Below are 54795 nucleotides of genomic sequence, written 5' to 3' on the forward strand. Positions count from 1 at the left end.
CAGCACACCCGGGTCCGGCGCGTAGAACGGGTTGGCCGGCCCGGTGCGCGCGGCGTCGAACACGACGTCGATCTTCGGCGTGCCCAGTACCGCGGCGCGGATCGCGCGGCCGGCGGCGAGGCGCTGGTTGGCGAAGGCCGCGTCGAGGTCGTCCACGGCGGGGTCGACCCAGATCGCGGCGATGATCAGCAGGTTGCCGGTTTCGCTCGCGGGCAGGTCCCCGGCCCCGACGGCGTCGGCCACCCCGAGCGCCAGCCCGGCCTGCGCGGCACCCCAGGTGGCCCGCTGGTGCAGGTCGGTCCCGGCCGCGGCCTTGGGCACGAAGAGGGTCGGCGGCTGGACCGGCACGGACGGGCGCAGCACGGTCACGAAGGGCACGTGGCCCGCGCTCGGCGTGGCCAGCGAGGTCGCCCACGCGGTTTCCACCGGGCCACCCCGGCGGCCCAGCACGATGTTCGTGTGGGCGGCGTTGGCACCCTGGCCGACGAAGGCCTCGCCGATCAGCGCGGTGGACGCGAAAGTCATGGGGGCTCCAGGTCGACGGTTCGTGCGGTGGAACCGACGGTAAGAGCGCGCCGGAACGCCAGGCAAGGCGCGGCCGGACATCGCAACGCGGGTTGCGCTCGCGCCAACTCGTCGTCTTCACTTCGGGACATGGCTCTTCCGGACGACGGTGCCCGGCCCCAGGGGCACGGCCTCCGCCGCGACCTGGTCCTGCTGGAGGCGCTCGCCTCACCCGAGGCGCAGCGCGCCGGCGAACTGGGCGTCGTCCGGCTCGCCCAGCTCACCGGGCGGGAGAAGAGCCAGGTCTCCCGCGCGCTCAAGGCCTTGGCGGACGAGGGCATCGTCGAACGCGACCCCGACACCCTCGGCTACCGGCTGGGCTGGCGGCTGTTCTCCCTGGCCGCCCGGACGGTGGAAAACCGGCTGGTGCGGGTCGCCGAGCCGGTGATGCGGGAGCTGTCGGCCGAGCTCGAAGAGACCAACCACCTCTGCGTGCTGCGCGACCAGGAGGTGCTCACCCTGCTGTCGGTGTCCGGCCACTCGTTCCGGGTGAACGGGTGGGAAGGCCGCGGGGTCCCCGCCTACTGCACCTCGGCCGGGAGGGTGCTGCTGCTCGACGCCACGCCGGACGACCTGTACGTCCGGTTCCCGGCGCTGACCCCGGACCGGCCACTGTCCGAAGTGCACTCGTTGCCCGAGCTGTGGGCGAAGATCCAGGAATGCCGGCGTGACGGTTATGCGCGAGTGCGCGAAGAGTTCGAGGAGGGCCTGGTCGGCGTCTCCGCGCCGATCCGGGACTTCCGCGGCCGGGTGGTGGCCGCCCTGAACGTGTCCGCCCCGGCGGAACGGCTCAGCGAGCGTCTCGACGCGGCGGGCCGGATCACGGCGAAAGCGGCGGCCGCGGTGTCGGCGCACCTGGGCTGGGAAGCCCGGCCCGAACCACCGCCGTCCGCGCGCCTGACGTGAGTTTCCCGGACGCGACCGGCCCGGTCCTGTCCACAATGGACTCGGGCCCGGGCGCCGGCCGAGGCGATCATGAGCACGACCGCGCTCAGCCGGACGCCGGCTCGTCGGGTTACTTGCGGATCATCGGGTTGCCGTAGCCGATGACCAGCCCGCGGGTGAAGGCGGTGACGCCGAACGTCTTGTTCAGCAGCGCCGCCGCCGGGGCGGTGAGGGCCAGCGTGACGCCGGCGGGGGTCGCCGCGCCGAGGGTGAACAGGTCGGCGCGGGCCCCGAAGTCGATCCGCCCGCTCAGGACGCCGCGGCGCAGATCGATGGTGTAGCTGGTCAGGTACAGGCATTTCCCGCCGGCGCGCAGGAGCAGACCGCCGATGTGCTCGATGGTCCCGTCGTGGGGGTTGCCGACGATCGTGAAGCCGAACACGGTCTTGCCGCCGGCCTGGCGCACCTTGGCCAGCACCGGCGACACCTTCACGCCCAGCGAGGTCAGCGCCCTCGCCGCGGCCGGGTCGAGCGTCAGGTCGGTGCGGCCCTTGCCGAAGTGGTACCCGTGGTGGTGCCGGACGGTGTACGACGACGCGTGGACCGGCTGGGCCGCTTGGGCGGGCGCCGCGGTGACGCCGGCCAGGGCCGCGGCCGCGGCGATGGACACCCCGAGCATGCGAAGGCGCATGATCACTCCGTTCTCGTTGCTTCCTGGACACGAGGGGTACGGCGGGAAGCAGCCGATCGGATGCAGCCGGCGCCACGGTATCCGCCGGCCGGGGCGGTCAGGGGCGGAAGGTGCCCTGCAGCATGCTGACGCCGTGCTCCTGCTGGCCGAGTTCCTGCGCGGAGATGTCGACGACCGGGAACCGGCTCCAGGTGAGGTTCGCGGGCACGGCGACGTCGGCTTCGCTGCCGGCGGTCACGCCGAGCGGGATCATCGTCGTGCTGCCGTCGAAGAGCCAGATCTCGTACAACCCCGCCGGTGCCGGCATCCCGGTCAGCTGGACTTTCAGCCGAAGCGCGCCCGTGCCCGGGTCGACGATCCGGACCCGCCCGGTCGCGCCGGCCGGCGCGGACGCCTGGCGGTTCAGCTGCGCTTCCGCGACGACCCGTTCGCCGTCGCCGGTGTTCAGGACGATCACCGTGCCCGCCACCCCGATCGCGGCCGCCGCGGCCGCAACGACCGCGTAGCGGACGCCGCGCCGCGACCGGCGCCGGGCGGGCGGCGGCTGCACCCGGCCGCTGTCTTCGTCGGACGGTGCCCGGCCGGGCTGCCCGGTCTCGGCCGCGATGCGGTCCCAGACGACCTCGGACACCGGCGGCAGGGTCGTTTCCGTACTGCTCTCACGCCCCAGCGCCGCGACCGCGCGCAGCGAGTCGACCTCGTCGCGGCAGTCGGCGCAGCTGTCGAGGTGGGCGGCTTCCGCCGGGCCGGGGGGTTGCTCGTCAAGGGCGAGCAGCACGAGCCGATCGGGGTCCGGGTGCGGCATCGGTCACCTCCTCCGGGGTGCGGTCCAGCTGGGAGCGCAAGCTCTGCATTCCGCGGCGGAGATGGCTCTTGACGGTGCCCAGCGGCAGTCCGGTGCGCTCGGCGATCTGGGTGTGGGTGAGGTCAGCGTAGAAGGCCAGCCGCAGGACTTCCCGCTGCGGGTCGGGCAGCCGGGTCAGCTCGTCGGCGATGACCAGCCGGTCCAGCACGCGTTCGGGCGATTCGGCGACCGCTTCCTCGACCGGGGCGACGGCGGCGGCAGCGGCGCTGTCGCGTTGCTGGCGGCCGCGCGCCCGCAGCAGGTCGACGATCCGACGCCGGGCGATGCCCAGCAGCCAGGCCGGCAGACCCGCCTTCGCCGGGTCGTAGGTGTGCCGGCCGCTCCACGCGGAGACGAAAGTGGCCTGCACGACGTCGTCGACGTCGGCGGGGTCGCGCAGGCTGACCCGGGCCAGCCGCTGCACGGCGGGGCCGTGGCGGTCGAACACCGCACGCAGCGTCTCCGGCTCGCCCGCGGCGAAGCGCCACGCGAGGTCGTCGGCGGTGCCGTTCGTGGCGGCATGGTCGGACACGAGCGCCACCCTAGCCGCCGGTCGTGCGGCGACACCGTCGGATATCGATGCAGATTCGATTCAACGAGCCTGTACTCCAACACCGTTTCGCGCGACGCCGGATCTCCTCGAATCCAGTGCTTCACCTGCAGATTTACCCTATCGAGCGCCTCTGACCGTCCCGCCGAACGCGTGAGACCGACCGCCTCGACGCCCACTTGCGCGGCATCGGAGCCGCTACGCACGTAAGTTCGCATCGTCTCTGCATCGATGATGGGAAGGCGTCACATGGCAGCCAGCAACTCGCGAGCGGCGTGTCGTGGTCCTCGCCCGGCCAGGAGCCGGCGCTGGGCTTCGCGCGCGTCATGAGCGCTCACCTCCGCCGCCGCGCGGGCCACCGCGGCGGGAGTGACGCGGTGGGGGTCGAGCACCCGGCCGGCCGGAATCCGTTCGAGGTCGCGCGCCACGGCGAACTGGTCGCTGGAGAACGGCAGCGCGACCGCGGGCACCCCGGCGGCCAGGCACTCGGTGAACGAGTTGTTGCCGCCGTGGTGCACCACCACGGCCGTCCGGGACAGCAGCGCTCGCTGGGGGACCTGTTCGGCGACGTCGACCCGCGGCTCCCCGGCGAACGCCCCGCGGAGACCACCCGCCCGCTCGCCCGCGGCCACCAGCACCGAGACACCGGGCACTTCGAGCAGTCCCCGGACCACCGTGGTCAAGACGTCCTCCCTGGCCGACAGGAAGGTCCCGAACGACACGAGGACGAGCCGGCGCCGGCCGCCGCCGGTCAGCGCGTCGGCCCGCGCGGCCCAGCCGCCGGTCAGCACCGCCGTCCCGACGTCGCTGCAGTGCCCGGCGAAGATCCGGGCCGGACCGGCGGGCAGGTCCGGCAGCCAGGGCAGCTCCGGGTAGTTGAACAGCACCGCCTCGGGGGACGTCAGCCCGAACGCCCGCGCGGGCGCTTGCCGGTCCGGGGCGTGCTCGGCGAGGAACCCGGCGAACAGTTCGGTGAACACCCGGTCGTTCGCCTCGGCTTCGCCGCGCAGGACGGCCAGCTCCCCGTCCGCCGGCCGGATCGCGTCCGGCCAGTACGGCGGCAGCCCGAAGAAGCGGTCCGCACCCTCGAAAACGTAGCTGGGGTGACCGGGGCAGAAGGCGGCCCAGCGGCGGCCGAGCGCGTACACCGCCAGCGTGACGGCGTAAGCGAGCTGGTCGATCAGGTACCAGTCCGGCCGCAGCCGCTCGTCCAGCGACCGGACCGAGGCGAACACGGCTTCGGGATCGGGCAGCATGTCGGCCCGCCGGTGCCGGGCCTGGGCCAGCAGGGCGGGCACCGCCCCGGCGCGGGTGGCGTCGAGGAACTCGGCCAGGCGCCGCACGCCGTCGGCCTCCTGGCGGGTGCGTTCGGCGATGCCGGTGTTCGCGTTGTCGCCGAACGCCAGCGGCGCGAACGGCAGCCCTTGCTCGGCGGCCAGACCCGCGAACTCCGGCGCACAGGCGAAAGTCACGACCGCGCCTTCGGCCGCGAGCGCCGCCCCCACTGTCGCGAGTGGACGCGCGTGTGAAGCGAACGGCGGGCTCACCACCACGATCCGCGATGCCGTCATCCCGACTCCTCCCTCGTCCCCGCCGACCCTACGGCCCGACCACCGGAGCAGCGCAGTGATCACCCAGGACACCCGGACCACCGCGATCGCCGACCCGCTGACGGTCCTCCGCACGCTCACCCCCGGCGCCGACCCGGTCCGGGTCGGCGCCGTCCGCCGCGCCCTGCACCCGGACTTCGCCGGGCCCGCGCTGGTCGAATACGCCGGAGACCCGCCGGCCGCCGCCGATCCCGACGGTGCGGTGGCCGCGCTGCGCGGCCTCACCCGCCGAGCCTGCCCGCCCACTCCCGGCGAGGTCCTCGCCGCGGTCCCGGAAACCGGCGACGCCGCACTCGACGACCTGGCCGGATCCGTCGCCTTGGACCTCTTCGCCGACGCCGTCGCCGCGCACGGCCCCGCGGCCGCGGCCGCGGCGATCGGGTCCGCGTTCGCCGGAACGTCACCCCGGCGCGGTGCGCTCCTGCTGGACCTCGCGGAACGACACGGCTTCCCCTGCTTGCCGGTGAGCGCGGTGACCGACGCCGGTCACCGCGATCGCGGGTACCGGCACGCGATGTGGCGCTACCTGTCCCAGCTCGGCGAAGCACCGGCCGCGACCGAAATCCTCGCCGCCGCCCACGTCCGGGCCGCGGATCCCTACGAGCGCGCCCTGTCCGCGGTGTGCCTGGCCCGGCAGTCCGGCCAGGGCCTCGACAGTCCCTTGTGGACGGTACCGGCGACCGGCCCGAGCGGGCTGACCCTGGCGCAGTCGATGCTGCTGGGCTCCTTCGACCAGCCCGGCGCCGGAGCCAGCGGCGGGCTCACGGTCCTGTTGCGCCACCTGGGCACCGCCTTGCCCCGCCACGCGGGCATCGCGCGGGTCGTCACGCTGACCTTGGCGGGCCAGGACCTGCTGCGGAGCCGGAGCACCCTCGGGGAGGCCGGTGCCGACCGGCACGTCGTGCTGCGGGTGCCAGTCGACTCCCCCGGCGCACCGGCGCAAGCCGAGCTCTCCCGGCACCGGCCCGCCATCGGGTTCCTGGCGCGGCACCTGCTGTGGCTCGCGGGCTGCACCCCGGACGTCGTCCACGTGCGCTACTCCGACGACGGATCCGCCGCGGTCGCGGACGCGGCCCGGGCGATGGGCGCGCGCACCGTGTTCACCCTCACCGCCGACCCGCACCGCTCGCTGGCCGAGCGGCACCGGCCCGGTGCCGCCGCGGATCGCCCGGCGGCCCGGTTCGACCTGCACCGGGTGTACACCGCCGACCGGCTGGTGGCCGCCGCCGACACGCTGCTCGGGCTGCCCGGCCGGCCGGACGGCGAACTGGCCGCCTACTTCCCGCGGCTGCGCGGTGCCCCGGAACCGGAGTCCCCGGCCGAAGGGATCCCGTTGCTCTCGCCCGTGGCCGCGGCCGACGCCCGGCAGGAGCAGCTGATCGGCTCCCTGTTCGGCTCGGGTTCCGGGTTGCCGCGGCTGGCTCCCGAAACCCGCGGCCTGCCGGTCCTGCTGTCCGTGGGCCGGCTGCACCCGGTCAAGCAACAGGACCTGCTCGTCGAAGCCTGGCTGGCCCGCGGCCTGTACCACCACACCGCGCTCGTGCTCGTCGGCGGCGACCCCGCGCACCCGACCGACGACGAATCGCGGATCCTGAACCGGGTTCTGGACCTGGCGAGCCGGTACCCGGACGCGGCGGGGCGCTTGGCGGTGCTGGCCGCGGTGAGCAACGAGGACGTCCGCTCGCTGGAGCACGGCCTGGTCCACCGGCTGCCCGCGCCGACACCGCACCTCTACGTCTGCCCCAGCCGCAAGGAGGAGTTCGGCATCGCCGTGCTCGAAGCGATGGACGCCGGGCTCCTCGTCCTCGGTCCCCGCCGCGGCGGGCTCGGCCACTACATCGACCACGGCCGCAACGGCCTGCTCGCCGACACCTCGACCCCGGCCGCGTTCGGCGACGCGCTCACCGCGTTCGTGCGCGGCGCCGCCGACGACCCGGTCCGGGCCCGGGCGGTGGCCGCCGCCGGCCGGCAAACGGTCGCCCGGCGCTTCGGCATCCACGAGGTCGCCGGCCGCTTCGCCGCCGTCTACCAGCGCACCGCCGCCGCGCCGGCGAACCCACTCCCGGACAGGGGAACACGATGACGGCCCGCCCGCCGCGCCGCACGGTGCTCGGCGCGACCGGTCTCCCCAGCCGCCTCGCCGCCGTCTACCAGCGCACCGCCCGCACGCCGGCGAACCCACTCCCGGACAGGGGACCACGATGACAGCCCGCCCGCCGCGCTGCACGGTACTCGGCGCGACCGGTTTCGTCGGCCGGGCGCTCGTCGCGGACCTCGGCGCCGCCGGACACCCCGTCCGCGTCCTGTCCCGCTCCGCGGCGCACCACTTCCTCGAAGGCGTCGACGTGACGGTCGGGAACGCCGAGGACCCGCGTGCGCTCGCGGCCGCGGTCACCGGCGCGGACGTGGTGTTCCACCTCGTGCACTCGCTGGCGCGAGCCGACTTCGCCGAGCAGGACCGCGTCATCGCGGAACGCCTCGCCGCCGCGGCCGCGGCGGCGGCGGGGGTCCGGCAGATCGTCTACCTCGGCGGCCCGCGGCCGGTGACGCCGACGTCGCCGCACCTGGCCTCGCGGTCCGAGGTGGCCGACGTCCTGCTCGGCGGCGAAGTCCCGGCGATCGCGCTCCAGGCGTCGATGATCCTCGGCCGGGGATCGGCCGGAGTCGAACTGCTGTCCCGGACGGCCCGGCTGCCGATCCGGCCGCGGCCGCGGTGGACCGCCCGGCGGAGCCGTCCGGTCGCCCTCGCCGACGTCAGGCACTACCTGCGAGCGGCCGTCGAGCTCGCCCCGCTGCAGGGCCGGTTCGACGTCAGCGGGCCGGAGACGATCAGCTACCACGACCTGGTGCGCCGGTGCGCCCGCGTCCTGCGCCGGCCCGCCGCTCTCGCGCTGCCTTCGCCGTTGTGGTCGCACGAGGTCGCCGCCCGGATCGCCGGGGCGGCGTCGCCCGTTCCCACCGCCGTCGCGGCCGGTTTGTTCGCGTCGCTCGAGCACGACCTGCTGCCGGTGGACGTCCCGGTGGAATCCGTCCTGCCGCCCCCGGCCGCCGGGGCGACCAGTCTCGACAACGCCTTGCGGACGGCCCTCGGTGTCCCGATCCCGGCGGCTCCGCGAGGACGGGCGTACCGGCAGGAGAACGCCGAAGGCTCGGCGGCCGCCCCCGAGCGGCTGTGGCGGGAGATCACCGGGCTGGGCGGCGGCCGGTTCCCACCCGCACCCGCCTGGGCTTTGCGCGGCCTGCTCGACCAGGCGCTCGGCGGCGCGGGGCTGTACCGCGGGCGCCCGGACCGACCCGGAACCGGGGACGTCATCGACTTCTGGACGGTCCGGCACCGGGACGACGCCCGGCGTGAGCTCGTGCTGACCGCCGACATGCGCCTGCCCGGCGACGCCGAGCTGACCTTGCGCGCGGAACCGGCCGGCACCGGGAGCCTGCTGCGGCAGCGCGTGCGCTTCACCCCCACCGGCCGCTTGGGCGACGCCTACTGGCACCTCCAGAAGCCGGCGCACGACCTGGTGTTCGGGTGGCTCGCCCGCTCGATCGCCCGCGCGGCCGAAGACTGACCCGACCGGACCGTCCTGAAAGGACAGTCGGCACGCGGGCGGTGGCCGGCCCGCTCCCTCTTGCCGCGCCGGCCACCGGTCCCGCGGGTGCGGCCTAGTCCTTCTTCAGCGCACCCTTGACCTTGCCGACGGCGTCGCCGACGGCGTCCTTGATGTTCTCGACCGCGTCCTTCACACCGGCTTTCGCCTGATCTGCTTGGCCTTCGGCGCGCAGCTCGTCGTTCCCGGTGGCCTTGCCCGCCGTTTCCTTGGCCTTGCCCCCGAGGTCTTCGGCCTTGTTCCCGATCTTGTCGCCCAGCGACATGAGCCGCTCCTTCCGCGTCGGGCACCGTCCCCTGTGGACGGACCTGATCATCAAGACACCCCGGCACGCGGTTCGTCACTTCCCCGGTCGCGTGACCCTGTTCACACGAACGGGGTCGTGACGATTCCGGCGCACCCCGGGTCTTCCCGGCACAGCGGTTCACCTGACCAAGGAGGAACACCATGGCCGAGACGACCACGAAGACCCCCGCTCCCCCGGCGGCGAAGGAGGCGACCGGTGCGCTGGTGACCAGCCAGGGCACGACGACGATCGCGGACACGGTGGTGCAGAAGATCGCCGGCCTGGCCACCCGCGAAGTGCCCGGCGTCCACTCCCTCGGCGGCGGCGCCGCCCGCGCCTTCTCCGCGATCCGCGAACGCATCCCCGGCGCGACCGCCTCGGCGGGCCAGGGCGTCTCGGTCGAGGTGGGCGAGAAGCAGGCCGCGGTCGACCTCCAGGTCGTCGTCGAATACGGCGTGTCCATCGCCGATCTCGCACGATCGGTGCGGCGCAACGTGATCACCGCGGTCGAGCGCACGACCGGCCTGGAGGTCGTCGAGGTCAACATCGCCGTCGGTGACCTCTACCTGCCCGGCGACGACGGCGACGACAAGGCCGCCGACACCGGCCGGGTGCAGTGACCCCGGACGCGGTCGCGATCGCCGTCGCGGTGGCGGGCCTGCCGGAAGTGGCGGGCCCGCACGGCGGCCGGGTCGGGGAGATCGCGACGTTGCTGCCCGGGCGGCGCGTGGCCGGGGTCCGCGTCGCCGACGGCGAAGTGACCATCGGCGTCGTGCTCCGCCACCCGGCCACCGCCACCGACGCGGCGGCCGCGGTCCGCGCCGCGGTCGGCCCGCTCGACCGGCCCGTGCACGTGTTCATCGGCGATCTCGCCGCGTCCACCACCACTTGACGGAGGTTTCCATGAATGCCACCCGGACCGGTCTGCTGACCGGACTCGTCCTCGGCCTCGCCCTCGCGTTCGGCGGCTTCGGCGCGTTCCTGGCCGTCCTCGTGCTCGGCGCGATCGGGTTCCTGATCGGCCGCCACCTCGACGGCGAGATCGACCTCGCCCGGCTGTTCGGCCGGGACCGGGGCTGAGCCATGACCACCACAGCACCCGCCGAAGAGCGGGGCCGGCTGGTCATCGCCGGCCAGGCGGTCGAACGGATCGCCGCGCACGTCGCAGGGGAAATCACCGAGGTCGGCGGCGCCGCCGGGCGCGTCCTGGGGGTCGCCCTCGGCGGCGAAGACGCCGCTCGCCCGGTGCAGGTGGCCGCCGAGGTCGACGGCGACCGGGTGCGGCTGGCCGCCCGGCTCTCGATCACCTACCCGGCCTCGGTGCGCCGCACCACCGAACTGGCCCGGGCCCGCCTGCGCGAGCGGGTGGGTGAGCTGACCGGGCTCGACGTCGAGCGGGTGGACATCACCGTCGCCGCGCTGCACGCGCCGGCCCGGTCGTCGAGGAGGGTCTCGTGAAACGTCGTCCCCCCCGGAGCGTCCCGGCCACGCTGACCGCGCTGGTGCTGGCCGCGGCCGGCGCGCTCGCCGCGACCGTGGCCATCCAGATGGTCTTCGGCGAACGCCCGTGGCTGGACTACGGCGCCATCGCCCGGCGGCTGCACGACTTCCGCTGGGCGGACCTGCCCGTCGTGATCGCCGGCGCGGCCGTCTCGGTCCTCGGCCTGGTTCTGCTGACGGCGGCGGTGCTGCCCGGCAGGCCCACGGTGATCCCGCTCCGCGGTGAGCCGGACACCGGCGTCTCCCGGCGCGGCTTCGGCACCGCTCTGCGGGCGGCCGCGGCGCGAGTCGACGGGGTGGAGAAAGCGCGGCTGAAGCTGCGGCGGCGCAGCGTGCGGGTGCGAGTGCGGACCCGGCGCACCGCACCCGACGGGATCGCCGACTCGGTCCGCGCCGCGGTCGCCGCGCGGCTGGACCGGATCGACCCCGCCCGCCGCCCCGAGGTCAAAGTCCGCCTTCGCGCATCGAGGAGCACGTCGTGAACCGTCCCGCCGGACTCAACCGCACCCTGCTCGCGATCTTCGGGCTGCTGCTGCTCGCCGCCGGCGCGATCCCGGCGGCGATCCGCTTCCGCCTGCTGCCGGCCCTGGGCGCCGACCGGCCGGTCGTCCCGGGCACCGCACTGCCGCCCACGTGGGTGCTCTACGTGACCGCGACCGCCGGGATCGTCGTCGCGCTGACCGCGTTGCGGTGGCTGGCCGCGCAGCTGGTCCGCAAACCGGGCAGCCGCACCTGGCGCTTCGAAACCGAACCGGGCGCCGGGAGCACCGAGCTGGCCACCACCGCGGCGGTCGCACCCTTCACCGAGGAACTGCGCGGCTACGCCGGCGTCCGCACGGCGACCGCGTCCCTCACCGGCCCCCGCGACCACCCGGTCCTGCTGGCCACGGTGTCGCTCGAGCACGACGGCGATCCCACCGGAATCCGCGACCGCATCCGGGGCGAAGGCGTGCCGAGGCTGTGCCGGGCCCTCGACCTGGAGGCGCTGCCGACCCGGGTCGAGCTGCGCTTCACCACCACGACCGGCGCCCGCGTCACCTGACCGGTCAGCCTCCTGGCGGCGCCAGCGCGAGAACGAAACAGGTGTCAGCCTGATTTATAGTTCCCCCGTGGCGAGGCATTCGGCGGTGCACCTGGCGAACCTGGACCTCAACCTGCTGGTGGTCCTGCGGGAGCTGCTCGGCGAGCGGAACGTCACCCGCGCGGCGGCCCGGCTCGGGGTCTCGCAGCCCGCGGCGAGTGCCGCGCTCGCCCGGTTGCGGCGGCACTTCGGCGACGAGCTGCTCGTGCGGTCCGGGAACGGCTACGTGCTGTCCGCGCTGGCCACGCAGCTGGCCGACCAGGTCGAGGCGGTGTGCGCCGGCGCGGAACGGCTCTTCGGCACCGGTCACGACTTCGACCCCGGCGCTTCCTCCCGCGAGTTCACGCTGGTCATGGCGGACTACACGATCGAGGTCCTGGGTTCACGGCTGTCCGCGCTGCTCGCGGCGCGGGCGCCGGACGTCCGGCTGCACGTCCGGCTGGTCCGGGAGGCGTTCGCCAGCGACATCGCCGACACGATCCGGCTGATCGACGGGATGGTCGCTCCCCCGGTCAGCCGGTTCGAGCTGCCCGACGTGCGGTCGGTCGCGTTGTTCACCGACCGCTGGGTCTGCGTCGTCGACGCGGCGAACGCGTCGGTGCGGGGTGCCGAGCTCAGCCTCGAGCAGCTCGCCGCGCTGCCGTGGGTCGCGCCGTTCCAGCCGGACCGCGGGTTCCCGCCCGCCGCGCCGATGGGCCGGCAGCTCGCACTCTTCGGCATCCAGCCGCGCATCCGGGTCCGCGTCGAGAGCTACCAGGCCGTGCCCCACTTCGTCGCGGGCACCGACCGCGTCGCGCTGCTGCAGGAACGCCTCGCGACGCGCGTCGCCGACCGGCTCGGCCTGCGGATCCTCCCCTGTCCCGGTGATCCGGAACCGATCGTCGAACGGTTCTGGTGGCACGCCGGCCACGACGGCGACCCGGCCCACCACTGGCTGCGGACCGTGCTGACCGACCTCGCGCGACAGCTATAACTCACGCTGATACTCCCGCAGCGCGATTCTCTATTTCCGGGGGCCCGGCAGCCCGACCTAGCGTGTGAGCCATGCCGCACCCCCTCACCGAGCTGAAGGTCCGCACCGTCCGCAAGCCCGCCGGGGCGAGCGCCCACCAGGTCACCGCCGACGTCTGCGTCGTCGGCGCCGGCATCGCCGGGCTGTCCACGGCCGTCGAGTCCGCCCGGCTCGGCCGCGACGTCGTGCTCGTCGACGCGCTGCCGGTGCTCGGCGGCCAGATGGTCAACTCCCTGATCGGGTTGTTCTGCGGGGTCTTCGGCAACGCCCCGGACTACCACCAGCTGACGCACGGGATCTTCGACGACATCTTCCGCGACCTGGGCGCCACGGGTGACCTGTTCCAGCAGCGGCGGCACACGCTCACCGTCGGCTACGACGAAGTGGTGCTCGGCCGGTGGGTCGAAGACACCGTGCGGGAGCACGGCATCCGGGTGATCACCGGCGCGGCGATCACCGGCGTCGTGCGCGGCGGCGAGCGCATCGAGTCGGTCACCTTCGCCACCCGCTACGGCCCGGTGGACGTCGACGCCACCGGGTTCGTCGACGCGAGCGGGGACGCTTCCCTCATCTGGGAAGCGGGCCTGCCGTGCCGCCTGCCGGAGCGCGAGATCTACGGCTCGCAGCAGCTCGTCGTCGAGCACGTCGCCGAGGAGGCCGCGCCCGAGCCGGACGAGCTGGCCGAGCGCGTCGGCGCGAAAGCCGCCCAGTACGGCCTGCGCCGGCACGACGGCCTCGCCTTCCACTTCCCCGGCCGGGGCACCGCGGTGCTCAACATGACGCACATCGAGGCTCCGCTCGAGCCGATCGCCGCGGCCGCGGCCCAGCTCGAAGGGAAGGCCCAGGCCGACCGGGTGGTGGCGTTCCTGCGCGCGGAGTTCCCCGAGGCGTTCGGCGGCGCCCGCGTCCGGGCCTACGGGCTGCCCGGCCGACGGCAGACCCGCTGGGCGCAGAGCCTGCACCAGCTGACCATCGACGAGGTGCGGGCCGGCACCCGCTTCCCCGACGCCGTCGCGCGGACCGCGTGGCCGGTGGAGCTGCACGACAGCCCCGAAGGCTACGTCTGGGAGACGTTCGGGCCCGGGCACGTGCACTACGTCCCGTTGCGCTCGATGACTCCCCCGGACGTCCACAACGTCCTGGTCGCCGGCCGGTGTATCGACGGCGACGCGGCCGCGTTGTCGAGCGTGCGCGTGATGGGCCCGTGCGGGGCGATGGGCATGGCCGCCGCGCACGCACTGGACCTGGCCGGGAAGGACAGCGTGCACGACGTCGACCACGGCGAGCTGGCCGCCCGCCTGGTCCGCAACCTCGAGTCCTGAACGGAGGAAAAGCGATGGTCCGCAGCGACTTCCCGCCCGGCACGGTCCGCTGGGCCACCCGGCGCGCCCAGTGGCGGGCCCTCGGGCTCACCGACGAAGACCTCCGCAAGCCGAAGATCGCCGTCGTCAACTCCTCGTCGGACCTGGCGATCTGCTTCAGCCACCTCGACGCGATCGCCGCCCGGGTCAAGCAGGGGATCGCCGCCGCCGGCGGGCTGGCGTTCGAGGTGCGCACGACCGCGCCCAGCGACTTCATCCACTCGGCCGGGCACGGCGGCGGGTACATCCTCTCGGCGCGCGACCTCATCGTGAACGACATCGAGGTCGGCGTCGAAGGCGCGCAGCTGGACGGCATGGTGTGCCTGGCCAGCTGCGACAAGACCGCGCCGGCCCAGCTGATGGCCGCCGGGCGGCTGGACCTCCCGACGCTGCTCGTCGCCTGCGGCTACCAGCCCAGCGGCTGCTTCCGCGGCGGCCACTGCGACATCGAGGACGTCTTCCTCCACGCCTGCGGCACGTCCACTGTGGACGAACTCGCCGAGATGAGCGACGGTGCCGTCGGCGGCCCCGGTGTGTGCCCGGGCATGGGCACGGCCAACTCGATGCACGTCGTCGCCGAAGCACTCGGCATGGCCTTGCCGGGCACCACCCCCGTCGCGGCGAACTCGCCGTCGATGTGGGCCGCCGCCGACGCCGCCGCGGCGCGGATCGTGGAGATGGTGGCGGAGGACCTGCGCCCGCGCCGGATCATGACGGCCGCCGCGTTCCGCAACGCCGTCCGCGTCGCCCTGGCGGTGGGCGCCTCGATCAACACCGTGAAGCACCTCCAGGCGGTGGCCGAAGAGTCCGATGTGGACATCGACGTCCTCGGCCTCTACGCCGAGCTCGGCCGGGACACCCCGGTGGTGTCGGCGGTCCGGCCGAACGGGCCGCACCTCATCGAGCAGTTCGAGGCCGCGGGCGGCGCGCTGGCGGTGCTGAAACAGCTCGGCGACCTGATCGACCCGGCGCCGATGACGGTCAGCGGCTCCCCCGTGGGTGACAACCTTTCTCCGGCCGTCGTCACGGACCCCGAGGTCATCCGCCCGGCCGGGCGGCCGTTCGCGACCGAGCCGTTGATCGTGGTCCTGCGCGGATCGCTGACGCCCGACGGCGGCATCGTCAAGCTCGCGGTCGGCGACGAGCGCCCGGCCGCGTTCACCGGCCCGGCCCGCTGCTTCGGAAGCCAGGAGGCCGCGGTCGCCGCCCTGGCGGACGGGAGCATCACCGCGGGCGACGTCGTGGTCGTGCGCGGGCTCGGGCCGCGCGGACGGCCCGGCATGGGGATGGCGTCGCAGATCGTCTTCGCCCTCGACCGCGCCGGGCTCACCGGCCGGGTCGCGGTGGTCACCGACGGCCAGCTGTCCGGGCTCGTCAACCGCGGCATCGTCGTCGGCGAGGTCCGCCCCGAAGCCGCCGACGGCGGTCCCCTGTCCCTCGTCCGCGACGGCGACACCGTCCACATCGACCTGCCCGGGCGGGTGTGCGACCTGCGCGTCGACCCCGGCGAGCTCGCCGCGCGGGACCCGGAACTCGTTGCGGACCACCACGAAACCGGCTGGCTGTCGGTCTACCGGCGCACCGTGCGCCCCCTCGGCCGAGGAGCCGTGCTCCGTCCCTAGCGCTCCCCCACGATCAGGAGGCCGCAATGGCGCTGCCCGAAGTCCCCCCGTCCACCGTCATCACCGAAGCAGACGAACGGCGCTCCGCCCGCGGTGGCGCGTTCTCGATGTTCGTCGACAGCTTCGACGTGTACCTCCCGGCGCTCGTGCTGCCGGCCGCCATGGCGTACTTCATGCCCGCGAACCTCTCGCCGACGATCCGCGCGACGTTCACCACGCTGCTGTTCACGGTCGGGCTGCTCGCGCGGCCGATCGGCAGCGTCATCTTCGGCAACCTGTCCGACCGGATCGGGCGCAAGCCCGTCACCATGATCAGCGGCTGGGGCTTCACGATCGTCACCCTGCTCATCGGGCTGCTGCCGGGCTACGCGGCGTGGAACTACGGCGCGATCGCCGTGTTCGCCGTGCTGCGGCTGATCGGCGGGATCTTCCTCGCCGGCGGCTACGCCGCCCCGATGCCGCTCGCGCTGGAACAGGCGAAGCCCGCGCGGCGCGGCCGGGTCGGCGGGCTCATCGGCGTCGGCGCGCCCGGCTCGTTCCTGGTGATCAACCTGCTCCTGCTCGGCCTGCTCGACGTGCTGCCCCGTGGCGGTTTCCTGGCCTGGGGCTGGCGGATCCCGTTCTTCCTCGGGTTCGTGCTCGGCCTGGTCTACCTGTGGCACTACCGCGGCGTGAAGGAGGACGACTCGGTGTTGCGGCGGCGCCGCACGGGGCGGCAGCCGGTGGCGGAGCTGTTCACCACGCACCGCGCGCTGTTCTTCAGCGTCTTCCTGTTCACCTGCGGGTACTGGTTCGCCACCCAGATGTCGGTGTCGTTCCTGCCGACGCTGCTGGTGCAGGTGCTGGACCAGAGCCCGCGGCTGTCCTCCACGGTCGAGATCATCAGCTCGGTCCTCACGATCGTGCTGATCATGGTGCTCGCCGCGGTCGGCCAGCGGATCGGCAGGCGGACGCTGCTGATGCGCTGGGCCCTCGTGCTCACGTTCGTCGTGGGCGGCGCGTTCGCGGTGCTCGCGGTGGCCGGCCGGGCCGGGGCGCCCGCGTGGCTGATCGGGCTGATCGCCGTGGTGGCGAAGGTCCTGCCGTCCGCGCCGCTCGGCGTCATCCTCGTGTACCTCAACGAGCGCTTCCCGGCGTCCGTGCGGGCGAGCGGGTACGGCATCGGCTACATGTTCGGGCTGATCCTGCCCGGCCTCTACACGTTCTGGCTGCTCGCGCTCAGCTCGATCATGCCCTACGAGTTCACCCCGATCGCGCTGATCGTCTTCGGCGGCCTGCTGATGTTCGAGGCCGTGCGCCGGGGCCCGGAGACCAACAACGTCGCCGATCCGGTCCCGGCGGTCTCTGCGCAGGAGGTCGCCCGGTGATCCTCACCGACGAGGAGAAGGCGATGCGCGACGGCGCCGACGGGCCGGCGGTGGCGGCGGCCATGGACCTGCTCATCCGCTACGGCGAGGCGCTGGGCGCGCAACACCTGTGCGACACCCGCAACGTCGCCGGGACGAGCACCCAGCCGTCCCCGGTGAAGGCGAAGCTGGTGGCCGAAGGCGGCTGGAACAAGGCGTTCGCGGTGCTCAACCTCGACTGCGACGACGTCGTCGAAATCCCGGACATGCGGGTGCCGACCTGCCAGCTGCAACAGGGCTTCGGCCCGGACTCAGTCGGCGTCGTGCCCTACCCGAAGGAGTTCGTCGAGCTGCAGAGCGACGCCGAAGCGTTCTACGGGCGGCGCGGGGTGAACATCCTCGCCACCTGCACGCCGTACCAGGTCGGCAACCTCCCGGTCCACGGCGAGCACTGCGCGTGGATGGAGTCCTCCGCGGTCGTGTACGCCAACTCCGTGCTCGGCGCCCGGACCAACTGCGAAGGCGGGACGTCGACCGGCGCGGCGTCGCTGACCGGGAAGATCCCGTGCTGGGGCAACCACCTGCCGGAGAACCGGTTCGGCACGCACCTCGTCGAAGTGGACGCGGGCGTTGACGACTTCATGGACTGGGGCATGCTCGGCTACTTCGCGGGCGGGCTGGTCCAGGACGAGCGCCCGGTGGTCACCGGCGCGTACCCGCGTCCCGATCTCGTCGACCTCAAGCACTTCGGCGCGGCCGCGGCGTCGTCCGGCGGGGTCGAGCTGTACCACCTGCCGGGGATCACGCCCGAGGCGCCGACGCTCGAAGCGGCCTTCCGCGGCCGGCCGCCGTCCGCCGTCCACTATGGACTCCGGGAACGGCGTGCGGTCTACGAGACGCTGAACGACCAGGGCCGCTCGACCGATGTCGACTTCGTGCTGCTGGGCTGCCCGCACGCGTCGATCGACCAGATCCGGGCCGCCGCCCGGGCCCTGGACGGCAAGCGGCTGAACTCGGGAACGCAGCTGTGGATCATGACACCCCGGGCCCTCAAGGCGGTCGCGGACCGCAGCGGCTACACGGCCGTGATCGAGGCAGCGGGCGGGCGGCTGCTCGCGGACTCGTGCCCGGCGATGTCCCGCGTCGCACCGCCGGGCACCCGCGTCTTCGCCACCGACTCGGCGAAGCAGGCGCACTACCTGCCCGCGATCCTCGGGATCGAGGCGTGGTTCGGTTCGCTGGAGGACTGCGTGGACGCCGCGGTCACCGGTCGCTGGCGAGGTGACCTGCGATGACGGTCCTGCGCGGCCGGACGGTCGTCCCCGGCGTCGTCGAGGGCGAGGCGCTGGTGTCGCACGAGACGATCTCGGGCTGGGGCGGCATCGACCCGGCCACCGGAACGATCATCGAGCGCCGCCACGAACTGCACGGGGTGTGCTTCACCGGGAAGATCCTCGTCTTCCCCGGCGCGAAGGGATCGTCGGGCTGGTCGGGGTTCTTCCAGTCGACCCGCCTGCTCGGCACGGCGCCGCTGGGCATGATCTTCACGGTGGTGACGACGAAGGCGGCACTGGGCGCGGTGGTGACCCGGGTGCCCACGCTCAGCGACCTCGATCGCGACCCGGTCGAGGTAATCCGTACTGGCGACCTTCTCCGCCTCGACGCCGACCAGGGGTTCGTCGAGATCGTCCGGAGAAGCGACGACACGCCGGCGGGCGAGTGATGCGTGAGTCCGGGTGGTGAGCTGCGGTTCACCCACGGCGGGCGCCTGTGGTCACGGCTCCGGGTTCGGCTCCGACAATCGCCACCACACCCGGCGCCGGACCGGCGGTCGCGGTAAGCGAGCGCGTACCTCCTCAGGAACCGGCATGCTGGCCGCAGCGGCCTCGACGTACTCCTTGGCTCCTTGCGCTCCGAGATCAGGCGCGGACGCCCGCACCAGCCGGAGCGCGTCGAAGCGCTGACCGGAGTCGATCAGCTCGGCGACCCGAGACCGCAGGGGGTCGATGCGGTCAAGCCCGCGGACCTGCTCGAGGTAGTCCTCGATCCACTCACCTGTCTCGAGATCGACGGTCGCGTGGACCATGTGCAAGCCGGTGCGCACGTAGCGCTCGCTTTGGCTGCTGATCACCCAGCCCAGCCGGCGGGGATCGACGTGCGTGATCACCATCGCCGGCCCGGCCCGTGCCGACCACCCGGACAGATGCCGCTCCCGATTCCGGTCGCCCCACGGCCACGCTGCTACCGGCATCAACGCCTGGACCTGCCGAGGCTCACGGCAACACTTAGTGTTGTCCGGGACTCCCCCGTCCCCGCCTCGATGGAGCACCGCATGGAAGACAACCTGCTGTACGAGCGGGACGCCGCACGAAGAGTGGACGACGTCACCGACGCGCTGGACCGCCTGGCCGGCACCTTCGCGGAAGAAGAGGAACTGCTGGAGGTGCTGCAGCGGGTGTGCCGGCAGGTCATGCACGCGGTACCGGACGCGGAGATCGCCAGCATCACGCTGCTGCGCGACGGCGCCCCCTACACAGCGACCGCGACCGGTGACCGCGCGCACCACGTCGACCAGGCCCAGTACGACGCCGGGCGCGGGCCCTGCCTGGAGGCCGCCCGGACCGGCGAACTCCAACGCGTCACGGTGACCGAGGTGGCACACCGCTGGCCCGAGTTCGCCGCCGCCGCGAGCGAGTCCTCGGTCGTCGCCTACCTGTCCGCTCCGCTGTTCGTCGACCACCAGTACCACGGTTCGCTCAACCTCTACGACACCGGCGGCAACAGCTTCGGCGCGCTCGACGCGGCGCTGCTGGACCTCTACACCGCCGCCGCCGAATCCGCGTTGCGCGGCACCCGCCGGCACCAAGCCGCCCGCGAGACCATGGGACAGCTGCGCACCGCGCTGACCTCTCGCGCGGTGATCGACCAGGCCAAGGGCATCCTCATGGCCCTGCACAGCATCCAATCCGACGAAGCGTTCGACCTGCTCGTCAAGGCGTCGCAGGAGCAGAACGTGAAGCTGCGCGACGTCGCCGAAAAATTCGTCGCCGAGGTCACGGCTTCCTCGGGCCGGCAGTGACCCTGCGCGGTGGGGCGCGACGAGGACGCCGGCTCGCTGCTGAACCGACGCCGTCGCCGAGCCCCGCCAAGCAACGAAGGGACTCAGGCTGACAGGTACCCTGCTCTCCGCCCCGCTGAACGCCGCCACTCAGCGTTTTCACAGCGGGTTTGCGCGAAGGTTCCGTGCCGTCCGTCGTAAGGGAGATTTTGTGCACGACCCGCTGACCCGGCGCCGCCTGTTCGGGGTGACGCTGGGCGCTGCCGCGCTGGCGGCATGCTCGGCACCTGGGCAAACTCCGGCTCCGGCCGGTTCCACCCCACCGCAGGCGGTGCCGCCGCCGTCGAGCACACCCCCCTCCTCCCTCTCGCCGCATCCGCAGGGGCCGGCCACCGAGCTCGTCCGCTCCTCATCGGGACGGCCGCAGGTCGCGCTGACGTTCCACGGCGCGGGTGACCCGCAGGTCACCCGCCAGGTGCTGGACGTCGTGCACCAGCACGGCGCCCGGATCACCGTGCTGGCGGTGGGCACCTGGCTCGCCGAGCACCCGGACGCCGCCCGGATGGTCCGCGACGGCGGCCACGAGCTGGGCAACCACACCTGGAGCCACCCGGCGCTCTCGGGTTACGCGGCGGAGCCCATGTACGCGGAAATCCAGCGGTGCCGGGACAAGCTCGCCGAACTGACCGGCTCGCCGGGGAACTTCTTCCGCCAGTCCCAGGGCCAGCACGCCACCCCCGAGGAACTCGTCGAAGCCGGCAAGGCGGGCTACGCCCGGGTGCTGTCCTACGACATCGACTCCCTGGACTGGAAGGACCCCGGGCCGGCCGCGATCCGCGCTGCGGTCGCGAAGGCCCGCGCGGGCAGCGTGGTCAGCATGCACCTCGGGCACCCGGGCACGGTGGCCGCGCTCCCCGGCATCCTGACCGCGCTGGCGGACCGCGGCCTCACCCCGGTCACCGCGTCGGAACTGCTGGCGTAGCGGATGCGCGTCCGGCTGACCGCCGTGGTCCTCGGTCTCGTCCTCGCCGCCGGCTGCTCGTCGGGCACCGGCTCGGACATGTCCGGCATGCCGGGCATGTCCGGCGGCCCCGGCACGTCCGTGCCGCACCTGCCCACCCCGCCGCCCCCGGCACCGAACCCGCTGCCCGGCATGCCCGCCATCCCCGACCCGCACAACGTGGACGCCGCGGCGGGTGCCGGGATGCTCTCTCCCGCGGTCGCCGCCGACAAGCCCCTGGTTTACGTGCCGCACAGCGGCTCGGGCGACGTCTGGGTCATCGACCCGGCGACCTTCCACGTCGTCGCGAAGTACCCGGCGGGCAAGGAACTGCAGCACGTCGTGCCCTCGTGGGACCTGCGCACGCTCTACGCCACCGACGACCGCGGCGACCACGTGCTGCCGTTCGACCCGAAGACCGGGCTGCCGGGTAAGGCGTTCCCGGTCGTGGACCCGTACAACATGTACTTCAGCCCGGACGGGCGGTACGCGATCTCGGTGGCCGAACGGCTGCGCAAGCTGGTCTGGTACGACCCGCACACGTGGCAGGTCCACGACGAAACCCCGGTGCCGGAGTGCGCGGGCGTCGACCACGCGGACTTCTCCCCCGACGGCCGCACGGCGGTCTTCACGTGCGAGTTCGCCGGCCGCGTCGCGGTCGTCGACGTGGCTTCCCACCACCTGCTGCGGATGATCGACATGCCGCACCGCAACACGCGCATGGGCCCGCAGGACATCAAGCTCGCGCCGGACGGCTCGGTCTACTACATCGCGGACTCCGACGCGAACGGCCTCTGGGTCCTCGACGGCGCGGCGACGAAGGTGCTCCGCTTCATCCCGACCGGCGGCGGCGCGCATGGGCTCTACTTGTCACGGGACGCGAAGCAGCTGTACGTGACCAACCGCCACGAGGGCAGCGTCAGCGTGCTCGACGCCTACACGGGCGCGCCGGTGACGACCTGGCGCATCCCGGGCGGCGGGAGCCCGGACATGGGCAACGTGACCGCCGACGGCACCCAGCTCTGGCTGTCCGGCCGCTACAACCGGGTGGTGTACGTGCTGTCCACAAAGGACGGGACGCTGCTGGCGAAGATCCCCGTCGGGAACGAGCCGCACGGCCTGTGCGTCTGGCCGCAGCCGGGCCGGTATTCCCTGGGCCACACCGGCATCACCCGGTGAGCCACGGACGATCCTGACTCTCACATGGGCAGCGGGCGGTCGTCGACGACGCTCTTCATGACCAGGGTCGTGGTCAGGCGCTGGACGCCGGGCAGGGTGGCGAGGCGGCTGTCGTAGAGCCGCTGGAACGCGGGCAGGTCCCGGGCGACGACGCGCAGCAGGTAGTCCGGGTCGCCGAACAGGCGTTGCGCCTGGACCACGTGCTCGATCGCGTCGACGGCCAGCTCGAACGCGGTGATGGTGTCGCGGTCGGACTCGCGCATCGTGACGAAGACCAGGCAGTCGAACCCGAGGCCGAGCGCTTTCGCGTCGAGGTGGGCCCGGTAGCCGGCGATCGTGCCGGACCGCTCCAGGGCGCGAAGGCGCCGATGGCAGGGCGCGACGCTGAGCCGCACCCGCTCGGCCAGCTCGGTGACCGTCAGCCTCCCTTCGCGCTGCAGCTCGGCAAGGATCTTGCGATCGGTCTCGTCCACGGGGCAGATCTTTCCTCGGTAGCTCGCTTCCTCGGCGCAAGGATAGTGCTCAGCAAGCGTCAAAGCACCGATTTTCTTGCCGGATCAACGCGTAGAGCGGCTACTTTGAAAGCACTTTGCCCGCCTCTCGAAATAGCCTTGTGCTGTCCAGGGGAAGCACCTGGGGAGTCGGGAGGCAGGTCATGGCAGTCGGTGCCGTCGTCGCGTTCTGGGGAGTGGCGATCCTTCTCGTGCTCACGCCGGGCGCGGACTGGGCGTACGTCATCGGCGCGGGCCTGCGATCGCGGTCGGTGGTGCCGGCGATCACCGGCTTGCTGGCGGGCTACCTCGTGCTGACGGCGGTCGTGGCCGCCGGCGTCGGTGCGCTGGTCTCGAGCTCTCCGGTGGTGCTGACGGTGCTGACCACCGTGGGCGGCCTCTACCTGATCCGGCTGGGCATCAACGCGCTGCTGCGGCCGGCCGGGGTCGGCGAGGCCGACGGCGGCGCCGGCACCTGGGTGCGCCAGGCCGCCGTCGGCGCCGGCACCAGCGGACTGAACCCCAAGGCGCTCCTGCTGTTCCTGGCCCTGCTGCCGCAGTTCACCACGCCGTCCTCGGCTTGGCCGCTGGCGGCCCAGATCATGGTGCTGGGCCTGGTGTTCGTCACCAGCTGCGCCATCGTCTACACCGCCGTCGCGTTCGGCTCTCGCCTGATCCTCTCGGCGCGCCCGTCCTGGGCCCGGATCGTGTCCCGCTGCTCCGGCGCCGCGATGCTCACGATCGGCACGGTCCTGCTGCTCCACCAGATCGCCGCCTGAGCGCTCTCACCGTTCGGCTGGTGCGGCGAAGTGGGCCAGCACAGGCGCTGTCCCGGCCGGGTTCAGCAGCAGCTCGCCGGCGGCGCCGGTGTCGAGGATGGCGCCGGCCATGCGGTCCAGCATGCCGCGCTCGAACACTGTGATCGCCTCGTCGATGGTGGCGTGGGCCGGGGAGAACAGGGCGTGGACGAGTTCGACGGCGTCGAGCAGAGCCATGTTCACGCCCTCTCCGCTGAAGGGCGGCATCACGTGGGCCGCGTCGCCGAGCAAGGTGATCCCGGAGTGCTGGTGCCACCGCTGGTGCGCGGGCATGCCATAGAGCGGCCAGTAGGCGAAGCCGCTGTCGATCTCGTCGAGCACGCTCAGCAGGTGCGGGCTCCAGCCGGCGAAGGTTTCGCGCAGTCGCTCCCGGACGGAGGCGGGGTCGCCGAACCGTTCGCCCTGGACGCGGGCGGGGTCTTCGGCGGTGCGCACGGCGAAGTAGACGCGCACCGAACGATCGGCGGCGCGCTGGGCAAGGATCGCCTTGTCGTCGCCGAGAGCTTGAAGAGCACCCTCACCGGTGTGCCGGGCCACGAACGAGCCGAGGCCGGGGTCGCGCACATCGGCGTGGATGAACGTGATGCCGCTGTAGGCCGGTTGCTCGGCGGTGACGAGGGGACGGGCGCGCGAGCGGATGCCGTCGGCGGCGACGACGAGGTCCGCGTCGAGCCGGCGACCGTCGGCCAGGCTCACCCGGTGCCGGCCGCCCTTCAGCGGGGTGACACCGCTGACCTCGGCGCCCCAGGTGATCGTCTCCGGGGGCAGGGCGTCGATCAGGAGCCGGCGCAGTTGCACCCGGTCGATCTCCGGCCGGTACTCGCCCGCCGAGTCGTCCACGTCGAGCCGGACGGTCCCGTCCGGGTCCATCAGGCACAGCCGCTGCCCGAGCGGCCGGGCCAGCTCCTCGAACTCCCGTCCGAGACCCATCTCCCGCAGGGCCAGCTGGCCGCCCTGTTCGGCGAGGTCGAGGCTGCCGCCCTGGGACCGGGCGTGCGGACTGGCGTCGCGTTCGAGGACGCGCGGGGTCAGTCCGCGCTGGTTCAGCAGCCGGGCGGCGGCGAGCCCGGCGGGGCCACCGCCGAGGATGACGACGTCGGCGGTGAGTAGGGCCGGTGCCGCGGTGGCGCGTTCGGTCATGGCGGACTCCTGTCCTCGATGGTTCAGATCTGGGCGAGACCGCCGTCGACGACGATCTCCGAGCCGGTGATGTACGAGGCCTTCTCGCTCGCGAGGAAGACCACCGCGTGCGCGACGTCTTCGGGGCGGCCCCAGCGCCCCATGGGAACGGCGCCGGTGACGTACTCGTCGATCGCGGTCTGCAGGGCGGGGTCGGCCTGCGCGGTGAGCGGGGTGGCGATGCACCCGGGGGTGACCGCGTTGACCCGCACGCCTCGCCCGAGGACGTCGTCGTCCAGCGCGAGCGTGCGCACGAGGCTGCGCACCGCGGCCTTGCTGGCCGAGTAGAGGGGGTCGCCAGGACGGCCCTTGGCCTCGGCGACCGAACCGGTGACCACCACCGAGCCGCCCCGGCGCAGCAGCGGCAGCAGCTTGACGACGCTGAAGAACACGCTCTTGACGTTGGTGGCCATCATCAGGTCGAAGTCCCGCTCACCGGTGTCGAGGATCGGCGGCGCGTCCGACCGTCCCGCGTTGGCGAACAGCAGGTCGACGTGCTGGTACCGCGCGCCGACCTGGTCGGCGACCTGCTCGGTCCCGGCCACGATCGACACGTCCGCGGCCACGGTGTGCACCGGCACGCTGCCGCCGATCCGGTTCGCGGCCGCCGCGAGTTTGCCGGGATCGCGGCCGACGATGACCACCGCGTAACCCTCCGCCGCCAGTTCGGCCGCGGTGGCCAGCCCGATTCCGCTGCTCCCGCCGGTCACCACCGCGACCCGGCCGCTCCACTCCACCACCGCGTTCTCCCTCCGTCCGGCTACCTCACCACCGTAGCGCCATCGAGTAACAAATGTTAGTGAGTGTATTAATCTGGTGGATGACATAACACACAGGAGCACGAAGGTTATCGGCTGACCGGCCCGTGCTAGCATGATCGGATGGGCGGCGGGCACGAGGAAGACGGCGCGCGGCTGAGCCTGCGTGAGCGCAAGAAGCTGCTCACTCGGCAAGCGCTCATCGACGCGGCCGAGGCGATGTTCGCCGAACGCGGGTTCGACGGGGTCACCGTCGCGGAGATCGCCAACGCGGTCAACGTGGCGACCAAGACCGTGTTCGTCTACTTCCCCACCAAGGAGGACTTGGTCTTCCACGGCGAGGACGAGGTGCTGCGCAGCCTGGTCGACGGCATCCGCGACCGCCCCACCGGCACCACCCCCCTCGACGCCGTCGTGGACGTGCTCAGCACGAGCATGACCGCCAGCCCGGCCGGGGCGGTCGCCGAGCTGGAACGCTTGCACCGCATCGTCGGCGACAGCCCGGGCCTGCACGCGCGGATGCGGCTGATGTGGGAACGCTTCGAACAAGCCGTCGCCGCCGAACTCGCGGCGGAAACCGGCGTGCCGCCGCACGCACCGCAGCCGCGCATCGCGGCCGCGCAGCTCGTGATGGTCTACCGCACCATGGCCTCCCCCGAGGTGATGGCCTACATCCGGTCCCACCCGAAACCCCAGCGGCGCAAGGCTTTCAGCGACTGGCTCCAGGCGGCGCGGGAGATGACCGGCCAAGGGATCGGCGACTACGCCCGTCGCGAGAACTGACGACCGCACTCACGCCCGCGGCCGCCACGGGACCGCACGGAGTTGATACGGTGAAGCCGTGACGGCGACCCGGCTCGGCAAGGTGCAGCAGGTTCTCCTGCTGTGCGCGCTCGCCCTGGGCGTCGTCGCCATGCACCACGTCGGCATGGCGAACGCCGCCGGCGGTACGGCGATGCACGCCATGTCGGCCCCTGCCCCGCGGGCAGTTACCGCTCCGCCGGAAACCGGCCCCGGTGAACACGATCCGGGCATGCCGGGTGGCCTGCACGACATCCTCCACCTCTGCCTCGCCGTCTTGTGCGCGGCGGGCGCCCTTCTGTTGACCGTCGTCGTCCTTCTGGGCACCTCGTGGTTCACCACGACCTTCTCCCGGGCGCCCGGCTCCCGTGGCTCACCGAGCCGGGGACGTCCGCCGGACGGGAACGGCCGCGCCATCCTGACTTCTCTGTGCGTTCTGCGGACCTGATCGGGCGAGTTCCCCCGACCGTCGAATCCCGCACATCCACAGAGAAAGATTTGTCATGCGCAAAAACTTCATCATCTCCGGCTTGATGCTGGCATCCGCCGTCCTGCTCGGCGCCTGCGGCGGCAATGACTCCATGCCCGGGATGAGCTCGTCGGCGCCTTCATCGGCCGAAGCGGAGGCGGGCCACAACGCCGACGACGTCACGTTCGCCCGGCAGATGATCCCGCACCACAGCCAGGCGCTCGACATGGCGAAGCTCGTCCCGTCGCGCAGCACCAACCCGAAGGTGCTCGACCTCGCGAGCCGGATCGAGAAGGCCCAGGACCCCGAGATCCAGCAGATGCACGGCTGGCTCTCCACTTGGAGCGCCGGTATGCCGGGGATGTCCTCGGAGTCGATGCCGGGCATGAGCGGGTCGATGCCCGGCATGATGTCCGACGCCGACCTGAAGCAGCTCGGGGCCGCCAAGGGCGCGGAGTTCGACAAGATGTGGCTCGACATGATGATCAAGCACCACCAGGGCGCGATCGACATGGCCAAGACCGAACTCACCAAGGGCGGCAATGCCGACGCCAAGGCGCTGGCCCAGAAGATCATCGACGCCCAGCAGGCCGAGATCACCGAGATGCGGGACTTGCTCACGCAGGGCTGAGCACGGGTGGCCGGGGCGGCCGAGTGCCGCCCCGGCCACAAGTATCCTGGCCCACGGAGGTGCCATGCTGGGCTTGGGCGAGCTTGAAGCGTCGGTGATGGACGTGCTGTGGGACGCGACGGAACCGATGCGAGTCCGCCAGGTTAGACAGGCATCACTAGTCAAGATCGATCACGCAGTCTCCTGAAAATATTGCTGCCACGATCTCGTCCTTGAGGAGTTCTCGATCAATATACGGTCTTTCACCAGGCCGCACCGCACAGAACGTAACATTGCCCGTAAAATAGTCGGCCTCAAAAAGCGTTGGGGAAACCGAGATGTAGGCAGACATCTCGAATCAGGAAATTGATTATGTTGCACATGAAGAGCACGCCAGGCAAAAGCCATTCCCCGTCGCAATAACTCGGGCGTCAAGTCATCTCGACGAAGCGTGCGCAGAATCTGCACTCCGCCAACCGCTTCCGCTTCGACGCTAAGCCATGACACGCCTTTTACTCCTCTGCAGTGGTACATCATCCCATTGCGAGACTCGATATCAATTCGGTATGCCCCACTCGGCCACACAGCACAGCTCTTGGCAGGCTACAGGCCCGAACATCGAGGAGCGACGACGTCGCAGCGCCGGACCCCGAGTTCGCGCAGCAGGTTCGCGGAGCGGTGCACGTCGGGCGAGCAGCTGGCGTTGCCCCGCCCGCGGCGCTCCAACCGTCAGGCGGCGGGGTTCGGCCGTTCGAAGACGGTGTCGAGGTCAGGTAAGGGCCTGGTGCACAGGTCGTGGGCTTCGGCGGCGGAGAGGCCGAGCATCCGCAGGACGTCCTCAGTCACCTGATCGGTGGTTTCGGCGTCGTCGCGGTCGGGGTGGCTGTGGAGCAGGCGGCCGAGACCGAGCGCGGCGCCGGCGACCGTCAGCATGGCCAGTTCGGCGTCGCGGACGGTGAAGCGGCCGGCTCGGACGGCGGCGTCGATGTCGCGGCGGGCGCGGGGGGCCAGGCCGTGGTCGGCGGTGGCCAGTTCGAGCCCGTAGTGCAGGAGCACCTTGCTGAGCTCAGGCCGGCGGCGGTGCATGCGCCCGGTGAGGCGGAAGCTCTGGGCGAACGTCTGCGCCGGGTCGGTCAGGTCGGTGGTCAGTTCGTCGAGCAGCGTGCCCTGGGCTTCGAGAGCGGCTTCGACGGCCGCTTGGTACAGCTGCTCCTTCGTTTCGAAGTGGTTGTAGAACGACCCCATCCCGACGTCGGCGACCTGGGTGATCTCCAGGACCGCGACGTTCGTCCGCCCCGTCGCGATGAGGGTCTGCGCCGCCCGGACCAGTGCCGCGCGGGTTTGGGCCTTGCGCCGCTCCAAGCGGCTCGAAACCTGCTCTGGCATGGATGCTTCATCCTCCCGGCCTGCCGAACCACAGGATAGCCGAGGGCGTCAATCCTGACGATTTCAGCAGACGGTCTTGACTGACGACCTGTTCGTGACTGACGATATCGTCATTTGCCGAGGGAGAGGTGGCCCGTGTGGCTGGAGTTCGCCGAAAAGGTGCAATGACGTCCCCGCGTCCCGATGTTCCCGTGTACCAGCCGGACATCTACTCGCCGCAGGCGATCCTCGACCCGTACCCGCACTACGCGAACCTGCGTGAGCTGGGCCCGGTGGTGTGGCTGCCGAAGCACCAGGTCCATGCCCTGCCCCGATACGCGGAATGCAAAGCCGTGCTGCTGGACGATGAGACGTTCATCTCCGGCGACGGGGTCGCGCTGAACCCCGTGACGAACCGGCTTTCGCGTGGCACGACGCTCAACAGCGACGGCGAAGACCACGCTCGCCGCCGTGTCCTGGTCGCCCACCGCCTCACCCCCCGGGCGCTGCGCGGGATGAAAGACGTCGTCGAAGAGCAGGCCGCGCAGGTGGTCGAGGCCGCGGTCGCGCAGCGGATCGTCGACGGCGTCGACGTTGCGGCGGCCCTCCCTTCGGCCGTGGTTCCGGACCTCGTCGGGTGGCCGCAGCAGGGACGGGAAAACCTCCTCCGCTGGGGTGCGGCAACCTTTGACGCCCTGGGCCCGCTGAACGGGCAGGCGCTGAAGGCCGTGCCCGCCGGGCTGGGAATGATGCGCTTCGCCCGCAGCGTCGTCCGGCAGCGATCGGTGCTGCCGGGAAGCATGGGCGACGATCTGCTGCGCGCCGCCGACGAGGGCAAGCTCGGCCACGCCGAATGCCCGGCCCTGATGATCGACTACCTGGCGCCCTCCTTGGACACCACGCTCAGCGCGATCGCGAGCGCCTTGCACCTGTTCGCGACGCACCCGGGACAGTGGCAGCTCCTCAGGGAAGAGCCGGGCCTGATCCCCAACGCAGTCAACGAGATCGTCCGGTTCGAGTCCCCGCTGCGAGCGTTCAGCCGCAAGGTCGTCCTCGACACCGAGGTGGCCGGCACCGAGCTGCCCGCGGGTTCACGCGTGCTCGTCCTCTACGCCTCGGCCAACCGCGACGCGCTGGAATGGGCGAACCCGGACACTTTCGACATCCGCCGGGAGGCGGCGCGCCAGCTCGGTTTCGGCTACGGAACGCACGGCTGCGCCGGGCAGGGCCTCGCCCGGCTGGAGACCCAGGCGATGCTGCGCGAACTCGTCGCCCGAGTCGAGAAGATCGTGCCCGCCGGCGAACCCGTGTGGGCGCGGAACAACATCATCCACCGCCTCGAGCGGCTGCCGCTCGAACTCGTCGGAGCCTGAAGGGAACGACCGATGAAGATTTCCGTCGACTACGACCGTTGTGAAGGCCACGGTCTGTGCACCGAACAGGGCCCGGCACTCTTCGAACTCGACGACGACGGCGAACTCGTCTACCGCTTCGAGGGCGGCACCGTTCCGCCGCAACACGTTGCCGCTGCACGGGCGGCCATCACCTCCTGCCCCGTCGCCGCCTTGAGGGAGATCGCGTGACACCGCCACGCTCGGTTGTCATCGTGGGCTGATCCGTCGCTGGGACGACGAGCGCGCGAAAGCTGAGAGCCTTGGGCCATTGTGGACGGATCACCCTCGTCGACGCGGAAGCACAGCCATCGCGACCGGCGCGGACGCCCGGCGGATCGCCGGTCCCGGGCAGGGCGAGGTGGCGCTCCGCACCTTGGGCGAAAGTCGCGTGAATCCCGGGCGCGGCGGCCAGAAGTGCGCGCCGAAGCATCGGCCGGACCAGCGACCGGGACGTGAGCTACGCGGCTGAACCGCGGGGCCTGTCGCGGCGAGGTCAGGCAGGGGGCGACGGCAGAGTTCGCTCGCTTCGGCGGCGGAGAGGCCGAGCATGCGCAGGAGGCTCAGCTCGGGCTGCAGCCGGTGCAGCCGGCCGCTCAGCCGGAAGCTCTGCGCGAACGCCGGCGCCGGGTCGTCCAGGTCCGCGGTCAGCTCGTCGAGCAGGGTGCCGTACCGGTCCAGCGCGTCCTCCACCGCCGCTCGGCCGCGTCCGGAGCAAACCTTAGCGGATCACCTCAGAAATGAGGAAATCGTCAGAACCACTTGACTGACGATACGCTCTTGAGTGACGATATCGTCAACAAGACGGGAGGGGCGATGATCGACCACCACGATCCCCACGCCGACCTGCACAGTGAGCAGGGCTCGTTGCCCGGCGAACACCCGGGGAGGGCACCCAACCCGGTCGTCAAGGTGCACGACCTGGCGTGGCTGGAGTTCGAGAAGCCGGACCTGGCCAAGGCCGAAGTGTTCGCCCACGCCTTCGGTTTCACCACGTCGCTGCGCACCGCGGACGAGCTGCAGCTGCGTGGCACCGAACCCGGCGCGCCCTGCGTCCTGATCCGCCGCGGCCCGCGCTCGCGGTTCACCGGACCGGCGTTCCGGGCCGCCGGCCCGGCGGACGTGCTCCGCCTGGCGGAGGCGACCGGGCACCAGGTCACCCGCCTGCCCGAGAGCCTCGGCGGGGCCACCGTGGACCTGCACGACCCGAGCGGCGCCCGGGTGCGGGTCGTGTCCGGCACGCACGAGTTGCCGGCGTTGCCGGGGCAGGAGCCACTGACCTTCAACTTCGGGCACGACATCACGCGGGTGAACGCCACCCAGCGGCCGCGGCGGGAGCCGGTCAAGGTGCAGCGGCTCGGCCACGTCGTGCTGCAGACCAGCAAGTACCGCGAAACGCTCGACTGGTACCTGGCCCACCTAGGCCTCATCGTGAGCGACTTCCTCTACTACCCCGGCCGACGCGGGCGGGGCCCGGTCATGAGCTTCCTCCGCTGCGACCGCGGTGACACCCCGGCCGACCACCACACCCTCGCGATGGTGCTCGGCCCGGCGAACCGGTACGTGCACTCGGCCTACCAGGTGCCCGACCTCGATTCGCTCGCCGCCGGCGGCGAGTACCTGCTCGAGCGGGGCTACCGGCGGTCGTGGGGCATCGGCAGGCACATCCAGGGCAGCCAGCTGTTCGACTACTGGCGCGACCCCGACGGATTCCTCGTCGAGCACTTCAGCGACGGCGACCTGTTCGACTGCTCGCTCGAGCCCGGCTGGGCGCCGATGACCGCGTCGGGACTGGCCCAGTGGGGCCCGCCCGCCACCAAGGACTTCCTCGGCGTCAAACCCGGCCGGGAAGCGTTCGGCGAGCTGCGCGCCATCATCGGCGCGCTGCGCGAGGAAAACGAATTCGACTTCGACCGCCTTCGCGGCCTGCTGAAAGTAGCTGTGTCATGACCATTTCCGTCCTCCGCACCGCCGACGCCTGGTGGGTGGCCACTCCGGCCGGGGCGGCCGAGGTCGCCACCCGCGCCACGACCACCGCGCAGCTGCTGGCCGACCGCGAAGCCCTCGACGCGGCGGCGTCGAGCGGGCGCACGGTCGGCGTGGAGACCCTCGCACTCGTCTCGCCGGTCACCGCGCCGTGCCGGGTGGTCGCCCAGATGACCAACTTCGCCTCGCACGTCGAGGACACCGGCGGGAACCCGGACACCGTGCCGCTGACGTTTTTCCGCAAGTCGTCCGGCTCGATCAGCGGCCCGCACGACGACGTGGTGCGGCCCGCCCACGTGCGGCTCCTGGACTACGAAGTCGAGATCGGCCTGGTCATCGGCACGGAAATCCCGGTCGGCACGGAGATCGGCGACGACGTCGCCGGGTACGTCGCGGGCCTGGTGGTGACCAACGACGTCTCGGCGCGCGACATCCAGCTGCCCCAGACCCAGTTCTACGAAGCCAAGTCCTACCCGACGTTCACCCCCACCGGGCCCGCGCTGGTCCTGCTCGACACCGACGAGCTCAAGCGGTTCACCGACCTGCGGCTGAAACTGACCGTCAACGGCGAAACCCGCCAAGACCGGACCGTCGCTGACATGATCTACCGCCCCGCCGAAACCCTCCGGGCTCTCGCCCGTTTCCAACGGCTCGACCCGGGCGACCTCGTCCTGACCGGCACCCCCGTCGGCACGGCGTTGTCCGCCCCGCCGAAACCGGTGGAGATCATCGGCTCGCTGCTGCCACCGGCGCTCAAGTGGAAGCTGTTTTTCCGTGGCCAGGAAAGGAATCCCCGGTATCTCCAGGACGGCGACGTCATCGAGGCCGGCGTGGCCACCGACGACGGCGCGATCGACCTGGGCACCCAGCGCACGGTGGTGAGGCACGCCCGATGACCGGGAACCCGCTGTGGCCGGAGTACTCCGCCCCCACCGACGTCGCCGCGATCGAAGCCGTGCCGCTGACGGCACGCGGCCTTCCCGCGTCCACCTACGCCCTCCTCGTCCGCGCCGCGACCACCTGGCCGGACCGCACCGCGCTCACCGTGCTGCCGGAAGCCGCGCGCTGGCGCGAATCCGAGCAGTGCACCTTCGCCGAACTGCTCGGCGACGTCCACCGCTACGCGAACCTCCTGCACGAACTCGGCGTCCGCCGACCGGACGCGGTCGCGCTGATGTCGCCCAACACCGCCGAGCTGGTGCCCGCCACCCTGGCCGCACAGCTCGCCGGGATCGCGGCGCCCCTCAACGGCGGCCTCTCCCGCAAGCACCTCACCCAGCTCCTGCGCCGGTCCGGCGCGCGGGTCCTCGTCACCGCCGGTCCCGAGCTGTCCCCGGCCGTCTGGGAGACCGCGCAAGCCCTCGCCCAGGACGGGCACGTCGACTCCCTCCTGGTCCTCCGGCCCACCGGCGCCGCCGAGCCGGCCCCGGACCTGCCGAGCCTGCCCGGGGTCCGCGCCGGCTACCTCGGCGAACTGGCGGCCGGCCAGGACACCTCGGTGTTCTCAAGTGATCCGCCGGGTCCGGAGGACCTGGCGGCGTTCTTCCCGACCGGCGGCACCACCGGCGCACCGAAACTGGCCGCGCACACCCACGCCGGCGAGATCGCCGACGCCTGGATGCTGGCCGCCAACTCGCTGCTCGACGACGCCGCCACGCTCTTCGCCGCGCTACCGCTGTTCCACGTCAACGCGCTGGTCGTCACCCTGTTGGCTCCGCTGTTCAAGGGACAGGCCGTGGTCTGGGCCGGGCCGCTGGGCTATCGCGACGTCCCGCTCTACGGCGAGTTCTGGAAGATCGTCGAGCACCACCGGATCGCCACGATGAGCGCCGTCCCCACCGTTTACGCGGTGCTCGCGCAGTGCCCGGTCGACGCCGACATCAGCAGCCTGCGGTTCGCCATGGTCGGGGCCTCTCCGCTGCCGGCCGCGGTCCGCGAAAGCTTCCAGGCCCGCACCGGCATCACGCTCGTCGAAGGCTACGGCCTGACCGAAGCGACCTGTGCCAGCGCGCGCAGCTTCCCCGACGCGCCCCGGCCCGGCTCGGTCGGTCAGCGGTTGCCCTACCAGCGGGTGAAGACCGTGCGCGTCCGCGAGGACGGCACCTGGGAAGACCTCCCGCCCGGCCACACCGGCGTGCTCGCGATCAGCGGCCCCACCGTGTTCCCCGGCTACGTCACCGGCCGGGACGAGCACGGCCACGTCCTCGACGGCCTCGGCAAGCTCGTCGACGGCTGGCTCGACACCGGCGACCTCGCCCGCCTCGACCCCGACGGGTTCGTCCACCTCGCCGGCCGCGCCAAGGACCTCATCATCCGCGGTGGCCACAACATCGACCCCGCGCTCGTCGAGGACGCCCTGCTCGCCCACCCCGCGGTCACCGCCGCCGGCGCGGTGGGCCGGCCCGACGCCCACTCCGGCGAAGTCCCCGTCGCCTACGTGACGCTCGCTCCCGGCGCCGTGGTCACCGAGCGGGAACTGGGCGACTGGGCCCGCGACCAGGTCCCCGAGTCCGCGGCCGCGCCGAAGACCGTCACGGTGCTCGACGCCCTGCCGCTGACCGACCTCGGCAAGCCGTACAAGCCCGCCCTGCGTGCCGACGCCACCCGCCGCGAGCTGACCGAAGCGCTGGCCGGCGTCCCCGGGGTGCTGGACGTCGAGGCCGAGATCGACGACGGTGCCGTGGTCGCGGTGGTACGGACCACAGGCGCCGACTCCGCGATCAAAGCGGTGCTCGGTCGCTACGCGATCGGCTGGCGCCTGGCAGGTGCCTCGTGACCGAGGTACCGGTAGTGATCATCGGCGCGGGCCCGACCGGCCTCACCGCCGCCACCCTGCTGGCCCAGTACGGCGTCGAGTGCCTGGTCCTCGACCGGTGGGAAACGATCTATCCCCGGCCCCGCGCCGTCCACCTCGACGACGAGATCTGCCGCATCCTCGGCCGGCTCGGCCTCTTCGCCGAGTTCTCGGCGATTTCCTGGCGCTGCAACGGGTTGCGGCTCGTGGACCGGGACATGCACGTGCTCGCGGAGTTCCGGCGCGACGCGGCGCACGGCAGGCACGGCTACCCCGAGGCCAGCATGTTCGACCAGCCCGAACTGGAAGCGCTCCTGCGCTCGGGCCTCAAGCGGCACAGCGCGGCCACGCTGCGCGGCGGCGCCGAGGTCACCTCCCTCGCCCCGGAGGCCGGCGGGGTGCGCGTCGCGTTCACCGAGTCCGGCCGAGGAGACTCCGTGCTCGCGAAGTACGTCCTCGGCTGCGACGGCGCGAACAGCCTGACGCGGACCTCGATCGGTGCCGTCCTGCGCGACCTCGGGTTCACCCAGCGCTGGCTCGTCGTCGACATCCGCACCGACGCCGAACTCGGCGCCTGGGAAGGGGTCCACCAGGTCTCCGACCCGGCCCGCGCCGCCACTTACATGCGCGTCGGAGAGAACCGCTACCGCTGGGAGTTCCAGCTGGCCGACGGCGAAACGGCCGACGGCTACCGTGCACCGGCCACGCTGCTCCCCTTGATCAAGCCGTGGACGGGGGAGACACCGGCCGACCGGTTGGAGATCGTGCGCGTCGCCGAATACACCTTCCGCGCCCAGGTCGCCGACCGCTGGCGCGACCGGCGCGTCTTCCTCCTCGGCGACGCCGCCCACCTCACCCCGCCGTTCATCGGCCAGGGCATGGGCGCCGGAATGCGCGACGCGATGAACCTCGCGTGGAAGCTCGCGGGCGTGCTCAACGGGACGCTCGCGGAAACCGTCCTCGGCAGCTACGAGGCAGAACGCAAACCCCATGCCACCACCATGATCCGGCTCGCCAAGCTGATGGGCACCGCGATGACCGAAGGCGGCGAACTCGGCAACCTCCTCCGCCGCGTCGCCGCACCCCGCCTGCACCTCGTACCCGGCCTGCGCAACCGCGTGCTCCAAACCGAAACCCCGGCGCTGCACCGCTCCGCTTTGGTGGTGCGCCCGCCCGTGGGACCTTCCCTCGCCGGCCGGCAATGCCCCAACGCACCGGTCGACGGCGGCCGGCGCCTCGACGACGTGACAGCCGGCCGGTTCGCCGTCATCAGCGCCGCCGAGCCGTCGCCTGCGCAGCGCGCGGACATCGAACAAAGTGGAGCCGTGCTCGTGGTGGCCCGGCCGGGGAGTGCCCTGCACCGCTGGCTGCGCCGCGGCTTCGCCCACGCCGCGGTCGTCCGTCCCGATGCGACGGTGCACCGCGCCGGGCGCTACCTGGCTGCCCTCTGCGCGGCGATACCTCCCTACCGCGCAACCCCGTGAAACGTGGCCCCGACGATCGACAGGAAGGACCCGTCGTGAGGACAACTCACGCGACGCGGATCACCACCGCCGATCTCCGCGAATGGCCGGGGCCGGATGCCGAACTCCTGGACGCCGTCGACGCCGTGGTGCGTGACCACTCGCTCTCCGAAGCGCAGTGGGCGAACCTCTCCGGCCGATACGGAACGGCCGGAGCGATCGAAACGGTGATGCTCGCCGGCCACTACGCGATGCTGGCCGGAGTCCTCAACAGCGCCGGCACCCGGATCGAACCGGGCATCGAAGCGCTCGTCCCGCTGAACTGAGGAAGCAATCTGCCGCTGGGAAGCCGGCAGCGGCGCGACCCAGGCGGGCACGCTGAGCCGGAGGGCAAGGTTGCGCCGAACAGGAATGTGCGGCCGACGACGATGCCCATGATCACGGTGACAGCCTGGGCCACGGCAGTTCCATCTGAACAACTTGATCGAGTCGACAAAGCAGCGGACGGGCGGCGCCTACAAGAGGTCGAGCTCGCGGGCCAGCGCCACCGCCTCCGTGCGGTTGCGGGCCTGCAGCCTGCCGAAGATCTGGTTCAGGTGCCACTTCGTGGTGCCGACGGTGATGAACAGCTTGTCCGCCACCTGCTGGTTCGACATCCCGGTGGCGATCAGCCCGAGGATCCGCCGCTGCGTCTCGGTCAGCGTCTCCACCACGCCGACGCCCGCCACCGTCCTCAGTTCCGAGCCACGCGCCGGCACCGAAGGCGCACCACGGAACCGTGACAGCAGGTCGGTGACGAACTCCGGCGCCGTCGCACGAACGTCCTTCAGCAACGGCACCATCCCGGCGCCCTCGTCGAGGAACGTGCGGCGGTAGCCGTCCGGCGCGGCGATCCCGACCGCCTCCGCGAGCACGTCCCGCGACCGCGCACGGGCCAAGGCGCTGACGACGAGGATGGCCACCAGGCTCCCGTCCCGGCCCTCTTCGCGGGCACGGTCCTCGATCACGCCCAGCACGTCCAGTGCCGCGGCGGGCGAGCCGCGCGCGATGAGCAGGCGGGCACGGGTCAGCTGCTCGTAGTCCGACGAGGACGGTTGGTCGCCGGCGATCTCGGCCAGTGCCTGCGACGCGGCCGCGACGTTGCCCGAGCGCAGGTGCAGCTCCACGATCGTTGCCACGACCAGCCGGGCGCGGCGGTAGTCCTCGGCGGCGTCCGCCTGGCGGCGCGCGGCCAGCAGCGCCTCGAAACCCTCGTCCACGTGGCCGGTCGCGTGGTGCAGCCGCGCCAGCGTGCGCAGCCCCAGCAGCGTGTACGACGTCGTGCCGAGCTGCTCGCAGCGCGCGATCCCCTCGACGAGGTGCGTGCGTGCCTCGGCCAGCTCGTCACGCTCGTACAGCAACGTCCCGAGCGGCACCTCGGCCAAGCCGGCCATCGGCGCCGAGGGGTGCGTGCGCAGGGCGTCGCGGCACAGCAGGACGGCCTCGCGCAGCCGGCCCTGGACGTACAGCAGCGGCGCGAGGTAGCCGGTGGCCTCCAGCGCGCTCAACGGGTTCCCGCTGCGCTCCCCCAGCCGGACGGCCTCACGCAGCACCTCGATCGCGCCCCGCCGGTCGCCGGTCAGCCGCCGGGCCTGGCCCAGCACGCCCATCGCCGCGGCGCGGAAGAACGACGTGCTGTCCCCGAGCAGGTCGAGCGCCGTGGTCGCCAGCCCGGCGGCGTCGGCGGGACGGCCGTGCGTCAGCGCGAGGTAGGCCTGGAACGTCCGGAGCATCGCGCGATCCGCGGCGGGCGAAGACGGGCCCATGCCCGCGTCCGCGATCGCCGCGTACGCCTCCGCGTCGTCGGCGCGCCCGGCGAGGTAGAGCAGCCAGCCCTTGAAGCCGGCCAGGTCGGGGTGGGCCCGCACCTCGTCCTCGGGCAGCCGGTCGAGCCAGGACAACAACGTCGCCAGCTCGCCGCGCCGGACCTGGTCGTCGGCCTGCGCGCGCACGGTTTCGACCGCCAGGCCGATCTCCCGGCCGGGCACCGCGTGCCGGATCGTCTCGGCGGGCATCTCCCGGGTCGAGAACCAGCGCGCCGCCCGCGCGTGGCACTCGACGGCCACCTCGGGATCCAGCTCACCGCGGAGGAAATCGGCGAACAGGCCGTGATAGCGGTGCCACTCCCCCGCGTCGTCGATCGGCGTCAGGAACAGGTTGGCGCGCTCGAGGTCCCGGATCACCCGGTCGCTGTCGGACCTCCCGGTGACGGCATCGCAGAGCGAGGACGACAGCGTCTCGAGCACGCTCGTGCGCAGCAGGAAGTCGCGGACGTCGGCGGACTGGCCGGCCACGACCTCCTCGGCGAGGTAGTCCAGGACGTACCGGTTGCCCGGTTGCAACCGCACCGACGGCGCCGCGGTGGTGCCCTCCCGCAGGCCGATGCCGAGCATCTGCAGTGCCGCCGCCCAGCCCTCGGCGCGGCGGTTCAGCTCGCCGACGGTGCCCGCGTCGACCTCGCGCCCGATGACGGCCGACAACAGCCCGGCGGCCTCGTCGGCCGAGAACCGCAGCTGGGCCGCGCCGATCTCGGCGAGCAGGCCCCGTCCCCGCCAGCGGGCGAGGGGCAGGTCCGGCTCGGTGCGGCCCAGCAGCACCAGGTGCACGCCCGGCGGGCAGTGCTCGACGAAGAACGTCAGCGCGTCCAGGATCTCCGGTTCGCCGAGCACGTGGACCTCGTCGAGCACGACCACGAGTTCGGCGTCGACGAGCTGGTTGACCAGTTCGGTCATCACCGCCGGGGTCGACGCGGTGCCGGAGTCCAGCAGCGTCCGGCTCGTGCCGAGGGCGGTGAGGAGGTAGTCGAGGACGCGGCCGGGGACGTCGTCGTCCTCGTCGAGCGTGAGCCACGCCGAGCGGCCCCCGAAGTCCCGCAGCCAGGTGCTCACCAGCGTCGTCTTGCCGAACCCGGCGGGCGCGGTGACCAGCGTGACCGGGTGCGCCGGCACGGCGTCGAGCAGGCGCAGCAGCCGCGGCCGCGCGACCGCGCCCGGCCGGGCCGGCGGGATCAGCAGCTTCGTCGCCACCACGTGCACAACCCCCAACCTAACTTTGGACAGGGCCGCTGACCAGCGCGGAAACCTACCTTCATCCACATGGACACCACGGACTTCTACGCACTGGCCGACGACCTCCCGGCCGAGGACCGCGACCTGCTGCACCGGCTGCGCGAGTTCCTCGACAACGAACTGGCGCCGGTCGCCACCTGGCACTGGGCGCGGGAACGCTTCCCGCACCACCTCGTCGAACCGCTGGGCCGGCTCGACCTCGGCGGACTCTCCTACTCCGGCTACGGCCTGCCCGGCCGCACCAGCCTGCTCGACGGCTTCGTCGCCCTCGAGCTCGCGCGCACCGATCCGTCGTTCGCGACGTTCTTCGGCGTGCACACCGGCCTCGCCATGGGCTCCATCTACTTGTGCGGCTCCGAGGAGCAGAAGGCGAAGTGGCTGCCGCCGATGCACCGCTTCGAAAAGATCGGCGCGTTCGGCTTGACCGAGCCGCACGTCGGCTCGGCCGTCGCCCGCGGGCTCACGACCACCGCCCGCCGCGAAGGCGGCGAATGGGTCTTGAACGGCGAGAAGAAGTGGATCGGCAACGCCACCTTCGCCGACGTCGTCGTGATCTGGGCCAGGGACCTCGAGGACGGCCACGTCAAGGCCTTCCTCGTCGAGAAGGGCACGCCCGGGTTCACCCCGACCAAGATCGAGGGCAAGATGGCGCTGCGCACGGTGCAGAACGCGCACATCCTGCTCGAGGACGTGCGCGTCCCCGAAGCCGACCGGCTGCAGCACGCGACCACCTTCGCCGACACCGCGGCGGTGCTGCGGATGACCCGGACGTCGGTGGCGTGGCTGGCCGTCGGCTGCTCCATCGGCGCGTACGAGCGGGCCCTGGCCTACGCGAAGGAGCGCGAGCAGTTCGGCCGCCCGATCGGCGGGTTCCAGCTCATCCAGGACCTGCTCGTGAAGATGCTCGGCAACATCACCGCGTCGCTCTGCCTGGTCGCGCAGCTGTCCCGGCTGCAGGACGCCGGGAAGATGACCGAAGAGCAGGCGTCACTCGCGAAAGCCTTCTGCACCACCAAGATGCGCGAAACCGTCGGCATGGCCCGTGAGCTCATGGGCGGCAACGGAATCCTCCTGGAGCACGAGGTCGGCCGGTTCGTCGCCGACGCCGAGGCCATCCACTCCTACGAGGGCACGCGCGAAATGAACACCCTCATCGTCGGCCGGGCGATCACCGGCCAGTCCGCTTTCGTTTAAGGAGAAACCATGTCAGCCCCGGACGTGGCCACCGACGCCATCGGCGGCCCCAACCCCATCGTCGGCTTCCGCCGCAAGGACCTCCTGGACTCGCTGCGCACGGTCGTCGGCGAGGCGGTCAAGAACCCGAGGCACACCACGGCGAGCCTGCGCCACCTGGCCAGGACCGCGGTCGCCGCCGCCCGCGGTCGCGGCGAGCTGACGCCCGCGCCGAAGGACCGCCGGTTCACCGACTCCGCCTGGACGCAGAACTTCCTCTACCGCCGTCTGCTCGGCATCTACCTCGCGGCCGACGCCGAGCTGGACGGCTGGCTCGCCGGCAGCGAACTGTCCGAAGTGGACCGAGAGCGGGCGCGGTTCGTGCTGTCGCTGGCGCTCGACGCGCTTTCGCCGAGCAACCTGCCGCTCAACCCGGCCGCGGTCAAGCGGTTCATCGACACCGGCGGCGAGAGCGCCGTCGAGGGCGCACGCCACTTCGCCGGCGATGTCCGCCGCAACGGCGGGTTCCCCAGCCAGGTCGACACCGAGAAGTTCATCGTCGGCGGGAACCTGGCCACCACCGAGGGTTCGGTCGTGTTCCGCAACGAGGTCCTGGAACTGATCCAGTACGTCCCGCGCACCGGACAGGTCCACGCGCGACCCTTGGTGATCGCCCCGCCGCAGATCAACAAGTTCTACGTCTTCGACCTCTCGCCGGAGAAGAGCCTGGTCAAGTACGCGCTGGAGCAGGGCCAGCAGGTGTTCATCGTCAGCTGGCGCAACCCGACCGCCGACCAGCGCGGCTGGGAGCTCCTCACCTACCTGACCGCGCTGGAGGAGGCGATCGACGCCGTCCGCGAGATCACCGGCAGCCCGGACGTCAACCTCGCGGGTGCCTGCTCCGGCGGTATCACGTCGGTGTCGCTCGCCGCCTGGTTCGCCGGCCGCGGCAAGCCGGTGATCCACGCGCTGACGCTGTTCGTGAGCGTGTTCGACATGGCCGAGGACAAGACGCTGCTCGGCGTGTTCGCCAGCGAGGAGACCCTGGCCGCGGCCAAGCGCCACTCGCACGTGCACGGCGTGCTCGACGGGCGCCAGCTGGCGCGGGTGTTCAACCTGCTGCGACCCAACGACCTCATCTGGTCGTACTGGGTGAACAACTACCTGCTCGGCAAGCGGCCGCCCGCGTTCGACATCCTGTTCTGGAACAACGACACCACCCGGCTGCCCGCCGCGTTCCACGGCCAGCTCATCGACGTCTACCGCGACAACGCCCTGGCCCACCCGGGCGAGGTCGTCCTCGACGGCGTCCCGCTGGACCTGGGCAAGATCACCGCGGACGCGTTCGTGATGGCCGGCACCACCGACCACATCACGCCGTGGGACGCCTGCTACCGCTCGTCGAAGCGGCTCGGCGGCGACGTCGAGTTCGCGCTGAGCAGCTCCGGGCACATCCAGAGCATCCTCAACCCGCCGGGCAACCCGAAGGCGAGCTACTACCGCAACGCCGAAAACCCGGAGTCGGCAAAAGAGTGGAAGGCGGACGCGGAAAAGGTGGCGGGGAGCTGGTGGCCACGCTGGACGGAGTGGCTGGGCACGCGCTCGGGCGAGCTGGTCGACGCGCCGGCCGCCGTCGGCAGCGACCGGCACGCGCCGATCGAAGCGGCGCCCGGCAGCTACGTGCGCGCATGATCATCAAGGTCCGCGGGATCGCCCTGCACATCGACCACCGGCCCGGCGAGGGAACGCCGTTGCTGCTGTGCAACGGGATCGGCGCCAACCTCGAGCTGCTGGAGCCGTTGGTGGACGACCTCGCCGCCCAGCCGGGGCGGCGGGTGCCGGTGATCCGGTTCGACATGCCGGGCACCGGCGGCTCGCCGGTCACCCGGCTGCCGCGCCGGCTGCCCCGGCTGGCGCGGATGCTCGCCGACCTCGTCACGGAGCTGGGCTACGACGAGGTCGACGTCCTGGGCATCTCCTGGGGCGGCGCGCTGGCCCAGGAGTTCGCCCACCGCAACCCGCGGCGGTGCCGGCGGGTCGTGCTCTGCGCGACCAGCATGGGCATGGTGATGGTGCCGGCGAAACCGTCGGTCCTGCTCACGCTGGCGAGCCCGCTGCGGTACTTCGGCCCGCGCCACCTGCGGGAGACCGGCGCGCGGATCTACGGCGGCGGTTTCGGCGACGACCCCGCGATCGCCGCGCACTTCGCCGCGTCGACCCGGGCGCCGGACCCGCTCGGCTACTACTGGCAGATCCTCGCCGGCGCCGGCTGGACCAGCGCCTGGTACCTGCCCCGGCTGCGGCAGCGCGTGCTGCTCGTGGCCGGGGACGACGACCCGATCATCCCCACCGTCAACGCCCGGCTGATGGCGCGGCTGCTGCGGCACGGCACCGTCCACATCGTCCCCGGCGGCGGTCACCTCGCCCTGCTGACGCACGCCGCCGAGCTCGTCCCGCTCATCCACCGCTTCCTGTCCTGAAGGAGACGCTCCGATGCTCAACCTGGCCATGCTGCTCGAAGAAAGCGCCGCCACCCACCCGGGCCGCGACGCGCTGGTCGCCGGGGACACCCGGCTGACGTACCGGGAGGTGAACGCCGCCGCGAACCAGGTCGCGAACCTGCTGCGGGCCCACGGGATCGGCCGCGGCGACAAGGTCGCGCTCGCCTCGGTCAACATCCCCGCGTTCGCGATCGTCTACTACGGGATCCTCAAGGCGGGCGCGGCCGTCGTGCCGTTCAACGTCCTGCTCAAGAGCCGCGAGATCGCCTACCACCTGGCCGACTCCGGCGCGAAGGCGTTCTTCTGCTTCGCGGGCGGCCCGGGACTCCCGCTCGGTGAGGAAGGGCGGGCCGGATTCGACGCCACGCCGTCGTGCGAGCAGTTCTTCCTCGTGGACGAGTCCTTTGTAGACTCGCTGACCGAGCCCACCACGTTCGAAACGGCCGTCACCGAGCCCGGGGACACCGCCGTCGTCCTCTACACCAGCGGCACCACCGGCACCCCCAAGGGTGCCGAGCTGACGCACGCCAACATGGTCCTGAACGCGCTGACGTGCCACAAGGTGTTCGGCACCGGCGAGCACGACGTCCACCTCGTGACGCTCCCGCTGTTCCACTCCTTCGGCCAGAGCGTCCAGCTCAACTCCGGCTTCGGCGCGGGCGCCACGCTGGTGCTGCTCCCCCGCTTCGACGCTCGCACGGCGCTTTCGCTGATGCGGCGGGAAAAGGTGACGTTCTTCGCCGGCGTCCCGACGATGTACTGGGGCCTGGTCACCGCCGACACCGCCGAGTTCGACCTCGAAGCCATCGCGGACTCCCTGCGGATCGCCGTCTCCGGCGGCGCCGCGCTCCCGGTCGAGATCCTGGAGCGGACGCGCGAGATCTACGGCGTCGAGGTCCGCGAAGGCTACGGGCTTTCCGAGACCAGCCCGGTCGCGACGTTCAACCACCCCGGCCGCGTCGCCAAGCCCGGGTCGATCGGCCAGCCGGTCTGGGGTGTCGAGGTCAAGCTGATCGACAAGGACGGGCACGACGTCCCCGGAGGCGAGGCGGGTGAGATCGCCATCCGCGGGCACAACGTGATGAAAGGCTACCTCGGCCGTCCCGAGGCGACCGCCGACGCGATCCGCGACGGCTGGTTCCGCACGGGCGACATCGCGACGCGCGACGAGGACGGCTACTACTTCATCGTCGACCGCGCCAAGGACATGATCGTCCGCGGCGGCTTCAACGTGTACCCGCGCGAGCTGGAAGAAGTGATCATGACGCACCCGGCGGTGAGCCTGGTCGCGGTGGTCGGCGTCCCCCACCCGAGCCACGGCGAAGAGGTCAAGGCGTTCGTCATCCGGCACCAGGACGTGACGGTGACCGAGGCCGAGCTGGTGGCCTGGAGCAAGGAGCGCATGGCCGGCTACAAGTACCCGCGGGTGGTGGAGTTCCGCGAGGAGTTCCCGATGACGGCCACCGGCAAGGTCCTCAAGCGCGAGCTGCGCTGACGCACAGATCACCGCGCGCTGCTTTGGTCCCGGGGCCCGGCCGGGTGCGATGATGTGGTCGGTCGGGTGGAGTTCCGGGTGATCGGAGTTGCCGTGGACGGTGTGGCGTTGGGACCGGGTGACGTGCTGGCGGCCGCCGAGACCGCCCCGCCCGTGGAGTCGGTCGAGGTCGTCGCCCGCGACCTCGCGAAGCGGCTGGGTGCCTTCGACGTGTCGTTCCTGCTGGTCGACCTCATCGAGGAACACCTGGTGCGCCTCACTTCGACCGCGCAGGACCCGAACGGACGCGACCCGAAGCCGGTCGAACTGCGGGACAGCGTCCACGAGCAGGTGCTGCGCACCCAGCAGCCGTGGCGGGTGGAGAACGACAGCGGGGTGCGGGCCGTGCTGCCGGTGACCAACCGAGGCGACTGCGTCGGTGTCCTGGAAGCGACGGTGCCCTTCTGCGACGAGGAAGAGCTGGCCCAGCTGGGGCAGGCCGCACACGCCCTGGCCTATGTCATCGTCACCGACCGCCGCTTCACCGACCACTACCACACCGGCCGGCGCACCACGCCGATGAGCCTGGCCGCGGAGATCCAGCACCAGCTGCTGCCCTCGGCCGCCTGCTGCGAGGCGGCCCAGTTCACCATCGCCGGCGCCCTGGTGCCCGCCGACGACATCGGCGGCGACACCTACGACTACGCCCTGGACCACGACACCCTGCACCTGTCGATCACCGACGCCGCCGGTCACGACGTGGCCTCGGCGCTGACCGCGACCCTGCTGGTGGGTGCGCTGCGCGGCGCCCGCCGCGCCGGTCGCGACCTGGCCGAGCAGGCGCGGCACGCCAACCAGGCGCTGCTCGACCACGGCGGCGAGGTCGCACTGGCGACCGGGCTGCTGCTGCGCGTGAGCCTGCGGACGGGCGATGTCGAGCTGGTCAACGCCGGACACCCCGCACCCCTGCTGCTGCGCGACGGTGCGGTCGAGCCGGTCGAGCTGGAGAGCGACCTGCTCTTCGGCGTCCGGCCGCACCAGTACCGGGTGCAACGGCTGGACCTGCACCCCGGTGACCGGCTGGTGCTGCTCACCGACGGCATGTTCGAACGCGACGCCGCCGACGCCGACCTGCCCGCCCTGATCCGCCAGACCGCCGGACTGCACACCAGGGAGCTGGTGCGGGCCGCGACCAGGGCCGTGACGCACGCCAGCCGCGGTCGCCTGCAGGACGACGCCACCGTGCTGTGCCTGGACTGGCACGGGACCGGGCGCACCGAACGCCAAGCCGACAACGGCGCCGACACCGACATCGCCTCCACGGCCGGCACCTCCGACGACCCGGTGTGACGACCGGCACCGCATCCGCGTCCACGGGCGGCACCGAGGCCACCGGCCGCGGCGGCCCTCTAGCGTGGCGGGCATGGAGCACCCCGAACCCGACACCAGAACCCTCGAACGCGGCTTGGGCGAGTACGTGCGCGCGGTGGCGGCCGCGGTCGGCGTCCCGGCCGAGAGCACGACGGTGGAGATCAGCGACACGGCCACCGCCTACCTCGGGCTGCCCCGGCGCTGGCTCGACCGCCCCGATCACGACGTGATGCTGGTGTGGAGCGAACGACGGGGCTGGTCGCTCGCGGTGGAAACCGGCCCCGCCGACGACCCGGTCGTCATCGCGCGCCACGGCGACGACCTCGTGCCGTCCCCGGGCGCGGTCGCGCAGTTCGTCGCCGACGCCGTCGCCGGCCACCACCCGGGCCAGGAGAACCCCGGCCCGGCGATGGCCGCGACCCGCACGTCGCTGGCCGAGAAGCTGAGGCCCTACCTCCACGACCCACGGTGAGCACTACGCCGCTGGTCGTGCCCGGCGATCCCTTGAACTCGGCGGGCTCCCGTTCCGCGTGAACGGCGCCCGCCGGGTGCGGGCGTTACTTGAGCACGCTGACCGCGCGGGCGATGACCAGCAGCGACGTCAGCAGCGCCGCGATGCTCTGCACCGCCATGAGCACCTTGGCCCGCGAGGACAGCGGCATGGTGTCGGTGGGGCTGAACGCCGTCGAATTGGTCACCGACACGTACAGGTAGTCCAGCAGGGCCGGCACCCAGTCGGACTTGACGCTGGAGCCCTCGGCGACCTCCTCGACGGTGTCGGCGTTCTCGTCCTGGGAGAACCGGAAGTCGGCCAGCGGCAGGTCGGCGCGGCCGGCCTGGGTGCGCTTGACCGGGCCGCCGCGGTCCAGTTCCCAGTAGGCCAGGCCGAACGCGATCACGTTCGTCAGCCACACCTGCAGCGCGCCCAGCAGCAGGGCCTGGCCGCTGTCGGCCGCGCCGGCGACCAGGTCGTGGATGAGCAGCGCGAGCGCCCCCAGGTTGGTGACGCCGATGACCACGACGAGCGACAGGGACACGACCCGGGAAAACCGGGTCTGCCGCGTGACGCGCCGCGGGTTGATCGCGATCAGCGGCACCAGCAGCACGATCTCCAGCGCGGGCACCACGAACCGGGGACCGACGAGCAGTTGTTCGGGCAGTGCCACGTAGAGCGCGATGGCCACGAGCGTCACGACGGCGGCCGGCAGGCGCGCCTCACCGCGGCGCTGGTGACGGGGATGACGGGTGCGGGCCGCGGCCCGATCGGCTGGCATGACGGCGAAGCTCCTGGGGAACGGCCGCTGACCGGCCCTTGTTCGTCGGGCGGCCAGCCTAGCGCGTGCCCGGCCGACGTCGAGGCCGGCGGCTGACGTGTCGCGGTTCCGTTCAGTGGCACCGAGTTCAGGCAACTTCTACGACCATGTAGTATTTGGGCGACCAAGACGCGCTCACCCCCGGAAGGCACCGTGCTGGACTACTTCGAAGCGATCGTCGTCGGTGCCTTCCAAGGCGTGACCGAGCTGTTCCCGGTCTCCAGCCTCGGCCACTCCGTGCTGATCCCCGCCGTGGTGGGCGGGCAGTGGGCGCGGGACCTGAACGTGTCCTCCCCCGAGTCGCCCTACCTGGCGTTCATCGTCGGCCTGCACGTCGCGACGGCGGCCGCCCTGCTGCTGTTCTTCTGGCGGGACTGGGTCCGGATCATCGGCGGGTTCGTCAGCTCGATCCGGCACCGCCGGATCCAGACCCCGGCGGAACGGCTCGCCTGGCTGATCATCCTGGCGACGATCCCCGTCGGCGTCAGCGGCCTGCTGCTGGAGCACCTGTTCCGCACGACGCTCGGCAAACCGGTGCCGGCGGCGGCGTTCCTCATCGTCAACGGCGTGCTGCTGTACCTGGCCGAACGCCTGCGCCGGCGGGCGGCCGCGGCCGAACCCGCGGTCGCCGAGCCGGCGGACGCGCCCGGTGCGGCGGAGGACGCCGACGTGAAGGCCGACGAACGGCTGTCCCGGATGTCGCTCGGCCGCGGCACCCTGATCGGCACCGCGCAGGTGCTCGCCCTGCTGCCCGGGATCAGCCGCTCCGGGGTCACGATGGCCGCCGGGCTGCTGCGCGGGCTCTCGCACGAAGACGCCGCCCGGTTCTCGTTCCTGCTGGCGACGCCGGTGATCCTGGCCGCCGGCGTGCTGAAGATCCCCGACCTGTTCGGGCCGCTGGGCACCGGGATCCACGGTCAAGTGCTCGCCGGGAGCGTGGCCTCGTTCGCCAGCGCCTACCTCGCCGTCCGGTTCCTCACCCGTTACTTCCACACCCGGACGCTGAGCCGGTTCGCGCTCTACTGCGTGCTCGCGGGCGCCGGCGCCCTGGCCGTGCTCACCCTTCGCTGATACGACAGCAGTGTAGATTCGGGAGTATGCGGAAGGAACCGGCGCGGCGCGCGCCCGGCACGCTCGAGGCCGAGGTGCTGGGCGTCCTGGGAAGCGCGGCCGAGCCCCTCACCCCCGCCGAAGTCCAGGCCCGGCTGGCGGACGACCTCGCGTACACGACCGTCGTGACGATCCTCAGCCGGCTGCACGACAAGGGCGCCGCGACCCGGGAGAAGCACGGACGCGCGTACCGCTACCACGCCGTCGACGACGAAGCCGGCCTCGCCGCCCGGAAGATGACGAAGGTCCTCGACGGCGAGCCCGACCGCGACAGCGTCCTCGCCCGGTTCGTCACCCAGCTGTCGGACTCCGACGAGGCCCTGCTGCGCACGCTCCTGCGCGGCAAGAAATGACCACCGACCTGCTGATCCCGCTGCTGCTGCCGCTCCTGGCGCGGCCCGCGGCCCAGCTGGTCGAACCCCGCCTCCCGCCGCGGACGGCGAGCTGGCTGCTCACCGGCGCCTGCCTGGTCCTGGCGGCCGGCAGCACCGCGGCGCTGGCGCTGCTCGCGTTTTCGGGCCTGTCGCTGCTGCCGGTGGTCGCCGACCTCGGCCACTGGTCGCCCCAGGCCCTGCGGGCCGAGAACGGGGTGGACGTCCCCGCGTCGATCGCGGCGGGCGCGGTTCTCGGCGTGCTCCTGGTCCTGCTGACGCGGGCCGTGCTCCGGTACGTGCGGTGGGCTCGGCGCCTCTCGCGTGAGCTGGACGCGCACGGCGGCGATGAAGTCGTGCTGCTGCCCGGTGAAGACGCGGTGGCCTTCGCCGTACCAGGGCGAGGCGGGCGCGTCGCGGTCTCCACCGGGATGCTCGCCGCACTCGACCCGCGGGAACAGTCCGCGCTGCTGGCCCACGAGCGGGCCCACCTCGCGTTCCGGCACCACTTGTTCCTGATCGCCTTGACGCTGTCGGTGACGCTGAACCCGCTGCTGCGGCCGCTGTGCTCGGCGGCGAGGTTCGCCCTCGAACGCTGGGCCGACGAAGCCGCGGCCCAGCGGATCGGCGATCGCACCGTGGTCGCGCACGCGGTGGCCAAGGCCGCCCTCGCCGGCCGCCCGCACCACGGGTTCGCGCTCGCCGCGACCGGCGGCCCGGTCCCCCGGCGGGTGTCGGCGCTGCTGACACCACGGCCGCGGGTCCGCGGCCGGGTCCCGGTGGCGTTGCTGAGCGCGCTGGTTGTCGGGCTCGCGGGCGTGTCCGCCGAGACCGCCCTCGACAGCGCGGCCGACCTGCACGACGGGATCGAGATCGCGCAGGTCGGCCGCTAGTTCCGGTCAGCCGAGGCCCGGCAGCACCCGCGTGCCTTCAGCGCGGACAGCCTGCAGCGCGCGGGGCTCCAGACCGAGCTGCGCCAGGATCGTCGGCGCGATCTGGGTCGTCGTCACCGGCGCGGAGATCGTCCGCCGATCGGTGCCGGGGCCGCTCACCACGAGCGGCACCGCCCGGTCGTCCGGGGCGACGCCACCGTGCTCGGCGATCTTCTTCGTCCCGCCGGTGTAGACGACGCCGTACTGCGCGACCCCGAACAGGTCGGGAACCCGGTCATCACCCGGGCGGGCCCCGAAGTAGCGCGCGGCGTCCGCGCCCGCGTACACCTGCCGCAGGCCTGAACTGCTGAACGCCTTGGGCGCACCCGCGCGGTCCGTGCCGGTTCCGTTCTGCGCCAGCAGGTAGCGCTTCGCGAACTCCGTGGCGGCCGGCGAGCGGTCGGCGAGCCAGAGCAGCATCGCGTCGTCGTCGGCCGACTGGACGACGAGGTCACCGGCGCCCGGGTGAGCGGCCTTCCAGGCGGCGTTCAGGCCGGCGAGCAGCTTGCCGTCGTCGACGCGGGTCAGGGCGCCCGGGTCGGTCGGTGACTGGCCGTGCTTCGCCGACAGGATGATCGTCGTCGTGCGGTCGAGGTGCCGGCGGCGCAGCCCGGCCACGAACGCGCCGATCCGGGCGTCGACGAAGTCCAGTGCCGAGGTCAAGACGGGTCCGGGCACCGTGCCGCCGGGCAGGTACCCGCCGGGCCGGCCGCCCGACATGGGCAGCTTCTCCGCCGTGGACACGGACTGGAAGTTGAGCCCGAACACCGCCGGCGTGCCGACGCGGTGGGTGCCGGAGTGGTCGTAGCCGTCGATCTCGTTGAGCACGGCCTGCGCCTTGTAGGCGTCGTACTGCTGGGTGGCGGCGTTGTCGGTGGTCCAGTCGCCGGTGCCCGACGGAGGCGTGCTGTTGATCTCCGGGGTGAACAGGTCCTGGATCCCGGTGCCCGAGGGTCCGTTCAGGATCTCGTAGGCCGGGTGCTTGTCCGACCACGCCGTCCGCAGGCCCGCGCGGCGGGCGACCTCGAAGACGGTGTTGACCTTGAGGTACTCGTGCGGCAGGACCGGGCGGCAGGTGTGCGGATCGACCGGGAGACCGGCCTGGTTCAGCAGGGTCTGCGGGGTGCCGGTCATGCGCAGCACCGAGTTCGGCAACCCGGTCAGGCCTTGGCCGGCGTCGAGCTTGCTCTGGTCACGGTCGAGGCCCTCGGTGAGGTCCACCTGCGCGCCGGGTCGCACGCCGGTGCACCGGGTGGTGCCCGCGGGCAGCAGGCCGTGGTTGTACGCGGCGTCGTAGTAGATCCCGGTGACGGCGGGATCACCGCCGGTCAGCTGGCCGATGAGGCCGGGGAACGAGTCCGACGGCACCGGCGTGCTCGCGCTGCGGTAGGCCGTCCCGCGCGCCAGCAAACCGGCCATCGCCGAGTCCGGGTGCCCGGCCGCGTACGCGACGAGATCGGCCTGGTGCATGCCGTCGACGGAGATCAGCAGGACGTGGCGCGCGTCGGCGGCCGTGGCGGTGGTCGCCGTGATGGGGAGCAGCGTCAGGGCGGCGAGCGCGGCCGTGGCGCGAATCCGTTTCCGGGTCAAGGTTCCTCCTCGTGCGAGCCCCGGGCAGGGCGTCCCCGGCATCCCACGCCCCCGATCCGGCCGTCAGAGGAGCACAGCGCGAACAGCAAGTGAACAAACAATTCTTGTCCATCCACAATGGATTTATCAAGGAACGGCAAAGTATCGCCCGCCACATCTTCCGCCGACGGGTCGTAAACCCCACTTTAATCTACGAGCGTGTAGAACTTCTACTGAATTGTCGTAGGAGGAGGATCATGACGCGCATCGTGATCGTCTCGGCGCGCGTGGGCGCCGGGCACGACGGAGCGGCTTACGCCCTGGCCGACCGGCTGACCGGCCATGACGTCGAGGTGATCGACTTCCTGGACCTCCTGCCCGGCTCGTTCGGCCGCCGTCTCTGCGCCTTCTACCACCGGCAGCTGGAGGTGGTGCCGCGCAGCTGGGACTGGACCCTGGCCGCGCTCGGCACCACCTGGGGCGCCGGGCTGGCCCGCCGGGCCGCCACCCTCGCCCGCGGCCGGACGGCCGACGCCCTCGACGGCGCCGACCTCGCCGTCTCGACCTACCCGCTCGCCACGCAAGCGCTCGCCGCCCTGCGCGGTCGCCGGACCCTGGCGGCCCCCCTGGCGGTGTACCTCACCGATCCCGCCGTGCACCGGCTGTGCGTGCACGCCGCGGCCGACCTGCACCTGGCCCAGAACCACTACGCCGCGGGCGAGGCCCGGGCGTTCGGCGCACCGGACGTGGCCGTGGCGGCTCCCCTGGTCGGCGGGCGGTTCCGGCCGCCCACGGCAGCGGAACGAACCGCGGCGCGGCGAGCCTTCGGCCTGCCGGATCGAGGCCGCCTGGCCCTGGTCGTCGCCGGCTCGTGGGGCGTGGGCGACGTCCGCGAGACTACCGCCGACGTCGCCGCGTCCGGCGCCGCGGTCCCGATCGTCGTCTGCGGCCGCAACACCGCGCTGCGCGAGCAGCTGGCCGCGTCTCACCGGCACGTTTTCGGGTGGGTCGAGGACATGCCCCGCCTGCTGCACGCCGTCGACGTGGTGGTGCAGAACGCCGGCGGGCTGACCACGTCCGAGGCCCTGGCCAGTGGCCTCCCGGTGCTGACCTACCGCTGCCTGCCCGGCCACGGACGGGCCAACGCCGTGACGCTCGACCAGCTCGGCCTGGTTCCGTGGCTGCACTCCCGGAACGACCTCGCCGCCGCTCTCCTCTCGGCCCGCCCGGACCACCGCCCCCAGCCGGCCACCGACGCGGTCCCGCTGCTGGAAAAGCTCCTGGAGGTCGCGTGAAAGCCGTCCTGGCGGCCGCCGCCGTCGCGCTCGCCGCGCACGCCGCGCCCGCGGCCGCGTTCCTGCCGGGCCCGCGACGCGCCCTGCTGCCGCGTCTGGCGGGGTCCACCGAGCCCGGCCGGGTCGCCTTGACCTTCGACGACGGCCCGGACCCCGCCTCGACCCCGCAGTTCCTGCGCGTCCTGGCCGAGCACGACGTGCGCGCCACCTTCTTCGTTCTCGGCGCCGAGGTCCGGAAGTCGCCGGACGTCATCCGGCAGATCGTCGCCGACGGCCATGACCTGGGCGTCCACGGCTGGGATCACCGCTGCCTGCTGCGGCGCACACCCCGCGCCACCCATCGCGACCTCCGAGCCACCCGCGATCTGCTGCACCACCTCACCGGCACGCCGCCGCGCTGGTTCCGGGCGCCTTACGGTGTTTTCAGCACCGCGTCCCTGGTCTCCGCGCGGCAGCTCGGGCTCACACCCCTGCTGTGGAGCACGTGGGGCTTCGACTGGACCGAGAGCTGCACGCCGGAGTCGATCCACCGCCGGGTGGCCGCGAACCTCGGCCGCGGCGGCACGATCCTCCTGCACGACAGCGACGTCACGACCGGCAACGGCGCGTGGCGCGCCACCCTCGGCGCGCTTCCCGCGATCATCGCCGACTGCCGCGGTCGCGGCTTCACCTTCGGACCACCGACGTGATCGGTTACTACGTGTCGCGTAGTACGCGCCGTGTACTATCGCGGCATGGCTCGCGTGCTCCGGGTTCTCCTCGTGCTGGTCCTCGCCGTGGTCTTGCTGAGCGGCGGCTACCTCGGGTACGTCGCCGTCCGCGCGTCCCGGCCGGTCACGCTGCCCACCCCGGCCGGGCCGTACGCGGTCGGCCGCACGATCGCCGAGTGGACCGACCACACCCGCGACGATCCCCTGGCTCCGCACCCTGGCACACCAAGGCGCCTGTCCGTGTGGTCGTGGTACCCCACGACGGCCGTCGCGGGCCCGAACCCGGCCCCGTACACCCCCGGCCCGTGGGCGGGGCTGCACATGGGCGCACCGATGGGCTGGGGCGAAACGAGCTTCGACGAAGTCCGCACCCATTCGACCGCCGACGCGCCGGCGGCCGCGGGGCGGTTCCCCGTGGTCGTCCTGGAACCCGGCCTCGGCTTCGCGGCGCCGCAGTACACCGCCTTCGCGGAATCCCTGGCCGGCCGGGGGTATCTGGTCCTGGGCGTCACGCCCACCTACAGCGCCAACCTGACCGTGCTCGACGGCGCCGCGGTGCCGCCCACCGAAGCGGGCAACCCACCGGTGTTCGACGCCGCGGACCTGCACCAGGGTGCGGCCCAGGCCGCGGGCGACCGGCTGGTCGACGTCTGGGCCGCCGACGCCCGGTTCGCCGCGTCCCAAGCGGCGGCGAGCCCGCTCGCCGACCCGGCCACGACCGTCTACATCGGTCACTCCTTCGGCGGCGCCGCCGCGCTGGAGGCGTGCCACTCCGATCCGCACTGCGCCGGGGCGGCCGACCTCGACGGAACCCAGTACGGCGCGGTCGTCCACAGCGGACTCACCAAACCAGTGCTCCTCGTCGGCAGCGAAAACTCGCGCGTCACCGGGATGTGCCTTCCGGCGGCACCCGCCGACCGAGCGGATCAAGACACCGCGCGGACCATGCTGGCCGCGAGCAGCGGCCCGGCCTGGCGCTACCGGATCCGCGGCACCGAGCACTTCGACTTCAGCGACTACAACGCCTACTACCTCGCCGCGCCGATCCGGTCGGCGCTCGCCCTCGGCGACATCGCCGGCTCCGAAGCCCTCACCATCGTCGACGCCTACCTCGGCGCGTTCGCCGACCACGTGACACGCGGCGAACCCGAGCCGCTGCTCACCGGCCCGCCGCCCTATCCCGAAGTCGAACGGTGAGTTCGGCGGTCCCGCAACGACAACCACGCCAGGACAACGGAGACCGGCGGCGCGAGCACGGCCGCGGCCCGCGCCGCCCGCACCGGAACCCCGGCTCGCACCGGCGGAAAGCCCGGCGGGACGGGCGGTGGGGCGAAGCGCAGCCGGGCGTCCAGGTGGTGCCACCGGTGCACCTCCAGGTACATGATCCGCCAGCTGCCCGCCCAGATCGCGAGTGCACCCGCCAGTACCCAGTCTTCCGACTTCATGACGCCACTCTCGCACGAGACGACCACGCAGCGGCAAAGATGCGACTTGCGGCGTACGGACTACGCCGCAAGTCGCACACCTGCGCCGCACAGATCGCCCGTCAG

57 protein-coding genes and 1 pseudogene (1 of these 58 running past the window's edge) are annotated in these 54795 nt (G+C 72.3%); 42 read left to right on the plus strand and 16 right to left on the minus strand.

The annotated features are described in order from the left end of the window. On the minus strand, positions 1-525 hold the 5' portion of the coding sequence (locus ACZ7OH_RS38395; RefSeq protein WP_470285377.1) for a formaldehyde-activating enzyme. It extends 36 nt beyond the left edge of the window; the window shows 525 of its 561 coding nt (coding positions 1-525); it begins with the start codon at positions 523-525; its stop codon lies off the left edge, out of view. Between the two features lie 129 nt (positions 526-654). Between ACZ7OH_RS38395 and ACZ7OH_RS38400 the strand changes: the two genes are divergently transcribed. Further along, positions 655-1470, plus strand: coding sequence for an IclR family transcriptional regulator (locus ACZ7OH_RS38400; protein WP_470285378.1), 816 nt, complete (start codon positions 655-657; stop codon positions 1468-1470). A gap of 109 nt (positions 1471-1579) precedes the next feature. On the opposite strand, the gene ACZ7OH_RS38405 is transcribed toward ACZ7OH_RS38400, so the two are convergent. The 4 genes from ACZ7OH_RS38405 to ACZ7OH_RS38420 all read right to left on the minus strand — a co-directional run bounded on the left by ACZ7OH_RS38405 (position 1580) and on the right by ACZ7OH_RS38420 (position 5105). Beyond that, positions 1580-2140, minus strand: coding sequence for a hypothetical protein (locus ACZ7OH_RS38405; protein WP_470285379.1), 561 nt, complete (start codon positions 2138-2140; stop codon positions 1580-1582). A gap of 97 nt (positions 2141-2237) precedes the next feature. Further along, positions 2238-2945, minus strand: a complete 708-nt coding sequence (locus ACZ7OH_RS38410) for a cupin domain-containing protein (protein ID WP_470285380.1) — start codon at positions 2943-2945, stop codon at positions 2238-2240. Next, entirely contained in the window at positions 2902-3516 is a 615-nt protein-coding gene (locus tag ACZ7OH_RS38415; RefSeq protein ID WP_470285381.1) for an RNA polymerase sigma factor, read from the minus strand. The genes ACZ7OH_RS38410 and ACZ7OH_RS38415 overlap by 44 nt, the downstream gene beginning before the upstream one ends. A 263-nt stretch (positions 3517-3779) precedes the next feature. Then, the gene (locus ACZ7OH_RS38420) at positions 3780-5105 is read right to left on the minus strand and encodes a glycosyltransferase (protein WP_470285382.1); all 1326 of its coding nucleotides are present in this window, start codon (positions 5103-5105) and stop codon (positions 3780-3782) included. A 55-nt stretch (positions 5106-5160) separates the two neighbouring features. On the opposite strand from ACZ7OH_RS38420, the gene ACZ7OH_RS38425 reads away from it, so the two are divergent. Together ACZ7OH_RS38425 and ACZ7OH_RS38430 are read left to right on the plus strand one after the other, a co-directional pair. Then, positions 5161-7227, plus strand: coding sequence for a glycosyltransferase family 4 protein (locus ACZ7OH_RS38425; protein ID WP_470285383.1), 2067 nt, complete (start codon positions 5161-5163; stop codon positions 7225-7227). Between the two features lie 118 nt (positions 7228-7345). After that, positions 7346-8710 carry a DUF2867 domain-containing protein gene (locus tag ACZ7OH_RS38430; protein WP_470285384.1) on the plus strand — a complete coding sequence of 455 codons (1365 nt, stop codon included), beginning with the start codon at positions 7346-7348 and terminating at the stop codon, positions 8708-8710. Between the two features lie 94 nt (positions 8711-8804). On the opposite strand, the gene ACZ7OH_RS38435 is transcribed toward ACZ7OH_RS38430, so the two are convergent. Next, positions 8805-9014 carry a CsbD family protein gene (locus ACZ7OH_RS38435; RefSeq protein WP_400891133.1) on the minus strand — a complete coding sequence of 70 codons (210 nt, stop codon included), beginning with the start codon at positions 9012-9014 and terminating at the stop codon, positions 8805-8807. A 182-nt stretch (positions 9015-9196) separates the two neighbouring features. Between ACZ7OH_RS38435 and ACZ7OH_RS38440 the strand changes: the two genes are divergently transcribed. The 12 genes from ACZ7OH_RS38440 to ACZ7OH_RS38495 all read left to right on the plus strand — a co-directional run bounded on the left by ACZ7OH_RS38440 (position 9197) and on the right by ACZ7OH_RS38495 (position 18680). Beyond that, positions 9197-9655, plus strand: a complete 459-nt coding sequence (locus ACZ7OH_RS38440; protein ID WP_470285385.1) for an Asp23/Gls24 family envelope stress response protein — start codon at positions 9197-9199, stop codon at positions 9653-9655. Next, on the plus strand, positions 9652-9927 hold the full coding sequence (locus ACZ7OH_RS38445; protein ID WP_470285386.1) for a hypothetical protein: 276 nt from the start codon (positions 9652-9654) through the stop codon (positions 9925-9927). The genes ACZ7OH_RS38440 and ACZ7OH_RS38445 overlap by 4 nt, the downstream gene beginning before the upstream one ends. 11 nt (positions 9928-9938) lie before the next feature. Then, the gene (locus ACZ7OH_RS38450) at positions 9939-10115 is read left to right on the plus strand and encodes a hypothetical protein (protein WP_400891125.1); all 177 of its coding nucleotides are present in this window, start codon (positions 9939-9941) and stop codon (positions 10113-10115) included. 3 nt (positions 10116-10118) lie between these two features. Next, complete coding sequence (locus ACZ7OH_RS38455) at positions 10119-10493, plus strand: Asp23/Gls24 family envelope stress response protein (protein WP_470285387.1); 375 nt, start codon at positions 10119-10121, stop codon at positions 10491-10493. Then, the gene (locus ACZ7OH_RS38460; RefSeq protein ID WP_470285388.1) at positions 10490-11017 is read left to right on the plus strand and encodes a DUF6286 domain-containing protein; all 528 of its coding nucleotides are present in this window, start codon (positions 10490-10492) and stop codon (positions 11015-11017) included. The genes ACZ7OH_RS38455 and ACZ7OH_RS38460 overlap by 4 nt, the downstream gene beginning before the upstream one ends. Beyond that, entirely contained in the window at positions 11014-11577 is a 564-nt protein-coding gene (locus tag ACZ7OH_RS38465; RefSeq protein ID WP_470285389.1) for an alkaline shock response membrane anchor protein AmaP, read from the plus strand. Before ACZ7OH_RS38460 ends, ACZ7OH_RS38465 begins: the two co-directional genes overlap by 4 nt. 67 nt (positions 11578-11644) lie before the next feature. Continuing rightward, positions 11645-12589, plus strand: coding sequence for a LysR family transcriptional regulator (locus tag ACZ7OH_RS38470; protein ID WP_470285390.1), 945 nt, complete (start codon positions 11645-11647; stop codon positions 12587-12589). A 71-nt stretch (positions 12590-12660) separates the two neighbouring features. Further along, positions 12661-13950, plus strand: a complete 1290-nt coding sequence (locus ACZ7OH_RS38475; protein ID WP_470285391.1) for an FAD-dependent oxidoreductase — start codon at positions 12661-12663, stop codon at positions 13948-13950. A gap of 14 nt (positions 13951-13964) precedes the next feature. Further along, positions 13965-15611 carry a dihydroxy-acid dehydratase gene (gene ilvD, locus ACZ7OH_RS38480; RefSeq protein ID WP_470285392.1) on the plus strand — a complete coding sequence of 549 codons (1647 nt, stop codon included), beginning with the start codon at positions 13965-13967 and terminating at the stop codon, positions 15609-15611. A gap of 26 nt (positions 15612-15637) precedes the next feature. Then, on the plus strand, positions 15638-16978 hold the full coding sequence (locus tag ACZ7OH_RS38485) for an MFS transporter (RefSeq protein WP_470285393.1): 1341 nt from the start codon (positions 15638-15640) through the stop codon (positions 16976-16978). Next, positions 16975-18252, plus strand: a complete 1278-nt coding sequence (locus ACZ7OH_RS38490) for an aconitase X (protein WP_470285394.1) — start codon at positions 16975-16977, stop codon at positions 18250-18252. Before ACZ7OH_RS38485 ends, ACZ7OH_RS38490 begins: the two co-directional genes overlap by 4 nt. Continuing rightward, positions 18249-18680, plus strand: coding sequence for an aconitase X swivel domain-containing protein (locus ACZ7OH_RS38495; protein WP_470285395.1), 432 nt, complete (start codon positions 18249-18251; stop codon positions 18678-18680). Before ACZ7OH_RS38490 ends, ACZ7OH_RS38495 begins: the two co-directional genes overlap by 4 nt. 51 nt (positions 18681-18731) lie before the next feature. Here ACZ7OH_RS38495 and ACZ7OH_RS38500 read toward each other — a convergent pair whose 3' ends face one another. Next, positions 18732-19127 carry a hypothetical protein gene (locus ACZ7OH_RS38500; protein ID WP_470285396.1) on the minus strand — a complete coding sequence of 132 codons (396 nt, stop codon included), beginning with the start codon at positions 19125-19127 and terminating at the stop codon, positions 18732-18734. A 162-nt stretch (positions 19128-19289) separates the two neighbouring features. Between ACZ7OH_RS38500 and ACZ7OH_RS38505 the strand changes: the two genes are divergently transcribed. The 3 genes from ACZ7OH_RS38505 (at position 19290) to ACZ7OH_RS38515 (ending at position 22194) form a co-directional block, all read left to right on the plus strand. Continuing rightward, on the plus strand, positions 19290-20036 hold the full coding sequence (locus ACZ7OH_RS38505; RefSeq protein WP_470285397.1) for an ANTAR domain-containing protein: 747 nt from the start codon (positions 19290-19292) through the stop codon (positions 20034-20036). Between the two features lie 190 nt (positions 20037-20226). Continuing rightward, the gene (locus ACZ7OH_RS38510) at positions 20227-20997 is read left to right on the plus strand and encodes a polysaccharide deacetylase family protein (protein ID WP_470285398.1); all 771 of its coding nucleotides are present in this window, start codon (positions 20227-20229) and stop codon (positions 20995-20997) included. Between the two features lie 3 nt (positions 20998-21000). Continuing rightward, positions 21001-22194, plus strand: coding sequence for a YVTN family beta-propeller repeat protein (locus ACZ7OH_RS38515; RefSeq protein WP_470285399.1), 1194 nt, complete (start codon positions 21001-21003; stop codon positions 22192-22194). A 20-nt stretch (positions 22195-22214) separates the two neighbouring features. On the opposite strand, the gene ACZ7OH_RS38520 is transcribed toward ACZ7OH_RS38515, so the two are convergent. Next, positions 22215-22667 carry an Lrp/AsnC family transcriptional regulator gene (locus tag ACZ7OH_RS38520; RefSeq protein ID WP_400891095.1) on the minus strand — a complete coding sequence of 151 codons (453 nt, stop codon included), beginning with the start codon at positions 22665-22667 and terminating at the stop codon, positions 22215-22217. Between the two features lie 182 nt (positions 22668-22849). Between ACZ7OH_RS38520 and ACZ7OH_RS38525 the strand changes: the two genes are divergently transcribed. After that, positions 22850-23464 carry a LysE family translocator gene (locus ACZ7OH_RS38525; protein ID WP_470285400.1) on the plus strand — a complete coding sequence of 205 codons (615 nt, stop codon included), beginning with the start codon at positions 22850-22852 and terminating at the stop codon, positions 23462-23464. Positions 23465-23470: 6 nt separating this feature from the next. On the opposite strand, the gene ACZ7OH_RS38530 is transcribed toward ACZ7OH_RS38525, so the two are convergent. After that, a complete protein-coding gene (locus ACZ7OH_RS38530) occupies positions 23471-24643 on the minus strand; it encodes an FAD-dependent oxidoreductase (protein ID WP_470285401.1) in 1173 nt (390 codons plus the stop codon). A 23-nt stretch (positions 24644-24666) separates the two neighbouring features. Further along, a complete protein-coding gene (locus ACZ7OH_RS38535) occupies positions 24667-25422 on the minus strand; it encodes an SDR family NAD(P)-dependent oxidoreductase (RefSeq protein ID WP_470285402.1) in 756 nt (251 codons plus the stop codon). A gap of 141 nt (positions 25423-25563) precedes the next feature. Between ACZ7OH_RS38535 and ACZ7OH_RS38540 the strand changes: the two genes are divergently transcribed. The 4 genes and pseudogenes from ACZ7OH_RS38540 to ACZ7OH_RS38555 all read left to right on the plus strand — a co-directional run. Then, entirely contained in the window at positions 25564-26223 is a 660-nt protein-coding gene (locus ACZ7OH_RS38540) for a TetR/AcrR family transcriptional regulator (protein ID WP_470285403.1), read from the plus strand. Between the two features lie 58 nt (positions 26224-26281). Continuing rightward, positions 26282-26689: a DUF6153 family protein gene (locus ACZ7OH_RS38545; protein ID WP_470285404.1), complete on the plus strand. Its 408-nt coding sequence runs from the start codon at positions 26282-26284 to the stop codon at positions 26687-26689. Between the two features lie 55 nt (positions 26690-26744). Then, a complete protein-coding gene (locus tag ACZ7OH_RS38550; RefSeq protein ID WP_470285405.1) occupies positions 26745-27341 on the plus strand; it encodes a DUF305 domain-containing protein in 597 nt (198 codons plus the stop codon). Positions 27342-27405: 64 nt separating this feature from the next. After that, positions 27406-27486, plus strand: a pseudogene (locus ACZ7OH_RS38555) (BlaI/MecI/CopY family transcriptional regulator); the annotation flags it as partial. Between the two features lie 563 nt (positions 27487-28049). Here the strand turns inward: ACZ7OH_RS38555 and ACZ7OH_RS38560 are convergent. Further along, the gene (locus tag ACZ7OH_RS38560; RefSeq protein ID WP_470285406.1) at positions 28050-28706 is read right to left on the minus strand and encodes a TetR/AcrR family transcriptional regulator; all 657 of its coding nucleotides are present in this window, start codon (positions 28704-28706) and stop codon (positions 28050-28052) included. A 164-nt stretch (positions 28707-28870) separates the two neighbouring features. On the opposite strand from ACZ7OH_RS38560, the gene ACZ7OH_RS38565 reads away from it, so the two are divergent. Continuing rightward, positions 28871-30058 (plus strand): cytochrome P450, encoded by a 1188-nt coding sequence (locus ACZ7OH_RS38565; protein WP_470285407.1) that lies wholly within the window; start codon positions 28871-28873, stop codon positions 30056-30058. A 12-nt stretch (positions 30059-30070) separates the two neighbouring features. Then, positions 30071-30268, plus strand: a complete 198-nt coding sequence (locus ACZ7OH_RS38570) for a ferredoxin (RefSeq protein ID WP_470285408.1) — start codon at positions 30071-30073, stop codon at positions 30266-30268. A 90-nt stretch (positions 30269-30358) separates the two neighbouring features. On the opposite strand, the gene ACZ7OH_RS38575 is transcribed toward ACZ7OH_RS38570, so the two are convergent. Further along, entirely contained in the window at positions 30359-30769 is a 411-nt protein-coding gene (locus ACZ7OH_RS38575) for a hypothetical protein (protein WP_470285409.1), read from the minus strand. Positions 30770-30856: 87 nt separating this feature from the next. On the opposite strand from ACZ7OH_RS38575, the gene ACZ7OH_RS38580 reads away from it, so the two are divergent. Genes ACZ7OH_RS38580 through ACZ7OH_RS38600 form a run of 5 tightly spaced genes read left to right on the plus strand, consistent with a single transcriptional unit; the run spans position 30857 to position 36645 of the window. After that, a complete protein-coding gene (locus ACZ7OH_RS38580) occupies positions 30857-32026 on the plus strand; it encodes a VOC family protein (RefSeq protein WP_470285410.1) in 1170 nt (389 codons plus the stop codon). Further along, positions 32023-32958, plus strand: a complete 936-nt coding sequence (locus tag ACZ7OH_RS38585; protein ID WP_470285411.1) for a fumarylacetoacetate hydrolase family protein — start codon at positions 32023-32025, stop codon at positions 32956-32958. The genes ACZ7OH_RS38580 and ACZ7OH_RS38585 overlap by 4 nt, the downstream gene beginning before the upstream one ends. Then, entirely contained in the window at positions 32955-34838 is a 1884-nt protein-coding gene (locus ACZ7OH_RS38590; protein ID WP_470285412.1) for an acyl-CoA synthetase, read from the plus strand. The genes ACZ7OH_RS38585 and ACZ7OH_RS38590 overlap by 4 nt, the downstream gene beginning before the upstream one ends. Further along, positions 34835-36340 (plus strand): bifunctional 3-(3-hydroxy-phenyl)propionate/3-hydroxycinnamic acid hydroxylase MhpA, encoded by a 1506-nt coding sequence (gene mhpA, locus ACZ7OH_RS38595; RefSeq protein ID WP_470285413.1) that lies wholly within the window; start codon positions 34835-34837, stop codon positions 36338-36340. Before ACZ7OH_RS38590 ends, mhpA begins: the two co-directional genes overlap by 4 nt. A 35-nt stretch (positions 36341-36375) precedes the next feature. After that, positions 36376-36645, plus strand: a complete 270-nt coding sequence (locus ACZ7OH_RS38600; RefSeq protein WP_470285414.1) for a hypothetical protein — start codon at positions 36376-36378, stop codon at positions 36643-36645. Between the two features lie 189 nt (positions 36646-36834). On the opposite strand, the gene ACZ7OH_RS38605 is transcribed toward ACZ7OH_RS38600, so the two are convergent. Continuing rightward, the gene (locus ACZ7OH_RS38605) at positions 36835-39393 is read right to left on the minus strand and encodes a winged helix-turn-helix domain-containing protein (protein ID WP_470285415.1); all 2559 of its coding nucleotides are present in this window, start codon (positions 39391-39393) and stop codon (positions 36835-36837) included. Between the two features lie 60 nt (positions 39394-39453). Here ACZ7OH_RS38605 and ACZ7OH_RS38610 point away from each other — a divergent pair, with 60 nt between their 5' ends. From ACZ7OH_RS38610 to ACZ7OH_RS38635, 6 genes are all read left to right on the plus strand, one after another. Beyond that, a complete protein-coding gene (locus ACZ7OH_RS38610; protein ID WP_470285416.1) occupies positions 39454-40620 on the plus strand; it encodes an acyl-CoA dehydrogenase family protein in 1167 nt (388 codons plus the stop codon). A 9-nt stretch (positions 40621-40629) separates the two neighbouring features. After that, complete coding sequence (locus ACZ7OH_RS38615; RefSeq protein ID WP_470285417.1) at positions 40630-42291, plus strand: alpha/beta fold hydrolase; 1662 nt, start codon at positions 40630-40632, stop codon at positions 42289-42291. Then, positions 42288-43079, plus strand: a complete 792-nt coding sequence (phaZ, locus tag ACZ7OH_RS38620) for a poly(3-hydroxyalkanoate) depolymerase (protein ID WP_470285418.1) — start codon at positions 42288-42290, stop codon at positions 43077-43079. Before ACZ7OH_RS38615 ends, phaZ begins: the two co-directional genes overlap by 4 nt. 13 nt (positions 43080-43092) lie before the next feature. Then, positions 43093-44595, plus strand: coding sequence for a long-chain-fatty-acid--CoA ligase (locus tag ACZ7OH_RS38625; RefSeq protein WP_470285419.1), 1503 nt, complete (start codon positions 43093-43095; stop codon positions 44593-44595). Between the two features lie 78 nt (positions 44596-44673). Then, positions 44674-45924, plus strand: a complete 1251-nt coding sequence (locus ACZ7OH_RS38630) for a PP2C family protein-serine/threonine phosphatase (RefSeq protein ID WP_470285420.1) — start codon at positions 44674-44676, stop codon at positions 45922-45924. Positions 45925-45997: 73 nt separating this feature from the next. Next, a complete protein-coding gene (locus ACZ7OH_RS38635) occupies positions 45998-46417 on the plus strand; it encodes a DUF6292 family protein (protein ID WP_470285421.1) in 420 nt (139 codons plus the stop codon). 85 nt (positions 46418-46502) lie between these two features. On the opposite strand, the gene ACZ7OH_RS38640 is transcribed toward ACZ7OH_RS38635, so the two are convergent. Next, on the minus strand, positions 46503-47219 hold the full coding sequence (locus ACZ7OH_RS38640) for a hypothetical protein (RefSeq protein WP_470285422.1): 717 nt from the start codon (positions 47217-47219) through the stop codon (positions 46503-46505). A gap of 192 nt (positions 47220-47411) precedes the next feature. Between ACZ7OH_RS38640 and ACZ7OH_RS38645 the strand changes: the two genes are divergently transcribed. From ACZ7OH_RS38645 to ACZ7OH_RS38655, 3 genes are read left to right on the plus strand one after another with little or no spacing between them, the layout of a single operon-like run. Further along, positions 47412-48329, plus strand: coding sequence for an undecaprenyl-diphosphate phosphatase (locus ACZ7OH_RS38645; RefSeq protein ID WP_470285423.1), 918 nt, complete (start codon positions 47412-47414; stop codon positions 48327-48329). Positions 48330-48355: 26 nt separating this feature from the next. After that, the gene (locus tag ACZ7OH_RS38650) at positions 48356-48721 is read left to right on the plus strand and encodes a BlaI/MecI/CopY family transcriptional regulator (protein WP_470285424.1); all 366 of its coding nucleotides are present in this window, start codon (positions 48356-48358) and stop codon (positions 48719-48721) included. Continuing rightward, positions 48718-49632 (plus strand): M56 family metallopeptidase, encoded by a 915-nt coding sequence (locus ACZ7OH_RS38655; protein WP_470285425.1) that lies wholly within the window; start codon positions 48718-48720, stop codon positions 49630-49632. The genes ACZ7OH_RS38650 and ACZ7OH_RS38655 overlap by 4 nt, the downstream gene beginning before the upstream one ends. A gap of 6 nt (positions 49633-49638) precedes the next feature. Here ACZ7OH_RS38655 and ACZ7OH_RS38660 read toward each other — a convergent pair whose 3' ends face one another. Continuing rightward, on the minus strand, positions 49639-51261 hold the full coding sequence (locus ACZ7OH_RS38660; RefSeq protein ID WP_470285426.1) for an alkaline phosphatase family protein: 1623 nt from the start codon (positions 51259-51261) through the stop codon (positions 49639-49641). Between the two features lie 236 nt (positions 51262-51497). Between ACZ7OH_RS38660 and ACZ7OH_RS38665 the strand changes: the two genes are divergently transcribed. From ACZ7OH_RS38665 to ACZ7OH_RS38675, 3 genes are read left to right on the plus strand one after another with little or no spacing between them, the layout of a single operon-like run. Further along, a complete protein-coding gene (locus tag ACZ7OH_RS38665) occupies positions 51498-52535 on the plus strand; it encodes a glycosyltransferase (protein ID WP_470285427.1) in 1038 nt (345 codons plus the stop codon). Continuing rightward, the gene (locus ACZ7OH_RS38670) at positions 52532-53224 is read left to right on the plus strand and encodes a polysaccharide deacetylase family protein (RefSeq protein ID WP_470285428.1); all 693 of its coding nucleotides are present in this window, start codon (positions 52532-52534) and stop codon (positions 53222-53224) included. The genes ACZ7OH_RS38665 and ACZ7OH_RS38670 overlap by 4 nt, the downstream gene beginning before the upstream one ends. Positions 53225-53269: 45 nt before the next feature. Next, complete coding sequence (locus ACZ7OH_RS38675) at positions 53270-54442, plus strand: alpha/beta hydrolase (RefSeq protein ID WP_470285429.1); 1173 nt, start codon at positions 53270-53272, stop codon at positions 54440-54442. Here the strand turns inward: ACZ7OH_RS38675 and ACZ7OH_RS38680 are convergent. Then, positions 54421-54690, minus strand: coding sequence for a hypothetical protein (locus ACZ7OH_RS38680; protein WP_470285430.1), 270 nt, complete (start codon positions 54688-54690; stop codon positions 54421-54423). The two genes, ACZ7OH_RS38675 and ACZ7OH_RS38680, sit on opposite strands and share 22 nt — an antisense overlap. Between the last annotated feature and the right edge of the window lie 105 nt (positions 54691-54795).

It is taken from the genome of Amycolatopsis sp. NPDC114478 (assembly GCF_055633805.1).

Excerpts from the sequence above, each read along its gene's own strand:
- ACZ7OH_RS38420 (WP_470285382.1), bottom strand. The coding sequence starts at position 5,105 with ATGACGGCATCGCGGATCGTGGTGGTGAGCCCGCCGTTCGCTTCACAC.
- ACZ7OH_RS38590 (WP_470285412.1), top strand. The coding sequence starts at position 32,955 with ATGACCGGGAACCCGCTGTGGCCGGAGTACTCCGCCCCCACCGACGTC.
- ACZ7OH_RS38410 (WP_470285380.1), bottom strand. The coding sequence starts at position 2,945 with ATGCCGCACCCGGACCCCGATCGGCTCGTGCTGCTCGCCCTTGACGAG.
- ACZ7OH_RS38505 (WP_470285397.1), top strand. The coding sequence starts at position 19,290 with ATGGAAGACAACCTGCTGTACGAGCGGGACGCCGCACGAAGAGTGGAC.
- ACZ7OH_RS38455 (WP_470285387.1), top strand. The coding sequence starts at position 10,119 with ATGACCACCACAGCACCCGCCGAAGAGCGGGGCCGGCTGGTCATCGCC.
- ACZ7OH_RS38475 (WP_470285391.1), top strand. The coding sequence starts at position 12,661 with ATGCCGCACCCCCTCACCGAGCTGAAGGTCCGCACCGTCCGCAAGCCC.
- ACZ7OH_RS38540 (WP_470285403.1), top strand. The coding sequence starts at position 25,564 with ATGGGCGGCGGGCACGAGGAAGACGGCGCGCGGCTGAGCCTGCGTGAG.
- ACZ7OH_RS38655 (WP_470285425.1), top strand. The coding sequence starts at position 48,718 with ATGACCACCGACCTGCTGATCCCGCTGCTGCTGCCGCTCCTGGCGCGG.
- ilvD (WP_470285392.1), top strand. The coding sequence starts at position 13,965 with ATGGTCCGCAGCGACTTCCCGCCCGGCACGGTCCGCTGGGCCACCCGG.
- ACZ7OH_RS38650 (WP_470285424.1), top strand. The coding sequence starts at position 48,356 with ATGCGGAAGGAACCGGCGCGGCGCGCGCCCGGCACGCTCGAGGCCGAG.
- ACZ7OH_RS38680 (WP_470285430.1), bottom strand. The coding sequence starts at position 54,690 with ATGAAGTCGGAAGACTGGGTACTGGCGGGTGCACTCGCGATCTGGGCG.
- ACZ7OH_RS38675 (WP_470285429.1), top strand. The coding sequence starts at position 53,270 with ATGGCTCGCGTGCTCCGGGTTCTCCTCGTGCTGGTCCTCGCCGTGGTC.
- ACZ7OH_RS38430 (WP_470285384.1), top strand. The coding sequence starts at position 7,346 with ATGACAGCCCGCCCGCCGCGCTGCACGGTACTCGGCGCGACCGGTTTC.
- ACZ7OH_RS38585 (WP_470285411.1), top strand. The coding sequence starts at position 32,023 with ATGACCATTTCCGTCCTCCGCACCGCCGACGCCTGGTGGGTGGCCACT.
- ACZ7OH_RS38550 (WP_470285405.1), top strand. The coding sequence starts at position 26,745 with ATGCGCAAAAACTTCATCATCTCCGGCTTGATGCTGGCATCCGCCGTC.
- ACZ7OH_RS38635 (WP_470285421.1), top strand. The coding sequence starts at position 45,998 with ATGGAGCACCCCGAACCCGACACCAGAACCCTCGAACGCGGCTTGGGC.
- ACZ7OH_RS38485 (WP_470285393.1), top strand. The coding sequence starts at position 15,638 with ATGGCGCTGCCCGAAGTCCCCCCGTCCACCGTCATCACCGAAGCAGAC.
- ACZ7OH_RS38515 (WP_470285399.1), top strand. The coding sequence starts at position 21,001 with ATGCGCGTCCGGCTGACCGCCGTGGTCCTCGGTCTCGTCCTCGCCGCC.
- ACZ7OH_RS38500 (WP_470285396.1), bottom strand. The coding sequence starts at position 19,127 with ATGGTGATCACGCACGTCGATCCCCGCCGGCTGGGCTGGGTGATCAGC.
- ACZ7OH_RS38525 (WP_470285400.1), top strand. The coding sequence starts at position 22,850 with ATGGCAGTCGGTGCCGTCGTCGCGTTCTGGGGAGTGGCGATCCTTCTC.
- ACZ7OH_RS38665 (WP_470285427.1), top strand. The coding sequence starts at position 51,498 with ATGACGCGCATCGTGATCGTCTCGGCGCGCGTGGGCGCCGGGCACGAC.
- ACZ7OH_RS38640 (WP_470285422.1), bottom strand. The coding sequence starts at position 47,219 with ATGCCAGCCGATCGGGCCGCGGCCCGCACCCGTCATCCCCGTCACCAG.
- ACZ7OH_RS38560 (WP_470285406.1), bottom strand. The coding sequence starts at position 28,706 with ATGCCAGAGCAGGTTTCGAGCCGCTTGGAGCGGCGCAAGGCCCAAACC.
- ACZ7OH_RS38495 (WP_470285395.1), top strand. The coding sequence starts at position 18,249 with ATGACGGTCCTGCGCGGCCGGACGGTCGTCCCCGGCGTCGTCGAGGGC.
- ACZ7OH_RS38570 (WP_470285408.1), top strand. The coding sequence starts at position 30,071 with ATGAAGATTTCCGTCGACTACGACCGTTGTGAAGGCCACGGTCTGTGC.
- ACZ7OH_RS38405 (WP_470285379.1), bottom strand. The coding sequence starts at position 2,140 with ATGCGCCTTCGCATGCTCGGGGTGTCCATCGCCGCGGCCGCGGCCCTG.
- ACZ7OH_RS38625 (WP_470285419.1), top strand. The coding sequence starts at position 43,093 with ATGCTCAACCTGGCCATGCTGCTCGAAGAAAGCGCCGCCACCCACCCG.
- ACZ7OH_RS38530 (WP_470285401.1), bottom strand. The coding sequence starts at position 24,643 with ATGACCGAACGCGCCACCGCGGCACCGGCCCTACTCACCGCCGACGTC.
- ACZ7OH_RS38450 (WP_400891125.1), top strand. The coding sequence starts at position 9,939 with ATGAATGCCACCCGGACCGGTCTGCTGACCGGACTCGTCCTCGGCCTC.
- ACZ7OH_RS38440 (WP_470285385.1), top strand. The coding sequence starts at position 9,197 with ATGGCCGAGACGACCACGAAGACCCCCGCTCCCCCGGCGGCGAAGGAG.
- ACZ7OH_RS38610 (WP_470285416.1), top strand. The coding sequence starts at position 39,454 with ATGGACACCACGGACTTCTACGCACTGGCCGACGACCTCCCGGCCGAG.
- ACZ7OH_RS38615 (WP_470285417.1), top strand. The coding sequence starts at position 40,630 with ATGTCAGCCCCGGACGTGGCCACCGACGCCATCGGCGGCCCCAACCCC.
- ACZ7OH_RS38565 (WP_470285407.1), top strand. The coding sequence starts at position 28,871 with ATGACGTCCCCGCGTCCCGATGTTCCCGTGTACCAGCCGGACATCTAC.
- ACZ7OH_RS38400 (WP_470285378.1), top strand. The coding sequence starts at position 655 with ATGGCTCTTCCGGACGACGGTGCCCGGCCCCAGGGGCACGGCCTCCGC.
- ACZ7OH_RS38435 (WP_400891133.1), bottom strand. The coding sequence starts at position 9,014 with ATGTCGCTGGGCGACAAGATCGGGAACAAGGCCGAAGACCTCGGGGGC.
- phaZ (WP_470285418.1), top strand. The coding sequence starts at position 42,288 with ATGATCATCAAGGTCCGCGGGATCGCCCTGCACATCGACCACCGGCCC.